Below are 57671 nucleotides of genomic sequence, written 5' to 3'. Positions count from 1 at the left end.
AATTATTGCTCGCTATTCTAGCCATTTCGTTTAGTCTTAGTGCCTCCGCCCAATACGATCCTGCATTTCGTTTTGGCGTTAAGGCAGGGGCTAACCTGTCCAATATCAATGGTAGCAACGACCTGTCATTGGACAATAACGGAAATGCTTTTAACTTCAAAGACAACGACAACCGATCTTTGGGCTTCGTGGGCGGGGTCTTCTTCCGATTTGGGAAACAATTCTATGTACAACCTGAACTTTTACTTTCTCAAAAAGGAGGAGAGTTTAACGTATACCAGGACGGCCTTACCAACGAGGAAGGAAAAGTAGATGTGCGCTTTTCCAATTTGGATGTCCCTATCCTGTTGGGGGTACGCATCGGGAAGATCTTCCGCATCAATGTGGGCCCTATGGCGTCTTTGAGACTCTCTTCCAATGGAAAACTTAACGATTCCTTCGACGACTTTACCGGTGACGACAGCGATGCCGAATTTAAAAACAACCTCGCATATGGCTATCAGGCCGGCGTTGGGTTCGATTTCGGCCGACTGAGCTTAGACGTCCGGTATGAAGGTAACTTTACCGAAATCGCCAAGGTTAATTTCAACAACAGCGACACAGAGGCCAAATTTGGCCGGAAGGGCAACCTATTCCAAGCTACTTTAGGTTTTGCCATATTCTAAACGACAAGGCCTTATTTTGAAAAAGGAGTCACCGTTCTGGTGACTCCTTTTCTTATTTTTAATACAATTGAACCCCCAATTTCCTACTTTTGTATCGTGGTAAGCCTATTTTTTTGCCCAAATGGGAAGTTCCAGCCCCCCTCATCACCATCATATATCAACTAATAGAACACACGGACCGTGGCCATCAATACAGATAATATAAAACTCGTTTTTGGATTAAAGCTCAAACAACTCAGACTAGACAAGGGTCTTTCCTTAAACGAGTTATCGAAAAAATCTGGATTGTCTCTCTCCTATATCAATGAAATAGAGAAAGGTAAAAAATATCCCAAGTCTGACAAAATATTGGCCCTAGCCAGCGCCATAGACGTGGAATACGACAACCTGGTGTCCATGAAACTCAATAAGAGATTGGAGCCCATCTCCGAACTATTGGACTCTAATGTACTGACGGAGCTCCCCCTGGAGCTCTTTGGGATCGACCCTGCTAGCCTGTTACAGATCTTGTCGGATGCCCCCACCAAGATCAGCGCTTTTATAGGGACGTTGATAGAGGTTGCCCGAAATTATAATATGTCTATTGAGAAATTCCATTTCTCTGCGCTAAGGACTTATCAGGAAATGCACGACAACTACTTCGAGGACATCGAAGAGGCTGCCGAGAGTTTCTTAAGCCAATACGCCTTTGCTAGCTCTGACCAAGTAGAAGAGTCCTGTTTGAGCAAAATATTGGTGGAGCAACATCAATATGAGATGGAGCAAATTAACGAGAAATCTAATCCCGAGTTTGCCAGTGTGAGGTCCTTAACTATTCCCGGCCCGAAGTCCACACGTCTCCTCATTAACGATCAGCTGAGTAGCATACAACGTACTTTTATTTTGGCCAGAGAGATTGGATATCTGCATCTCAACCTTAAAAACCGCCTATATACTACGGCATTGGTCGAGGATGAAAACTTCGAACAACTGCTCAACAACTTCAAGGCCTCCTACTTCGCTAGTGCCATCATCATTCAACGTAAGCTATTGGTCCCTCGGCTAGCCAATTTTTTTGGACAGCCCGACTGGCAGCCTGAGGCATTATTGGCGATGATTCAGGACTTCCACACCACCCCTGAGTCGTTTTGTTATCGGTTGAGCAATGTTTTGCCCAAATACTTTGGTCTAAAACAGATATTTTTTGCCCGATTCAATAATTTCCCTGGCCATAACCGCTTCGATATGACCAAGGAGCTACATATTACAAAAAAACACTATCCACATACCGTTCGAGACGAGCACTATTGCCGCCGTTGGGTAGCTTTGAATATATTGAACGACCTAGCGGAGATAGACGCTACAGAAGCCCCCTCGGTCGTTCTTTGCCAGGCACAAAAATCGACCTACCTCGACACCAACGACGCCTATTTGGTGATCAGCCTGGCCCAGGCCACAGGGGGAAAAGCCAACCAAAATGCCAGCGTATCTATGGGAATCTATCTGGATGACCACGCCAAAGACACCCTCCATTTCTTAGCCGATCGTGCCTTACCGAGTCGGATCGTCAATCAGACCTGTGAACGCTGTGCTCTGTTCGAATGCAGGGAACGGGTAGCAGCCCCCATCATTTTACAAAAAAGGCATAAAAATGAAGAACTTCGGAAAGCCTTGAAAAGGGTTTTGAAATAGCGGCTATTATAACTCCTCATAGCCCTTACTGAAAAGCTGGAATACCGGTTATTTCAGCTCCCAATATCAACAAATGAATGTCGTGGGTCCCTTCGTAGGTAATCACCGACTCTAGGTTCATCATATGGCGCATAATGGGGTAAGCACCCGAAATTCCCATGGCGCCAAGCATCTGTCGGGCCTCCCGGGCGACCTGCAGGGCCATCGCCACATTATTTCTTTTGGCCAAAGAGATCTGGGCCGAGCTCGCCTTGCCCTCATTCATCAGCGTGCCCAGCCGCCAGGCCAGCAGCTGCGCCTTGGTGATAGCGGTGAGCATCTCTGCCAACTTTTTCTGAGTCAACTGAAAGGCTGCCAATGGTTTATTAAACTGAATGCGTTCGAGACTATACTGACGGGCCACTTCGAAACAATCGGACGCCACCCCTATGGCTCCCCAGGCGATTCCATATCGGGCCTTGTCTAAGCATTGGAGGGCTGCTTGCAAACCCACCCCTTCTGGCAACACGTTATCGTCGGGGATAAAGACCCTATCGAAAACCAATTCACCCGTGCTACTGGTTCGCAGCGACCATTTATGATGAATTTCTGGTGCCGTAAAGCCCTCCATTCCCCGCTCTACCAATACCCCTTGCACCCTACCCTGGTCTGTACGGGCCCATACCACCGCCACGTCGGCTAGGGGGGCGTTGGAAATCCACAGTTTACTTCCTTGGAGCAAATAACCATTTTCTACTCTTTTTAAGGTACTTTGCATACCGCCAGGATTGGAGCCATGATCGGGCTCGGTAAGGCCAAAACAGCCAATATATTCGCCTGAGGCCAATTTGGGTAAAAACTTACGGCGTTGGGACTCGGATCCATAGGCATATATAGGCCACATAACCAAGGAGCTCTGCACCGACACCGTCGAGCGCATCCCCGAGTCGCCCCGCTCTACTTCCTGGCACATGAGTCCATAGCTAATATAGTCCAGCCCTCCTCCCCCGTAGGACTCCGGAATGGTAGGCCCAAAGAGCCCCTGGGCACCAAACTTAGGGATTAGCCCCACCGGAAACTCGGCCTTTTGGGCACAATCTTCCATGATTGGCTTTATTTCCTTTTCGGTAAAGGCCCTAACCGAGCGGGCCACCAGCTGTTGTTCTTCGGTCAACAAATCCATTATTTCGTAAAAATCGGTATCCTGAATGGCCATAATCTCTTTTTTTACTTGATGAAAAATTTAAGTTAAGAAATCCCCGTCATATCTAGACACTTATCTCTAGCTTTTGTGGGGGTCTTAGGCTTGCGCCCGATCAGAGCACTTTTTTGAGTGGGGCACTATAGCGGTTGACCCCAAAGATTGCTTATCTTTGTGCCCTATTAAAGGATAAATCCCTTTCCCAGATGATCACAGAACTGCAGCTTTCACTGCCCCCCGAAATAGCACTTGATGAGCAAGCCCTACGAAAATTTGTATTCAAAAAATTAGGCCTGTCACCATCTGCCGACGTCGTGCTCCGTAAGTCAAAACAATCGATCGACGCCCGTAGTCCACGGGTTAAAGTAAATGTGCTGGTAACGGCCTATATCGACGAAGTCCCCCCGGCATTGGCACAGCTTCATGGGGGTTATAGGGATGTCACCAACCGCCCTCAAGCACTGATCGTTGGCTGCGGCCCGGCTGGCATGTTCGCCGCATTGCGACTCATAGAACTGGGCATAAAACCCCTACTGTTCGAAAGAGGCAAGGACGTCAGGGCACGACGCCGCGACTTAGCCGACATCAATAAAAAGCAAATCGTCAATACCGAATCCAACTACTGTTTCGGCGAAGGTGGCGCAGGAACCTATTCCGACGGAAAGCTTTATACCCGTTCTAACAAACGGGGAGACATACGCAGGATTTTGGAGATACTGGTAGGACATGGAGCGAGTGAACAGATCCTCGTAGAAAGTCACCCACATATCGGCACCAACAAACTCCCCCAGGTGGTAGCTAATATGCGCGAAAGCATTTTGAAAGCGGGAGGTGAGATCCATTTTAACTGCAAAGTAGTCGACCTGCTCATCGAGCGTCAGGCGATCAAAGGACTCAGAACTGAAGATGGTGCCGAGTATGAGGGGCTCGGTGTTATATTGGCCACTGGCCACTCAGCTAGGGATATCTATGAGTTATTGCACCGCAAAGGCATACTGTTAGAAGAAAAGTCCTTTGCCATGGGGGTGCGCATAGAACACCCCCAGCAGGTCATCGATCAGATCCAATACCATTGCAACGGCGACAGAGGTCCTTACCTACCGGCGGCCTCCTATAGCCTAGTAGCGCAAACCCGCTTCGAAGGGGTGCAACGGGGTGTTTTTTCATTTTGTATGTGCCCAGGAGGCTTTATTGTACCTTCCGCCACGGCCTCGGGCGAGGTGGTGGTCAATGGAATGTCCCCTTCTCGACGCGACTCCGCCTACGCCAATTCGGGATTGGTAGTGGCCATTACCCCTGAGGACCTCAAACCTTACGCTGCAGATGGGGTGCTGGCGGGCTTGTCCTTTCAAAAAGAACTAGAACGCACGGCTTGTCGGCTAGGAGGCTATTCACAAGTGGCCCCAGCTCAACGTGTGGTCGATTTTATCCAAAACAAAACCTCGGCAAGTCTTAATGACACCTCCTATCAGCCTGGCTTGCAATCTGTTAATTTATTGGAATCCCTACCGGCCAATATTGCACAACCGCTTAGAGAAGGATTACAGCAATTCGGCAAAAAAATGCGGGGATATGTCACCAATCAGGCCCAGCTAATAGGGGTAGAAAGCCGTACCTCGTCCCCCTTACGCATTCCTAGGGACCGACAGACCTGTGAACACCCACAGATTAGGGGACTATTTCCTTGCGGCGAAGGAGCGGGCTACGCAGGAGGTATTATGTCGGCGGCCATGGATGGGGAGCGCTGTGCAGAGAGGCTCTCGGAAGCCAAATTTTGAAATTCACTGAAATTTGGTTATCATTGAAATAATAGCAATTAACAGCATAAATTTTTGAATTGGCCTCCATGGCAAATACAACTTTTGAACTTTTTACCACACAATTTTCTGAACGACTAAAGTCTCCTTTACCTGGCGAGATGGCCCATAGGAGCATGCAGGCCAATACACGGAATCGGATGCATTTCAAACCGAACGATCGGACCCGCAACAGTGCCGTTTTGATTGTGTTTTATCCGCACGAAGGCGACATATATTTTCCTGTCATACTTCGCCCCTCCTACGACGGGGTACATTCGGGGCAAGTCGCATTCCCTGGCGGCAGCAAAGAGCCTACCGATCCCGACTTGGTGCATACAGCCCTCAGAGAGGCACAGGAGGAGATCGGGCTTCCACTGGAAGACGTCCAGATACTCGGCCGATTGACCGAAGTATTTATCCCTCCCAGCAACTTTCTGGTGTTACCGGTAGTGGCCTATGTTTCATATAGACCCCGCTTTTTGCCAGATCCCAGGGAAGTTGCTGATATCTACGAAATAAAATTTTCTGAAATTTCGCAACAAAGTATCATAGGCAGTAGTAAAATGATGGTACGAGGCGAGGCGGTTACGGCCCCCCATTATGCCCTGCATGGACAAAAAATATGGGGAGCTACGGCCATGATGATCAGCGAGCTGCTGTCCGTTTACCAAACACCTTAAATGGCACCTATAACCGTAATGATTGGTTAATTTGCTATATTAGCAAGCTTGAAATAGTAAAACTAGTCCACCGATTGTATATCATGGGAAGTCATAAGCTTCCATATCCGATGAACTTCTTTGGCGCTAGGCTTTAGATTAAATAGTCCCAAACCTTTAAATATAGTTTCCTCCGAAGTATATGGATGAAAACGACGCAACAGATCAAATAGAAGACAGCGAATTACACGACAAATTACCTATCTCGGGTTTATATGAAAGTTGGTTCCTAGAATACGCCTCCTATGTAATCCTTGAACGGGCGGTACCCGCCATAGGCGACGGGCTAAAACCCGTGCAGAGGCGCATTATGCATGCCCTGAATGAAATGGACGATGGGCGGTTCAACAAAGTAGCCAATGTGGTCGGTTCATCCATGCAGTATCACCCGCATGGGGATGCCTCCATTTACGATGCTATCGTTAACTTAGGTCAAAAAGAACTGCTCTTTGACACCCAGGGAAACTGGGGCGATATCCGTACGGGCGACGGCGCAGCGGCAGCCAGATATATCGAGGTGAGGTTGTCGAAGTTTGCCAAGGAAATTGTATTCAATAACGACACCACCGAATGGCAGCTATCCTACGATGGCCGTAAGAAGGAGCCCGTTACGCTACCCGTAAAATTCCCCCTATTGCTCACCCAGGGTGTAGAAGGGATAGCAGTAGGCCTTTCCACGAAAATAATGCCGCATAATTTTTGTGAGCTCATAGAAGGGTCAATCGCCATACTACAGAAAAAACCTTTCGAGATCTACCCCGATTTCCTGACGGGTGGCCAGATCGACGTGTCTAACTATAACGACGGCATACGGGGTGGTAAAATAAGGGTAAGGGCCCGGATCGAAGAGGAGGACAAGAAAATGCTCATCATTAGAGACATTCCTTTTGGCACCACCACGAGCTCCATCATCGACTCCATCGTGAAAGCCAATGACGGTGGAAAGATCAAAATCAAAAAGGTGGTAGACAATACTGCTGCCGATGTGGAAGTACAGGTACACCTAGCGCCGGGCGTCTCCCCCGACATCACCATGGATGCCCTGTATGCATTTACAGAGTGTGAGGTGTCGATATCTCCCAATGCCTGTGTCATCATCGAAGACAAGCCCCATTTTATTGGAGTGAGTCAGATTCTAGAACATAATACCCAGCAGACCGTAGAGCTGCTCCGCCAAGAGCTAGAAATTAAGAAGGCGGCGCTCTTAGAGAAAATCCTGTATGGCTCCCTAGAAAAAATATTTATAGAGAACCGCATATACCGAGATATTGAGGAATGTGAAACTTTTGAAGCGGTAATACGCACCATAGACCTCGGACTAGAGCCTTATAAACCTGACTTTTACAGGACGATTACCGACGAGGACATCGTCCAACTGACTGAAATTCGAATTAAAAGAATTTCAAAGTATGACGGCTATAAGGCGGATGAATTGATGAAAAAATGGGCAGAAGAATTGGCCCAAACCGAAGACAACTTAGCCAATATCGTCCGATTTGCGATCGATTATTATAAAGATCTGCTAAAGAAATATGGGAAAGGCCGGGAGAGAAAGACTGAAATAGTCGCTTTTAACCAGATATCGGCCAATATAGTGGCGGCCAACAACCAAAAACTATACGTCAACAGGGCCGAAGGTTTTATAGGCTATGGACTCAAGAAAGATGAATATGTAATGGACTGTTCGGACATCGACGACATCATCGTGTTTAGAGCCGATGGCAAATGCCTGGTCACCAAAGTTCAGGATAAGGTCTTTGTAGGCAAAAACATTATACACTGTGCGGTATTCGTTAAAAATGACGAACGGAAGGTCTATAACCTGACCTATATGGAGGGAAAATCGGGAATCAGCTATATCAAACGGTTCCAGGTGACCGCCGTAACCCGCGACCGGGAGTATGACTTGGTACAAGGGCACCCCAAGTCGAAAATCACCTATTTTACGGCCAACGATAACGGAGAGGCGGAAATTATTACCGTTAACCTCACCGCTCAGAGTAAAGCAAAAGTCAAACAGTTTGACTTTAATTTCGCCGATTTATTAATAAAAAACCGGAGTGCAATGGGAAATATCCTGACCAAATATCCGGTACGAAAAATAATGCTCAAGCAGGCTGGAAGGTCTACCTTGGGGGGCGTGGATATATGGTACAACCCTACCCTCGGCAGGCTAAATCGGGATGAACGTGGCGAATACCTCGGCAACTTCGGCCCCGACGACAGCGTATTGGTATTGTATAAGGATGGGACCTACGAACTTACAAACTTCGACATTACCAACCATTATGTTCCTGCCGAAGTGGTGCTACTCAGGAAGTTTGACCCAAAAATGCCCATTACGGCTATTTATTACGATGGAGGCAGCAAGCAACATTTTATCAAGCGGTTCAATATCGAAACCTCATCGATGGACAAGAAATTCATGTTTATCAGTGATGCCAAAAACTCCAAACTGCTGCTGGCCAGTACCGATGTCCGTCCACGCTTCGAAGTGGTGCCTACCAAGTCGGCCGCAGGCGAAGCTAACCCGGAGTACCTGGTAGAAGAGCTTATAGAGATAAGAGGCTGGCGGGCCATCGGGAATAAACTAGGCCTGGAGAAGTTTAAGGAACTCCATTGGCTGGAGCCATTGGCCGTAGAAAACGAAGAAGTAGCCGAGTCGACAGCTACGGAGGAGCAACAGGGGGCCTCAAATGAAAAAGAAGCTAATGCAGAGGGGAGCGATGCCCCCGAGGCGCCCGAGCGTGACATCACCCAGGAACCAGAGAACCTAGAGCAATCCTCGCAGAAACAGGAAGCTCCGAAAACAGAAGAACCAAAAAAGAAAGCTAAAAAAGACCCAAAAAACAAAAAGGATGATGACTCCTCGAAAAGCCAACTCGGCCTCTTTGAGGAATAAATAGCCCCTGGGCGCACAAGTGCCCAGGTCACTTTAAAAGAAATCCATAAAACGAATAGGCTCGCCCACCCCACCCGATCGAATGGACGAGCCTATTTCGTATTTTATCAATTATTAACCTGGAAAATCAGGAGTTTATCGTGAAAAAGATTGTCCTATTGACCACTTTTCTTTTTTTTGGCAGTGTGGTATTCATCCTGCTCTGCAACTTTTGGGTGGTTCATAAAACCAGAGATCAGAGTTTTTTTTCGATTGAAAACCTACCTTCCAACGACTATGCCTTGGTGTTGGGAACGAGTAAATTCACTGAAAATGGAAAGGATAATTTATTTTTCAAATTTCGAATGGAGGCTACCGCCAGGCTATTCAACGAAGGAAAAATCAAGTACATCATTTTGAGCGGCAATAACGATTCGGAATACTATAACGAACCCCTGGATATGAAGACGGCCCTGCTCAACTTAGGCATCCCAGAAAACGTTATGATTTTGGATTATTCGGGGTATCGCACTTTCGATTCGGTAATGCGTTGCCGGGAGGTATTCCACCAAGAAAGCTTTACGGTGATCTCCCAAAACTTCCATAACGCTCGGGCCCTTTACATTGCCCAAGAAGAAGGAATGAATGCCATTGCCTTTGCTGCACAGGATGTTCCGGGCGGATACTCCTGGAGGACGCTGTTACGCGAATATTTTGCAAGACCCAAAGCCGTCTTGGACGTTCATTTGCTAAACCCTACTCCCGATTTGACCACCAATATTGAGATAAAAAGGAAAAAGGGAACTAGCACGAGTGAAAATGCATTTTAACCATATTGCCATGAAGCTATAAAATGAAAAAAATATTATTATTACTATTTGTTGTTGAGCTCGTATCATCGATAAAAATACACGCGCAGACTAATCACACTATAAAAGGCCGCATCATTGATGCTACCACCGGCGACCCGGTTCCTTTCGCCAACGTGGGCATCAAGGCTTCTATATCGGGAGCTATCACCGATTTTGATGGCTTCTACACCATCAGTTTTACCCCCCCAGCCGACTCCCTTACGGTGAGTTATGTTGGCTACGCCACCAAGTCCAAGGCCATTATGGCTGGTGTAGCGGAGCAAACCATCGATTTCCAGATTACGCCTGGCGCCCTGCAGCTACGTGAGGTGAAGATATTTGCGGGAGAAAACCCAGCCTTTGCCATTCTCCGTAAAATCGTCCTCAACAAGAAACGTAATAATATCGAAAACGTAAATGCCTATCAATATACGAGCTACAACAAAATTCAGATCGATATAGACAACCTTTCCGAAAAGTTTAGAAATCGGAAGGCAGTCAAGAAGATGACCCATATCATGGATCAGTACGACGAAGTAAAAGGAGAAGATGGGGAAACCATCATTCCTATTTTTATTTCGGAGTCGGTTTCCGATGTTTTTAGCAGAAACAACCCCAAAAAGAAAAAAGAAATTATCAATAAGACCAAAGTTTCGGGTGTAGGCCTCACCGACGGGAGTTTCGTTTCGCAGGTGGTAGGGTCTAGTTTTCAGCAGTATAATTTTTATGAAAACTGGTTAAACATTCTAGAAAAAGACTTTGTTTCCCCTATCTCAGATAGCTGGAAGCTGTATTATGACTACTACTTAGCCGACAGCGTCAACAATGGCGACAGCCACGATTACCTCATAGAGTTTGAACCCCGCCAAAAGCAAGATTTGGCATTCAGAGGGTCCTTTTGGGTAGACGGCGTCAGCTTTGCTCTGACTCAAATGGACGCCACCGTTAGCAGAGATGCCAACCTAAACTTTATAGAAAAGATCAAGATTCAGCAGTCTTACGAGCAGCTCGACGAGCAGGATGCTTGGGTACCTTCCAAAACCCGGGTGCTCATTGATGTGGAGGAGCCAACGGTGCAGGCTGCGGGTATGCTCCTGAAGTTTTATTCGGCCAATTCCGATTATGTGGTAGGAGAACCCAAACCAAATGGTTTCTACGACACCGCCATCGAACTCAAGGAAGATTATATGGATCACGACTCGACCTACTGGCAAAAAAGCCGCCCCGAGTCGCTTACTCTTCCAGAAAAGCTGAGTTTCCAGCTCATCGATTCCCTGAAGGTGCTCCCTGTGGTGAAGACCTATACCGAAATCCTGAATATCTTTGTGAATGGCTACAAGAAAATAGACAAGTGGAATATCGACATTGGTCCTTACCTTTTCCTATACGCCAATAACACCATAGAGGGTAATCGCTTCCGGCTAGGCTTCCGTACCGATCCGGGCTTTAGCCGTAAGTGGATCTTGCATGGCTATGGGGCAATAGGAACCAAAGACAAACAATTCAAATATGGGGCCGGGGTCGATTATATCTTCTCACGCAAACCCTGGACCATCGGGGGCTTTTCCTACTCCAAAGACCTGGAACGGCTCGGCCTAGCCACCGAGACTATCGGCTCCAACACTCTTTTTGGCGCTTTTTCTCGCTTTGGCAACCTACGCCGAGCCTATTGGCAGGAGGATTATTCGATGTATCTGAAGCGGGAACTGGTAAAAGGCCTCAGCGGAAGCATTCAGTTGCGGCATAGGAATTTCAAACCCTTGTTCCCATTCGTATATCGTACCCAGCCCTCCCTAGGTGAGGACTCCCCGCTACAGAGTAATTATGACGTTACGGAGCTGAATATGGAGACTCGCTTTGCGCGCAACGAAACCTTCCTTCAGAACGATAATGAACGCATCAGCATGGGGAACGGCAATAGTCCGATTTTCACATTACGCTATACCTTAGGGATTAAAAATCTGATCAGTAGCGACTTTCACTATCATAAGTTCTCTTTCAATGCCAAACAAAGTTTCCGTTTAGGGGCCCTAGGCCGAACCGAATACAACCTTACCCTGGGAATGATCCCCTCCACCATTCCTTACACGCTGCTATACACCCCCTTGGGCAATGAGTCGTTGTTCTATGTTGAAAATGCTTTTAACCTGATGAACTACTTCGAATTCATCAGCGACAAATACGCTACGCTTTCGGTGGAGCATAATTTTCAGGGATTTATTCTGAATAGAATTCCGGCGATAAAAAAACTCAAATGGCGTTTGTTAGCCACAGGGAAGGTATTTTACGGAAATGTGAGTACGGCCAATAAAAATATTATCCCCACCCAAGACTTAGACGGTAACTTGATGCCCACCTTTAACTACCTGGGCAACACTCCTTACGTAGAACTAGGCTATGGGGTCGACAATATTTTTAAGGTGGGTAGGGTCGATTTCGTTCACCGCCTCACCTATCTTAAAAATACCGACGTCAGCCCCTTTGCGGTAAAAATATCATTCTGGTTCAACCTTTAATAGGACTAGCTAGGGTCGCTTAGGTCTAGTGAACGTGAATAATATCTTCGTCTTGATACGTAAGCTGGATAGCATCTCCTACCGATAGGCTATTGCCGGAATGGTAAAAGGTAACCGACCCTTGGTCGTTTTGACAGCGGACCATCCAAAAAGGTCCATTAAACCGTAGGGACATAATCTTTCCCTGCCAACGCACGGCATCGCCGGACTGGGCCACTGAAAGTCGCTCCGGACGGATGATATATTTGGGCTCCCCTGCCCCGCCACCCAGCCAGTTTACGGCTCCGGTCAGTCCGGCCACATAACCATTATAGGGCGACTGATATACGACAGTGGGGCGGTCTATTTGTACAATCTTCCCTGCCTGTAGTATCGCAATCCGATCGGACCAGGCCAGGGCGTCCGACGACTCATGGGTTACGAATACACAAGTGGTCTGGGTATTCGCTCTCAGTGCCTCTATGGCGCTAGACAGCACCTGCTTATTATGGTTGTCTAGATGCGCAAAGGGCTCATCGAGCAGTAACACCTCCGGCTCTTCGGCGAGCGCTCTGGCAATGGCCGTCCGTTGTTTTTCACCTCCCGACAGCCATTTCGTTTTTTTATCCCTCACGCTCTCCAAGCCTGCCAACACAATCAGTTCCTCTACCCGCTGTTTTCGATAGTCGGGATCATAAAACCGAAGGGCGTACCCAATATTTTCTGTGACTGTTTGATTTGGAAAAAGGGCATAATCCTGATGGATCAGCTTGATGTCCGGATGGCCAGGGATTAGCTCCCGAGCCACTGGAGTGAGGAGCTCGTCTCGATAACGAACCTCCCCCCTATCGGCATCGATGAGCCTCGCTATAATACGCAGCAAGGTACTTTTGCCGGAACCACTCTCTCCTAAAATCCCCAACCATTCCCCTTCATAGAGATCCAGATGAATATCGGTAAGTACCGGTCCCGAATCGTAGGACATGTATAAGTCCTGCAGACTCATGATCGTTTTAGACTCCACCATTATATAAGCCAGGTAGTTTTATCCTCTATCGGCGTACGCTTAGCCTCCAGATCCCCGGCATTCGAATACCCCATATAAAACAAGCCCAGGCATTTATGATCCATGGGGATATTCAAAAATGCCCCTATTTCATCCAGAAATCCTGGCGAACTCCAGTACGCCCCTATTCCGTAAGCGGTGGCGGTAAGCCACATATTTTGTACCGCACAGGCTACTGCAGCCACCTCTTCCCATTCTGGCACTTGGTCGGGGTGGGGTTGCATATGAATGGCAATCACACAGTTGGCCTTCAGGACCTTCTCGCCGGCAGCCTCATACCGGGCCTGCGAAAATGCTTCTGGAGCGGTATTATTCTTATAACGTTCCCTTAAGAATTCGGCCAAACGCACCAAGCCCTCTCCTTTCATGACGGTAAACCGCCATGGCTCGGTACGCCGATGGGTGGGGGCATAATTTGCATTTTCTAAAATTGCTTTAATGGTGTCAATCGTAATATCTTGATCGGTATAGCTTGGCGGGAATATACTCCTTCTACTTTTAATATTCTCGGTGATGGTTTCGATATGCATGTAACTAAAAAGGGTTAATTAACCATAAAGATAAAAATGTAAAGATAACTATTCTCACCCAAGGATAAGTCAGAATCCCTGCCTTATGAGAACCAAAGACTGCGTAATCGACCTTTCGCAAGGTTCCTCTGCCCCATGAAGGGCTTTAAATACCGTTAAGCATAATTTAATTACGTCCGAAAGTAAAATAAAAGTAATTTACGACCCTATTAGAACAAATAACCTTACCATATCAATGCTTGTTACAACGACACCCAATATAGAGGGCCAAAAGATTATTCAGTATATAGGCTTAGTCAATGGTGAAGCCATTATCGGAGCCAATTTCGTAAAAGATATACTAGCGGGAATTCGCGACGTAGTCGGAGGGCGCTCTGGTGCTTACGAACAGAGCCTAAGAGAGGCAAAGAGTATTGCCATCAGAGAGATGATGGACCAAGCTTCCAGGCTTGGCGCCAATGCCGTGGTAGGTGTGGACCTCGACTTTCAGACCATTGGAAGCAACGGTTCCATGCTCATGGTAAGTGCTAATGGAACCGCTGTTATTTCCAAATAAGCTATCAATTAAAACATTTCCCTAGCTATTTGAGCGACGTTGTCGGACTTGCCCATGGTATAGAAGTGCAAGACCGGCACGCCGTAGGCCACCAATTCTTTGCACTGCTGCACGCCCCATTCCACGCCAATCTGCCGCACATCTTTGTCGGAATGAGCGCCAAGAACCGCCTTGGAAAGGTCCTCAGGCATTTCTAAATGGAATATTTTAGGTAGGATTTCCAATTGACGGCGCGTAGAGAGGGGCTTAAGACCAGGAATAATAGGTATGGTGATTCCTTCGGCCCGGCATTTATCTACAAAATCGAAGTATTTTTTGTTATCAAAAAACATCTGGGTCACGATATATTCTGCACCCAGTTCAATTTTTTTCTTTAAATACGAAAAATCCGATTCGAAGCTTACGGCATCCATATGCTTCTCTGGATAGCCGGCAATACCGATACAAAAATCGGTAGGATGGCTTTGTGTTTCTTCATTTAGCAGGCTACCTTGGTTCATATTAACCACCTGTTGCAAAAGTTCAGAGGCATAATGGTGCCCGCCTTCCTTGGCCATAAAGACGCCCGCCGACTTCTCAGCATCGCCTCTTAGTACCAACACATTGTCTATACCCAAATAAAACAAGTCGATAAGGACATCTTCAGTCTCTTCTTTGGTGAATCCCCCACATATTACATGCGGCACGGCGTCTACCTTAAAGCGCTCCATGAGCCGGGCACAGATCCCCACCGTCCCCGGCCGTTTCCGAATGGGTACGCGTATCAGCTGCCCATTAGAACCAGGCCGATCGATGAGTTCTTCGCGGTGATAGGTAACATCTACGAAGGGAGGTTTGAATTCCATAAGAGGCTCTATGGAACGAAATAATTCCTCTATATTCTGACCCTTTAAAGGGGGGATGATTTCGATAGAGAATAGTGTGCGGCCAGAAGCCTGGCGAATATAATCCGTTACTTTTGTCATGTATTCGAAATGGAAAAGCGATTTAATACACCACAAATCAAAGGCTTTTCGGTTACCATTCCAATATTAAAAATAAAAAAATGGCCTACCGCATAACAGTAGGCCATTCCACGTAAACCCTCCTCTATCAGTGTTCGTCAAAATCGAGGTGTTCCATCCACAAAAAGCGGACTTAAGTACCTCCATTTGCTTGACTGAATACTAATAACTAAAATTCCATGCCAAAGTAGTCAACATCTTTGGAGAAAGCAAACAATTAGGACAAAATTGAAGCATCTTTTTGTAGACAGATTGTAAAAGTCCTTCTATTTACTGTAATAGATATTCCGATGTCAAAACTATTCTTACAAGTTTATTATCGCATTATAGAACTAAAGGGACATACAAATAGTCTTAATCTATTCGTTAGATGGACTTTTCGATAAAAAATATGTGTTCGATACCACTATAGACATATTCTAGAAGATAATAGGTAACGAAGAAAATCTAAAATTAATTCAAGGACGATTCAAAAATGTAAAAATTACTGGCCACACTGTGGGGAAACGCTACATATTGTATATTTTTAGGGATAAACACCCCAATCCCCTAGCCCCAGCCTAACGGGTGGCTAGAAATGGTCCTAGACAATAAGATTCCATCTTTTCCATAAAAAATACGTGAATTGCCATGTCTTTTATAAATTTGCAACAAAATAAGCATAACCATACTTTGCTATCCATGGCATTAGGAATAAGGGCCTGGATGGCGAATTAACATAAGTACCTTATACAATATCCATGGGAAGAGCATATGAATATAGAAAAGCGCGGATGTTTAAGCGCTGGGACAAAATGGCCAAAACATTTACCCGAATCGGCAAAGACATTGTTTTAGCCGTAAAAAATGGCACACCTGATCCCGCTACCAACTCCAGGCTACGCGCCTTGTTGCAAAATGCCAAAGCCGTAAACATGCCCAAAGACACCATAGAACGGGCCATAAAAAGGGCTAGCTCTAAGGATCAAGAAGATTATAAAGAAATGGTATACGAGGGCTACGGGCCCCATGGTATCGCTATTTTGGTGGAGAGTACTACCGATAATCCTACGCGTACCGTTGCTAACGTGCGAAGCTATTTTAACAAGCTGGGGGGAAGCCTAGGCACGACCGGAATGCTCGATTTTATTTTTGAAAGAAAATGTCTTTTTAAGGTCACCAACGACGGTAAGCACGATGTTGAGGAGCTAGAGTTAGAGCTTATTGACTATGGTGCCGATGAGGTTTTCTTGGACGAAGAGAACAACCAGATTAACATCTATGGGGAGTTCACCTCTTTTGGCACGATTCAAACCTATTTGGAAGAAAACAATTTTGAGATTATTGAGTCCGACTTTGAGCGGATCCCCAACGACACCAAGTCCTTGAACGAGGAAGAAATGGCTGAAATCGAAAAATTAATTGAAAAAATAGAAGAAGACGACGACGTTCAGAGGGTATACCATAACATGGCATAAAAAACGAGAGGCTGTCTTTGAAAGGCAGCCTCTTTTATTGAATATTACTGGTCCTTTAATGCGCCCACAGGAAGGGTTAATAGTTTCTGAATATCCTCTTCAAGGGCCGCTGGCTTGGTGGTAGGCGCATAGCGCTTATAGGGCTTCCCGTCGGGACCGATGAGGAACTTGGTAAAATTCCATTTTATCCTTTTCCCCAGAAAGCCTCCCAGTGATTTTTTCAAAAATACAAAGACCGGGTCCGTATCGGGGCCATTCACGTCCACCTTCTTAGTAAGCTGGAAGGTCACCCCATGGTTCATGCGGCAACTCATTTCGACCGTCTCGTTGGTCTCCGGCTCTTGGTTCCTAAACTGATTGCAAGGGAACCCTAATACCACCAACCCTTTGTCGGCATAGCGTTCATGAAGGACTTCCAGTCCTTCAAATTGTGGCGCCAATCCACATTGGGTAGCGGTATTAACGATTAATACCGTTTTACCTTGAAAGTCTGAAAATGGCAAAACGGTACCATTGGGCCTGTGGGCCGATAGATCATAAAAACTCATAGCAAATATTTAAGGACATCTTCATGATGAATAGGTACTCTATTTCAAGAACCGCACCATCGCTTCATTCACCTCGTCGCGGTGGGTCAAATTCAGCCCATGCGGCCCATCGGCGACTACCACATATTGGCTATTCTTAATCCCTCGAGCCGCCTGGTCTCCACTGGTTTTGATGGGCACGATACCGTCCGCACTCCCATGGATGATTAAGGCAGGAACCGTCACATTCGCTAGCTCGGGCCGAAAGTCGGTATAGGCCCATGCTTGGGCACAGCCAAGGGTAGCTACGGGGGAGGCGTGTGCCGCTATGCTAAAATAATACTTCAACATGGCCTCCGAAACATTGCCTTGATGCGGGTCATAATTCAGGAAGCCCTTTCCGAATTCCTCCAAAAATGGGACTCTATTGTTCTTAAGTGCCTCTAAAATATCCTCCAACGCCTGCTCGGGGACCCCATCGGGGTTGTCGTCGGTTTTCTTAACGAGGGGGATTATGGACCCCATCAGCACGATTTTATCAATACGGTCGGAGCCATAATTGGTCAGATAGCGAATGACCTCCCCGCCGCCCATCGAGAATCCACAGAGAATGACCTTCTTCAAGTCCAGTTCTAGGATAAGCCGGTGCAGATCTTCCGCCAACACATCGTAGTCATAGCTCCCAGATGGGGCATCGGAATCGCCAAAGCCCCTGCGGTCGTAGGCGATGCTCCTAAATCCCTGATCGGCAAAATATTGCAATTGAGGCTCCCACATCTTATGGCTAAGCGGCCAGCCATGTATAAAAACAATGGGTTGCCCTGCGCCAGGATGCCCTGCGCCAGGATGCCCTGCGCCAGGTTGCCCTGCGCCAATTTCTACATAATTTAAACGTATTTTTTTCCCTTGGGTTTTAATTTTCAGTTTCATCAGCATTATTATTTAACATGAATCACACTTATTCTACGGCATTAATCTGCTGCTTTTTACCCATAAAATCAAAAGAATCGCCTGCCGATTTTCCTAAAAGGGCACGCCCAATCGGTGATAAAGACGAAACCACCATGACCGATTCCTGCAGATAGGCCAGTTTCCCGAAACTCACCGCCACAAAAAACCAGCCTGCCGTGGTATCCACTACCGAACCCAAGGTTACCTGTTTATGTACTTCTTGGGGGTTTATCCGCTCCAGTATCAACCTTTCCTGCCTGGCCGACTCATACTGCCTGGCAAACATATCCCTATCCAATTGCCCCATCGAACGGGCGGTTTCATACTTATCGCCTACCGAACTCTTCCCTTGTTCATTGGCCGACTGCTGGGCTGCGTCCATCGCCTTTTTAGCATGCTGCATACGCTCATCGAGGGTAGTTTCTAGAATCCTTACAATCCCGCTTTTGTCCATTCTTTTCACTTGCCTTTTTTACTTTTAAAATTTCTCTTTACTCTTTATTAAATACAGGCAAATAAGTCGCTCCTATGCGGATTGGCTCTTCAAACACCCTGATATGGTCGGTAAGGCTATTATAGTCGCCAATGCGATAGGTATCGGGAGTCAACTGATCCACATTGACTAGTGAAACGTAGCCATTTTTATACCAATCCCCACTGGCAATCAGATTTTTTTTGGCGTTAGCATTCGCCAAAGTCGGAAACAGATAGATATGCTTATCGGACATAAAAAATATAAAATTGCCCCGATGAATACCGGCCTGGGGGGCGGTTTCATTCTTAAAGAGTACCAGCTTCCCATCGATGCTGACGACCTCCAAGCCCGAGTCCATCTCCGCATGCTCTATCCTATCCCTGGCAAGGGTCGGAAAATAGGATGGGATATGATAGGGACTCTCTGGCCGGTCCATCAGTCGGGAAAAATGCTCCGAAGTTTTTTCATAATAAGAAGTTTGCCGATAGAGCAACCATTGCTGATTGGTATTCCAATTATACACCCCCGCTTGAAACACGTCGCGTTGTTCTTTAATCTTATAGGTATAGTGGTAATACGACACCACAAAAAACACCGAGGAGAGAGTTAAAGCAAGGGCCAAAAAGTATTTCTCCCAAGGTCGTTTCGTGCTAAACAACAGCATAGCACAAAATACCAGGATCGTCATATTGGCCGAATAGATCTTATAACGACTCGAAAATATATAAATCATCTCAGTCTGCCCACGCAGCAAGGCCATACTGGCCGTGCCACCTAATATAATAAGGCTAAAACCCACTATAGTCCAGAAGTCTGCCGAATTTTTTGTTCGGTTTTTTAAAAAGGCCAGGAATCGCTTGAATAGCAAACCAAATAATAACACAAACAACACAAACCCGTATCCGATGATATGGCGCACCTCATTGGGCATTTTGTTGGCTTCTTCCAAATCGGTGGTCATCCCTAGAAACGCGAAAAAATAATTGAAAACGTATCCTGGATTAGTCAACAAACTTTGAAAAATAGGAGGCCTACTCGACTCCGGATAGACATAGAAAGTCAAAAACAAGGTGAGTATAAAGGCCGACCATAGGCTCCATATCAGGAGCTTTCGGTAGTCCCCCTTCAATAGGAGAATAACAAAAACGACAGGCAGGACCATCACCCCCGAGCCGAAGGTATACAAGGCCATAGTGCCAGCGGCCAATGCTCCCCAGATAGCTCCCCGACGGTCGGAACAGGCCAAATACACCGATAAAAACGAAAAGAAGATGACCGACATATAAGCTGCAGTGGCAGCAGGCCAATACAACCCTTCATAGCTTTGCGGTTGAAATAATAATAGGGCTATGGGTATTATAAAGTAAATTGGTTTCTTCATCCTACTCAACAGCAAATAGTACAATGAAAAAATACCTACTAGGCTTAAATTCCCCATAAATATATAGGCCTTAAAATCTAGTACGCCAAAAATCAAGTGATTGACTAGGGCCAAAATTTTGGTGTAGGCGATAGTATGTTCTAACCAAGGTGTAATAATCAGAAGTAGCTTTTCTGAAATGGAATCAGCCGCCTGATACTGAATCAGAAAGTCATATATACAGTAATAGTCGTCTCCATTGGGAACATTTAGCGCAAAGCGAAACAAATAGCTAAAATGCAGGCCCACGATTAGCATAAGTATCAAAATACTTATTAATGGAATAGGTCGGAAAATCGAATTCATAAATGGTTAGGGGAGCAATAAAACAAGACGATCGGCCTTCAGTCAGAATGAATTTAAAAACGTAGACCCGAGGCTTTCGGGGCAAATATATTTATTTATTATAAGAGTAAGAAGAACCACCAACTTTGTGGCTCGGGAAGACAGGAAAAGGAAATAACAAAAAATGAATCTTCTAAGGCTCTACACCGAGAAAACGTAAATTCTTTTGTCCTTATCGGGCCTTACTTATTATCTTTGCCAAACTTTTTAAGTATTAGCATAATGACAAAACTTTCTGTTCGGCACTTACTAGGAATTAAAAATCTGAACGAGAGCGACATCCAAACGATTCTGGAAACCGCCACTCAATTCAAAGAAGTCATCAATCGCCCGATTAAGAAAGTACCCTCCCTTCGCGACATCACGATTGCCAATGTTTTTTTCGAGAATTCGACGCGCACCCGGCTATCTTTCGAACTCGCCGAAAAAAGATTATCGGCCGACGTAGTCAACTTTTCCTCCTCGGGTAGCTCCGTAAAAAAAGGAGAAACGCTCTTAGATACTGTCAATAATATCCTGGCCATGAAAGTGGACATGATTGTGATGCGCCATAGCAGTCCTGGGGCTCCTCATTACCTGGCCAGCCGCATCGATGCCAATGTGGTCAATGCCGGCGACGGTACCCACGAGCACCCGACACAGGCTTTGTTGGATGCTTTTTCAATGAAAGAAAAACTAGGCGACCTCAATGGAAAGAAAATTGCCATCATCGGCGACATCACCCATTCGCGGGTTGCCCTCTCCAATATTTTTTGTCTACAAAAACTCGGGGCCGAAGTGATGGTCTGTGGACCCTCTACGCTGATCCCAAAACACTTGGGAGAGCTAGGTGTAAAAGTTAGCCATAATGTGAGGGAAGCCTTGCAATGGTGCGACGTAGCCAATGTATTGCGTATACAGCTAGAAAGACAGCAAATCAAATACTTCCCTTCTCTGCGCGAATATGCGCAATTCTTTGGGATTAACCGGCAAATGCTCGATGAGCTCGACAAGGAGATTGTGCTCATGCACCCTGGCCCCATTAACAGAGGCGTAGAGCTTACTTCGGATGCTGCTGATTCCCACCATTCCATCATCCTGAATCAGGTAGAAAATGGGGTAGCCGTTCGGATGGCCGTACTGTATTTATTGGCACAACACCCTTAGTTACCCTTTTGACCTCCTGTTTTCCCGTCATATGGCCAGCTAGGGAGCGGAACCGCTAATATATTTAGGGCACGAAACCCAATTTTTCCTTCAATAATTCATATCTTACCAGAGTGGTATGCAAGCATACTAGGCTCGTCACGATGAGTCTGTGGGAGCGACCTATATGTATCATTCAAATCAAAGAACCGTATGAACCCAATAGAAGGTATGCTTCGGGAGGGAAGCTTAAAAGAAAAGACCATAATAGTAACTGGAGGCGGGACCGGTTTGGGAAAATCGATGGCGCGCTATTTTTTGCAACTAGGGGCCAATGTAGTCATCTGCAGCCGAAAACTCGATGTTCTGGAGGCCACTGCCAAGGAATTGGAGACGGAAACTGGCGGAAAAATATTGCCCATTGCCTGTGATGTGCGTAAAACAGAACAGATTGAAGGGGTTATCTCGGCCTCCATCGAAGCATTTGGCCGAGTAGATGGGTTGGTCAATAACTCAGCAGGAAATTTTATAAGCCCTACCGAGAAACTGTCCTACAAAGCCGTCGATGTGGTGGTGGACATCGTGCTCAGGGGATCTTACTACTTCACCCTGGCCTTAGGAAAATATTGGATTGACCATCAAATAAAAGGTACGATCCTTAATATTTCGACAACCTACTCCTGGACAGGCTCCGGATGGGTGGTCCCTTCGGCTATGGCCAAAGCCGGCGTATTGGCCATGACCAAGTCATTGGCTTTCGAATGGGCCCCCTATGGTATACGACTCAACGCCATTGCCCCTGGCCCATTCCCTACCAAAGGAGCATGGGATAGACTATTTCCTGAAGAATTGGCAAAAAAATTCTCTTTTGAAAATAGGATCCCCCTTAAAAGGACCGGTGAGCACCAGGAGCTCGCCAATCTGGCCGCCTACCTACTTTCCGACTTTTCTAGTTATATGACTGGTGAAGTCGTCACGCTAGACGGCGGTGAAGTACTAAATGGAGGTCAGTTCAACTTCTTAAAGGACGTCACCGACGAACAGTGGGCAGCAATAGCCGAACAAATAAAAAACACGAATAAACCGTCGAGAAACGGAGGAGAATAATTTTTTCCATTTATATTGGGTATTTTTGTCGGATCGTACGTTATTAGACAAATGAAGCGGTATCGATATATGAAAAATAACATTGGATTTTTAATAGCAGTACTAGCAGCCGTATTCTCGGGCTGTAGTTCCTCACAGGCACCGTCGCGTCAGATCCCCGACGCCCAGGTAAGAGCCATGGGCATGGCAGCAGCCGAAGCTCCCGACGAATTAGCACTCCTGGCCGTTAAAAGCCAATATTTGTTACAAGACAGCACCAAAACCCGGGTATTCCTATATGTGGATGCCTATAAGGGCAAGCAACGCATGTCGGTTAGTGAGTTCCTGAATTCCTATAACCTCAACTATGTTATATATTCCGACTACGGAACCCGCGACCGACTGGGCTATGGCAACGTGAAGCTATCGACTGAAAACGTAGCCGTTCAAGAGAAAAAACTGGTCATTCAATTTGAATTTGACAGTCCTAAAAGGGAATCTGGAGTACTCCTAAGTGAGCTCAGCCAAATAGGTACACTCAAAAAAGTACTTAATGACCTCACTATACCATTCAAGCAGCAACAGACCAACGATTTGTATGCCGTTTTCCCTTCGGCTACCCAATTCCCCTTGGAGCGGCATTTCGTTCGAACCAACGAGACCGTAAGGCTGCTCAATTTGGAGAAAAGCAGCCAGCCCCTTCAGGTGTTTTATTATCGACACGATTTTGACCCTGCAGGCTCACCGATGAACACCTCTCCAAAAGCAGCCTCCAAAACATTGTCTGTAGACAGTATCTTTACTATCCAGTCCACGCAAGAGTTACAGTTTACGCGTGAAGGACTCTATAATATTTTTGCTGATACCACTCAAAAAGAAGGGCTCGGTTTGTTGGTGGTCAACGATCGATTCCCAAAAACTACTCAGCCGGAGTTATTATTGGAGCCATTGCTTTATATGAGTACCAATACCGAAATTAATGAGATCCAGAAAGCAGAAGATTATAAAAAAGCGTTGGACACCTATTGGCTAACCTTAATGAATGGAAATGCCCCTTTGGCCAAGCAAACGATTCAGAATTACTATGCTAGGGTTGAAGACGCCAACGCCTTGTTCACCACCTACAAGGAAGGCTGGAAGACCGACAAAGGAATGATATTCATCGTATTGGGCCCTCCCGACAAGGTACAGAGGAGTAAAGACAAGGAGGTCTGGACGTACAATCAAAGGGGAAATGCCCAAAACGTAAATTTTACATTTAACAGAAGAAACAATCAATTTGTAGACGACCATTATGAGCTCGTTCGGTATGCCGAATACCAGCCCATATGGTACCCCGTAGTAGAAGCATGGAGAAACGGAATTATTCGCTGAGACAGCCCGCCCCTCGACCACCTCAAGCCGACATGGTTTTTGGTACCCAGTCCGTATTGGAAACCCTTCGTTCAGGCAAGGAAATAGAACGTTTATTTATTCAGAGAGAACTTGGCTTTGCTGAGATAGAAAAAGCCGCAAAAGAAGCTGGCATCCCCTATCAGCGCGTTCCTATCGAGAAACTGAATAGGCTTACACGTAAAAACCACCAAGGGGTGGTTTGCTTCGTTTCGCCCATTCGGTACGTTCCTTTGCATAACGTACTGACCCAGGTATATGAAGAGGGCAAAACACCACTTTTCTTGGTTTTAGACCGTATCACCGATGTCCGTAACTTTGGTGCCATAGCGCGTACCGCCGAATGCGCCGGAGTCCAAGCCCTGATCGTGCCGCAAAAAGGAGGGGCTCAAGTCAATGGTGATGCCATGAAAACGTCTTCGGGTGCCCTTAATTTCCTTCCAGTTTGCCGGGAAATCAGCCTGGTAGAAAGCATTCGCTATCTGCGCGATAGTGGCTTACAAGTGGTGGCCTGTTCCGAAAAAACGGATCATTCGCCGTATACCATTGACTTCAAAGTGCCTACAGTCATCATTATGGGGTCGGAGGAAGATGGTATCTCAAAAGAATTACTGGACCTAGCCGACACCGGGTGTCGCATTCCGCTTTTAGGAAAGGTAGAATCCCTGAATGTAGGCGTAGCCAGCTCCATAGTACTTTATGAAGCCGTGCGGCAACGTACGCAATAGTGTTGGGTTAATAGCCACCAGCTTATAGAAGAAACGCTGAACAACATTCGTTATTCAGCGTTTCTGCTTATAAAAGGGATTATAAAAACTTATTCCTGACGAAAACTTTTCATGATCCATCCTCCTCCAATCACATCGTCGCCCTCATAAAAAACGGCCGCTTGTCCGGGAGCGATCCCATTGACCCCATCGTGGAACTTTGCCACAATTTTATCATCGGCTATCTGCTCAATCAAAGCGCCTTGTCCTTCATGCTTGTAGCGCACTTTGGTGATCGTCTCCATAGGCTCAGCAATTGAGGCATATTTTTGTAGATTCAACTTCGAAACATTCATCCCGTCTCTAAATAAGTCGGGCAGGTCGCCAAGGACCACTTCATTACTATCTTTCCGAATTTCGGTAACAAATACCGGGCGGCCTAAGGCAATGCCAAGCCCCTTCCTCTGACCTACCGTATAAAAAGGATACCCTTCATGCTTGCCTACCACGGTGCCATCGGCATACACAAAATTACCTCCTGCTACCTCTGCCTCTAAGCCTGGAATCCGCCTCTTCAAAAATCCTCGATAATCATTATCTGGAACGAAACAGATTTCATAGCTCTCCGATTTGTTTACCAAGTCGATAAAGCCACGCTCTCGGGCCATCTCCCTGATCTCCGACTTATGCAAATGCCCCAAGGGCAGTTTGGTTCGGGCCAGACTCTCCTGAGAGACCCCCCAAAGCACATAACTTTGGTCTTTGGTGGTATCTATACCTTTAGATACGTAATGTCTCCCATTCTTGAATTGCATATTGGCATAATGCCCGGTAGCTATAAATTCACAATCCAGTCGATCGGCTCGCTTAAGGAGTGCATCCCATTTTATATGCGTATTGCATAGCACACAAGGATTGGGTGTTCGGCCTTCCAGATATTCTCCAGTAAAATGATCGATGACATAATCACCAAATTCATTCCGTATGTCTAAGATATAATGTGGGAAACCCAACTCCACCGATATATTACGGGCGTCGTTTATGGAGTCCAACGAGCAGCAACCCGTTTCTTTCTTGGTCCCTCCGCTACTGGCATAATCCCAGGTTTTCATCGTCATCCCGATCACCTCATACCCTTCTTCATGTAACATCACTGCGGCGAGTGAGCTATCGATGCCGCCACTCATGGCGACTAAAATTCTTCCGTGTCTACTCATTGTCTAATCTGTCGAAGGTTGAACGCCTTCCGATCCTATATTTAAATGATACAAAGCCCCGTCTCTGGAGCAAACTACAAAGGTACTCATTTAATAAGTAATACTGGAACGGAATCACATATTTATACACCTTGTCCTGGCTGACCTATCAAGTGTCCCACCTTCAACCCTAAAAGGGATGAATCCCTAAACATGATCTCAAACGAACCGACAAATTTATTTTAGCTAATTCCTGACAAAATTCGACTCGTCTTCCCTGCAGTGCCTCCTTTCAGAATAAAGGATTTTTTTAATATAATTTTGAAATTTTACACAATAACCAATTTTTATTGCCCACAAAAGCAAATTATTAAAACTTTTTGCTTGCAAGAATCTTGTTTGTCAGTATATTTGAACTGTCATTGAACGAATGACCCGTTTTAGAAAAAATACAATAATGGTTATGCCGCACTGATCCATTATTGAATGTGCCGGGGAAAAGTACCAAGATTGGGTTATCATCTTAGGATAGTCCCCAATATCCCCAACACGCACAGTATTATAAAATATACATTATATCATCATCCCTAATGGTGGACAAATTACGAGTCTTCCTGTCTATTGAAATGACATGAATCGACGGCCCCTAATTTGTCCTCTATTAAGAGGGTATGCTTTCCGGAGAAGCAGTTTTGCAAGCTTATGGCTGTGTATGTTCTGTCCACCTGACGGTGTGTGCGGCGCACAGGAAAAGTGGACACCACACAGCCATAACTTTTTCACAAGAAAGTGATACGAAGAAACGGGTCTAATAGAATCCTCGGGACAACATGAACCCCTTGGAAATAAACGATTTAGTACTATCCTCGCCGCCCCAGCTTATTAAAATCTTTTTTAAGAGAAAATCTTTACCTAGTTCCCTTATTTCGAAATTTTACTTTATCAAAACGCATCAAGTTATGAATCAGAAAATGGACCGTCGAAGCTTATTAAAAACGGGTCTCTTTGCCATTGGAGGCATGTCATTAGCCCCACATTTGAGCATGGGAGCCTTTTCAAACAGCCCTTTGTCTTTAGATCCAGAAAACCGTATATATAGGAGCCCCATGGTCAGAGAGCACTTCTTGCCAGATGACTTTAAAGCTCCCAAGATTATTGCCAAACTTAACGCCAACGAAAACCCTTACGGCCCTCCTATGACGGCGCAAAAGGCGGTTGCTGAGTCGGTGAAATATGGTAACCGCTATGCTTGGAAAGAGATGTACGACCTAGTCGAAAAAATCGCTAAAAAAGAAGGCGTTACCAAAGAGCATATCATGATGGGTCCTGGATCTTCCGACTTACTAGAGAAGGTAGCATTGGTGCTGTTTATGAATGGTGGCAATGTAGTATCGGCCGATCCTTGTTATATGTCTTTGATCAAAGTAGCTGAATCGGTTGGGGCCACTTGGAAGGCCGTTCCGTGTAAAGACGACTGGTCTCATGACTTAAAAGCGATGGAAGCGGCGGTAGATAAGGACACCAAACTAGTATATATTTGTAACCCCAACAACCCAACTGGAGCCATCACTACAGGAAAGGAGTTGCTCGATTTCTGCTCTAGAGTATCCGAAAAAGTCCCCATTTTTGTAGATGAGGCCTACATTGAACTAGCCGTGGGCGCCGATACCCAAAGTATGGTATCCCTATTACAAAAAAATAAAAACGTGATTGTCGCTAGAACATTCTCTAAAATCATGGGAATGGCCGGAATAAGAGTGGGCTATATGGCTGCTCAACCCGAATTCATCGAACAGATCAGTAAGATTACCCGTGGTGGAATGGGAATCTCCTACACTTCTATTTTCGCTGCTTCGGCTAGTATGGACGACAAGGACTTCCAAGGCAACACCAGAAAGTTGAATCACGAAGCAAAACAATACTTGTATACCGAACTAGACAAAAGAGGCTATAAGTACATCCCCTCCTATACCAACTTTGTACTTTTCCCAATCCCATTTTCGGGTAAAGAGCTTCTAGGCAAAATGGCCGCAAAAGGTGTAGCCGTGCGCGCATTTGACATTCAAGACAAGCCATGGTGCCGCGTAAGTATCGGTACAATGGATGAAATGAAGGCCTTTGTAGGCGCTTTGGGCCAATTTAGCTAAACAGCCCACCCCAAGAAAAGGAAGGCATTGCTATTCAGTCCTATGCCTTCCTTTTTCTATTATACCTTCCCCAAAATCATACCCTCTTTCGATCTAAGTCTCAGGATTCTCCCATTAATCTATTTTTATATCATGAGCGATGCCATAGAAAAAACAATTACACTCCTACTTATTATTGTGCTGGGCCTAGTCCTTAAAAGCAAATTCAAGAATAAAGAAAGAACCAATGGAATCAAAGAAATCATTCTTTCTGTGGCCCTGCCTGCCACCATATTCATATCATTAATGAAAATAGAGATTGAAACTACCATGTTGGTGATTCCTATCCTCATGTTAATTTTCAATGCTTCCCTCTATATTTTAACCCCACTATCTTTCCCATTTTTTGGCATAGAGAAGGACTCCCAAACCGGGCGAACCATGATGATGCTCATTCCATCATTAGCCCCAGGACTCTCTTGCTTCCCCTTTATCGCCGAATTTTTAGGAGATAAAAGTTTGGCCATAGCAGCACTCGCCGACGTGGGCAACAAAATCTTCGTATTGGTAGCGCTCTATATCGTAGCACTTAATATGTTTCTGAAGAATAATACGGAACAAGAAACCAATATTCAAGGTAAGGTCACCAGTCTCTTGGGTAGTATGGTGCGGGAACCTATCAATATATTGCTGGTACTGGCACTCGGTCTGCTTAGTATGGGAATCAACTACAATACCTTACCCACCGTCATTACCGATTTGTTTAACAAATCGAGCGCCATGATGACTCCATTAGTATTGCTTTTCATTGGCCTAGCCGTCCAACTCAAAGAGGGACGCAAGCGTACCGTAGCTTGCATCTTGTTTTTCAGGGCTGGCATTTCTATTTTACTCAGCTCAGCCATGATATTTTTACTGAACCTCAACGATCCAACAATGGTTATGTTGGCCGTAGTATTACCCCTTAGTGCCGTTAGTTTTTGGCCTCTGGCGCATATTTCGGCGTTTAACAGTAAGGAGGATGCCAAAGATATTCCTAGCGAGAAGCGTACCTTTGATATGGAGTTAGCCGTCTTGCTCCTGGCATTCTCTCTCCCATTTTCTACCATATTGATTCTAGGCATACTCACTTCAGGAAACTACTTTGCCGACTTGCATCACCTGATTCCTTCGGGCTTCGTGCTACTGGGAATGGGAGCACTTCCGCAGATTATCACCAAAGTGTACGTAAGTGTTTCAAAGGCATAAATAAACTCGATCATGAAAAATGTATTGCCCTTACTGCTCGTGCTACTTGCTATGCAGGCCATGGCTGAAGTGAACACCGATAAAAAAAACTCGAAGTCGGGCACTAAAGTGGAGAGAAATAGCCGCAGGGGACCATTCCTTAGCGCTTCTTCCCAAATAACCTTGGCCAATGGCACTATGAAATCGCTGGAAGAATTAGAAATTGGTGAAGAACTTACCACTTGTCGTAATGGTAAGAAAGTGGTAACCTCAGTCCAGAAAATTACCGTTTTCGAAAACCCTTCGGCTAAACTGGTATCCGTATACCTTCATCCCGACCAACAGGAAATGAAAATGGTTCCAGCGCTTCTCTTAGAGGCAACTCGGTATCACAAAGTAGAAACGAATCATGGACGAAAGAAAATTAAAAAGCTAACCAAAGATGATACCCTCTATCACTTTGACCCTGAGACCGGGCTGGTTACCAGCTGGAAAGTCGGTCTCATAAAGCACCATACCCGATCAACCCCCAAAGCATTCAATATTACTACTGCTGATGGTAGTTTTTGGGTAGACAATCTGATTGTTTTCAATGATTAATAAATCGACTAAATAAGATCGTTTCAGAGGTGGTACAACCTGTATTTAAACAGCTTGGGGCTTTTTGCCTCAAGCTGCTTTGTATTACTACGAATAGGGCCCTCCCGACACAGCGTCGAAAGGGCCCATAGTAACACTATTAATAATCACATCATTAACGCCTTACCAATACTTTATGATTGACAGATAATCCGTCCTCTTTGATTAAAGAAATTACATAAATACCTTCTGATAATTGACCGATCTCCATACCAGACGTACCCAAATAGCTCCTTTTTAAGACTTCCTTTCCTTGCCGATCGTACATCACCAGGTGGTCATACGACACATCGGATTCGATATACAACTTGTCGGCTACTGGGTTGGGATACACCCTGACCACCCTTTCCACATCGATGGACCGAATCCGGCTAAAACTATAGGTCCCATCCATATCGATCATCTTTAATCTGTAAAAATTGGCACCTGGCATCGCATGGTCATCAACTAGGTGATAACGCGACTCGGAAGTGCTATGCCCTTGAGCATCCACAAACGCTAGCGTACGCCATTCCTTGGCATTCGTACTATGCTGCACTTCAAAATGAGAACTGTTGGTTTCCTCACTCGTTTTCCAATCCAATACCACCTGACTTTCCTGGTTGCTCACATCGAAACTATTTAGTGTTACGGGCAAAGCGGAGTCGAAATTGGCGGTCAGGTTAAAATTATGAAACTCAAAACTACCTCCTTGCACCACATTACCCCCTATAATCGACTGACCATTGATAGACCCACCGCTGGCCGTCAGATTGGCCTTGGGACTCAATACACTGGCCAACATCCCAAAGCGCGTAAGGGAAAGCTCGGTCGCATTTGGGAAATTGAACAATACCTTCTCCCCTGCACCATAGCTAGGAATGCCTACACCGTTAATGGTCATATTACCGTCTGAGATACTAACAGCCGTATTGGATACATTCACCAGCACCGAAGAACCAGCGGGTACCGTAATTTCTATCCCAGAATTATGGCCTGTGGGGATGGTCACATCGAATACATTCAGGGATGCATCGGTCCCAACCAGCTGAATAGGATCGTAATGGAATTCCTGGTTTACCGAACCATTGGCAACAAAACCAGCCAAACGCGCACTGAGTGTCTGATATTCTTTCAACAAATCGTCTCCATTAAATTTTATATGTTCGGCCACACCTGTTTGGCTCAAACCCTCTGTGGATGGAAGCATCGATCCCTCGGCTACCTGATTGAATACGATATTCCCACGTACCTGCCATGCATTTCCTAGATTAGAATACTGGCCATTTACTATAAAATTATCGGTATTAGCGGGTGGATTTACCGAGCCTACCTCAGCACCTACAATCCCCACACTATAGCCCGAACTTGCATTAGTATACGCAAAATTTCCGCCTACGGCCAGCCGCCCTTCCGTATCCCCTGAGTTGCTGGTGATATCGCCAAAAATGAGGGCATTAAAATTCCCATTCCCCTTCAGGGTTCCAGAAAGATAACTACTTGGAACAGTAAGTACATTATCCACGCCTTGGGCATTGGAAACATCGAAGCGCATTAATACCATAAAGACTGACCCTATACCAGCCAGAAGCCAACCCTTTAAATGGGGATAATTGAATAAAAATTGTAACATGAATAGATTATATGATAATTAAGAAATACAATTCATCGACCATTCAGGAAAACCTGAAAGGAAAGCTAAGAATTTAATTTAAAGTCTGAATCAACACCCCGTCATCTAACAGAAATATCTCTATTACTTGATAATATTCTTAGACAAGGTCGATCCTGATGCCTTTACTATAGTTCCCTACTCAGTTTGAAGCTATTTTGACATAGTCGTCCTTTCCATTTCTTAAATTCGATGCAAATATATAGAATTATCGTACTTGTAAGACATATTTTTTGAATATATTCAATTGATTATTAATATATTAGAGACAAATAAAACTATTTGTATAATCTTCCGAACTAATCTTTACCCAGAATTAGTACTATTTACAGTCCCTCAAAAATATATGCTATAAAGATGATGAATTACTTTTAAGACATATCGTATTTGTTCATATATTAAAATAGATTACCAGCAAGGGTTTAAACAGAGGGCGACAGCGCCAATAATCTGGGCCGTTAATTTGCTACGCCTCTATTTGCTACCTCCAAATAGTAATATAATTGCTTCAGTACCTTCCATTTTTTGAGCCACGAGGCGAAATATAGCGGCGAACGGTACGAAAAGGATCATACCGGAGGCACCCCACAAAATCCCCCCGGCCATGATGATGATCAGCATGGCGAGGGTGTTCAGGTGAAGCCTCTGCCCCACCGCCCACGGAAATATCAGGTTAGCTTCCAGGTACTGCACAAAAGAATACAGGGCTATAACGGCCATGGGCGCCCATACGGCATCATAAAGGCTCCAGGACACCGCAATTGGAAATAAGGAGGCGATCATGATACCCACATAAGGGATGAATGTTAGGATGGAAGCGATAAACCCGAAGAACAGGGCATGAGGAATCCCTAATAAATAAAGGCCCAAGGAGTTTAGAACTCCAACGATCAGATAGACCGTTAGCATACCCTTAATAAAAGAGACATACGAAACGATCGACTCCGCCAAAATATTCCGCATTTCGGACTGCAACCTAATGGGTACCATCAAATAGAGTGCTCTAAATAATGGGCTACGATAATACAAGATGAGATATCCATAAATAGGGACCAACAGCAAACTGACCAAGGACGTAATGGACTGTCCCAGGATACTTCCCACTGCCGTAAAAAGAAAGCCCACCGATCGTTCGAGCCCCTGAGACACCCACTGTCTTCCCTGCTGAGGGGTTACCTGTAAATCCCTTTCTAGTAAGGTCAATAATTCGGTAACACTACCCATCAATTTGAGCTTCAAGCCGGGCCAAAGTTCTCGAAGGGCCGAGATTTGACGAATAAAAAGAAAAACCATCCCTCCTACCAGCAGTATAAGCAAAGCCAAGGACAAGAGAATAGCGATGGGCCTCGGCACCCGTTGGCCCTCCAGCCATTGGCACAGGGGGTACAATAATAAAGCAATAAACAATCCGTAGCTTAGTGGAATAAACAGTGTGCGTCCAAAATATAAGATGGCACCTCCGAATACTACATAAACAAGATTTCGGGCTATGGGGTCTTTATACATAAGGCCATATTACGTTTAGAAACAACACACTGAACTCTAAGGCTCTGTTTGATTCTAAATTTAACATAACAATTGTAAATAATGAACGAATAATCAAAAGATTAGTATTTTGAAAAAAACGCCAAACGATTGGGGTGGCCTCTACATGCTCGCTCTTTCAATAGGAAATAATTCCAGCACTCAGGGCCTGCTTACAAACGTCCGAAAATTTGTGTTCCGAATCTATAAACGATTTACGAACTTTGCCAAGGAAAACATCACCAATCGCTATAAACTGAATCTTGTGACCCCAACCCAACACGCCGCCACGCCAAAACAATTAGGTTTTACTTTCCCTCCAGAATGGCACCCTCATCGGGCTACCTGGCTTACCTTTCCGCATAACGAAGCATCGTGGCAAGGGGAACGACTGGCCAAAATGCGCCCCCAGTACCTGCAATTTATCAAGGCCATCAGTCAAGGCGAGCAGGTAGGCATAGTTTGCAACGACCAAAACCTTCAGGCTTTTATTACCGACGAACTGAACCAACTAGGGGTCGACCTTTCTCGGATCGAATTTGTAATAAAGGCGACAAACGATGCCTGGTGCCGGGACCATGGCCCTGCTTTCTTAATCAATCCCTTAACGAAACAAAAGCTGGTGGTTAATTGGGGTCATAACGCTTGGGGAGGCAAATATCCACCCTACGACGACGACAACCGTACGCCTCTGGCCATTGCCCAGTATCTGAACCTACCCAGCGTAGACCCGGGTATTATCATGGAAGGAGGCTCTGTGGAGTTTAATGGAGCGGGATCCATCCTGACCAGCAAATCGTGCTTGCTAAATAAAAATCGAAACCCAGAACTCAGCCAACAACAGATAGAGCAAAAGCTCTACGACTATTACGGAGCCGAGCAGGTGCTGTGGGTAGAAGATGGCATTGTAGGGGACGATACCGATGGACATATCGATGACACCACTAGATTTATAAGTGAGGATACTGTGGTGGCCTGTGTCGAATATGACCAAAACGACGAGAACTATGCCGTGTTACAGTCCAACCTTGCACTCTTAAAGAAAATGCGCTTATTGAATGGTAAGCCACTTAATATTATAGAAGTACCCATGCCTAAGGCCGTGGTCATAGACGGGTTTCGTACCCCGGGCTCTTATGTCAATTTTTTGATGTGCAATGCGGGGGTGATTGTCCCCGTTTTCGACAATCCCAACGACACCCTGGCCGTGGATATACTTGAAAAGGCCATGCCCGACCGAAAAATAATTCCTTTACTGGCATCCGAAATCATTTGGGGGCAAGGTAGTTTCCACTGTCTAAGCCAGCAGGAGCCCATGGTATAACCACCATCCTGCGCGCCTTTACGGAAGACGCCCCATCGCCTATAAGTTGTGTGTGTGGGGGGCGTCTAACGTGGGGTAAACCAATCCTATTAGCGCCCAATAAGGCTGCGCCACTCATCTGACGGATTCAAAAAAACGTTATAATCGACAAAGCCGCGTATGCCTGGCGCCCAGCCCTTTTCGCTGTGTTGCCAAAACATCACCTGGGCATCCTGAGCAAGGTCGTCGACGTGGGTGCGGGAGTAGCCAGCAAGCCATAAGGGATACTCATCAAAATTCCCGACTATATATTTCTTATAGTAATGCTCGTTGACATAGATGATGGGCCTTACACCATAATGTTCCTCGGCGAGCCTCAGCCAATTAGCGACTCCCTTTATGATAATCTCATCGGGTTTTCCGGCGTTCACTTCCAGGTCCAATACCGGAGGCAAATCGCCCGGCTCCAGCCGTACTTGTCTTTTAAAGTTCTCAAATTGTAGGCCCGATAATACCCGAGGATTATAAAAATGGTAGGCCCCCCTGGTCATTCCTACACGCTTTGCTTCCTTCCAGTTGGTTCTAAACTGCCTATCCAAATGCGTGGCTCCTTCTGTGGCTTTAATGTAAGCAAAGTCGACAACTGCCTCACCGATAGGTGTATTCTTAAGCTTATCCCAGTCGATACGCGCATTATGGTGCGATACGTCGATGCCGTGTATAGCGTAACGCATAGGCAGCTTAATGCCTATCTGCCTTACAAACACCCATCGATTCTCGGCCCGGGACTCCATATACCACCACAACCCACCCAATACCAAAGCCACCCCCACCAGAATGGCCCAGCCCTTCGCCGGCAAGGGCTTGAGATAGTCCGGGTCATTTGGATTATTTTTACTACTTTTCCTTTTTACCATATTGCCGGCAAAAATACGGAATGTGTGCGATTATGGTAAGAATAGTTGTATGAACAACGGATTGTTTTCAACTTTGAAAAAAAAACAACGCATGGAACCTGAATTATTGAAAGAAGTCCCCTCGTTAGACTTGGCTGACTTCACCACTGGAAATTCCGAAAAGAAAAGACAATTTGTGGCCGACCTGGGAGCGGCCTTTACCAATATCGGTTTTGTAGCCATCAAAAACCATGGCTTGTCCGACCAGCTGCGTCAGGAGCTTTATGCGATAGTCCAGGCGTTTTTTGCCCTACCCGAAGCCGAGAAGAAAAAACTAGAATTTGCCGAGCTTTTTGGTCAAAGAGGTTATATAAGCAAACGTCGGGAAACCGCCAAAGGTTATAAAGTAGCCGACCTAAAAGAATTTTACCATATTGGTCAACCGGAGCCTACGGGCACCATGCCTTCGAATGTATTTCCGGATCATATGCCCGAATTTAAGGCCCTCACATTAGAAGTATATCGGCTGTTTGAACAAGCAGGAAAGACGCTACTTCGAGCCATAGCCCTATATTTAGAACTTCCTGAAGATTACTTCGAGGATAAGGTTAAAAATGGCGATAGCCTGCTAAGGGCCCTGCATTACTTCCCTATAGAGAACCCCGATGCCTTGGAAGAAGGGGCCGTGAGGGCTGCCGCTCATGGCGACATCAATTTGATAACCCTACTGATGGGAGCGAGTGCCGAAGGATTGGAAGTGCTACGGCGCGACGGTCAGTGGATCTCTATAACCGCCCTACCCGACCAGATTGTCGTGAACGTGGGAGACATGCTCGATAGGCTCACCAATCATAAACTCAAATCGACTATCCATAGGGTTGTGAACCCACCTCGTGAAAAAATGGGGACTTCCAGGTTCTCTATCCCGTTTTTTATGCACCCCCGTGCCGATATGGACCTGACCTCCTTACCGAGCTGTATTGACGAGCAGCACCCCAAAATTTATACCGACATGACGGCCGGTGCGTTTTTGGACGAAAGATTAAGAGAACTCGGATTAAAAAAATAGCATTCCCTATACTCCATAAGCTGAGCATAATCATAATATATTCGAGTGTAATTACCGAATATTGTATTTTGTTCTAAATGGATGTCGTAGTATTCATTTCAAATGATTAACTTGTTTATCTCATTCGAAATGAATACTACTTATATTACCACTGCTTGATTAAAATTGGAAAGTTTGAAGCCTTTACTCATGCACCTAGATTTTTCACTTAAGAGCCCATTACATTGAGCCTTCCCGTTCGACGTTTCCGCTATCTGATCTATCTAATGGATATTATCCTGCTGTCGGTAACGGCATTTGGAGGGCCACAGGTGCATTTGATGCTGATGATCGACAGGCTCGTTCACAAACGACGCTACCTTACCGAGGAGGAACTACTGGAACTTCAGGCCTTATGCCAAGTACTCCCAGGACCCAGTTCTACCCAAACCATCACCGCCATAGGGTTAAAGATAGGCGGACAACCCTTGGCATACCTTACCCTGCTGGTATGGTCCTTACCGGCCATGGTCTTTATGAGCCTGGCCGCCATCGGAATCCACTATTTAGAACGTAATAATATATCCTTATCCTTTACCCGCTTCGTGGGCCCTATGGCCGTCAGTTTTTTGCTTTTTGGTGCTTATAGAATCGCCCTAAAAGTCATTCATAACCAGCAAGATTGGTTTTTACTGGTACTGTCCATACTGCTAGCCTACCTATATCCGTCTCCCTACATGACCCCTATGCTCATCGTTTCGGGAGGTGTAATCGCCTCGATTAACTTCAATAAATTAGAAAAAATGGAGAAGGAGCCTATAAAAATCGTGTGGCGTCCACTCATTTTTTGGATCTCGGTACTCCTTACAGCGGCTATCATAGGGTCAGTCACCAAATCCTTACCGGTACGACTTTTCGAAAACTTTTATCGTAACGGCAGCTTGGTGTTTGGTGGTGGACAAGTGCTGATTCCTATGCTGTTTAATGAATTCGTAGAATTTAAAAAATACCTGACCAACCAGGAGTTTCTGTCGGGAATGGCCCTCACGCAGATTGTCCCTGGGCCGGTATTCTCCATAGCCACTTATGTGGGCAGCTTATCTATGAAAAACTATGGGGTGATGGGTCAAATCCTGGGAGGGATCGTTGGCACTGCAGGAATATTCCTTCCTGGCACTTTTTTTATATTCTTTGCCTACCCCTTTTGGAACCAACTAAAGAAATATAGGGGCATTAGGGCCTCCTTAGCCGGGATTCATGCAACCAGCTGTGGGCTCACCCTGGCCGCGGCTATTTCCCTTTTCGAACCTATGTCGGCGCAAACCCTCCCACTGTTAACGGTTGTAGGCACCCTGATGATCCTCTATTTCACCAAAACCCCCTCCTATCTCGTCATTATAGGGGGATTGATATTGGGTTTGATTTTCCAATAAGCACCCAATATCTGGGTGGTTAATTGCTATTCTAAGATTGTTTTTCAAACTTTGGCGAGCATATTCGTAATAGTAAATTAACATGAAAAGAATCTTATTCCTGAGCATTTGGGCGTTGACCACCCTAATGGGGACTGCCAGTGCTCAAATCTCCACCCCACCTCCGTTTCTTAGGCAACATAGCGCCTGGGTGGACTCCGTTTTCAATAGTCTTTCCCCCGACGAGCGCATTGCTCAGTTGATTATGGTGGCAGCCGTTTCCGATCCCAGCCGATCGATGATTGGTAGCAGCAGTCACCCTGCTCAAGTAGAGAAACTGATTCGAGAAAACAAAGTAGGCGGAATCGTATTTTTCCAAGGGGGGCCTGTCCCACAAGCCAAGCTAACCAACCACTTCCAATCTATTTCGAAGGTCCCTCTGCTTATTGCTATGGATGCGGAGTTTGGACTGGCCATGCGCATCGACAGCACTGTACGGTACCCCTACCAAATGACCCTGGGGGCTATTCAGGGACATAATGACCTGATCTATGATATGGGTGGCCAGCTTGCTCAACAAGCTAAGCGACTAGGGGTACATATCAACTTTGCCCCAGTAGCCGATATTAATAACAATCCTAAAAATCCCGTAATCAGCTTCAGGTCCTTCGGGGAAAACAAATATAAAGTCGCAGAAAAGGCCCTGGCCTATATGCAGGGCATGCAGGACCATGGCCTACTCACCAGTGCCAAGCATTTCCCAGGCCACGGCGATACCGGCGTTGATTCTCATTATGACTTGCCGCTGATTGGCCACTCCAAGTCCCGCTTAGACTCCCTGGAACTATTCCCTTTCAAGGTCTTAATTAATAATGGACTGAGTGGCATGATGGTCGCCCACTTGGCTATTCCGGCGCTAGAACCTACCCCCAACCTACCTTCGACGCTCTCCAAGCCCATTGTAAGCGACTTGTTGAAGTTCCAGTTGGGATTTGAGGGGATGATCTACTCCGATGCCATGAATATGAAAGGAGTTACCAAATATTTCCCTGACGGGAAGGCCGACGCCATGGGGCTGGAAGCTGGTATGGACGTACTAGAATTTACAGAAGATGTTGCCAAGTCGATCCAAGAAATAAAAAAAAGCATCGCCGCAGGAAAAATATCTCAAGCAGAAATAGATTTTCGCTGTCGCAAGGTACTCGAAGCCAAAGCCTGGGCAGGACTTAACAAGCTGAAACCCGTAAAATTAGATCACTTATATGAAGATCTTAACCCTAAACAGGCAGAACTAACCAATCGGTTGATGACCGAAAAAGCCTTAACCGTTCTCAATAACACGGGTGATCTACTTCCGCTCCGCGAACTCGACACCCTCAAAATCGCCTCCATTTCTATAGGGGTCGATACGGTAAGCACCTTCCAAAACACCCTGGGGCTCTATACCACCGTTGACCACTTTTACGTACCTACCAACCCTACCAAGGCTCAACTAACGGATATTAAAAAGCATCTGGCAGCGTATAACCTATTGGTAGTAGGGGTACATTTGCCCAGTATCTCTCCACGAAACACCTACGGACTTACCACTGGCATGGATGGCTTTCTTACCGAACTTATCGATACCGACAAGGCAATAGTAACCGTTTTTGGCAACCCCTATGCCCTTAATAACCTGAGTAATATTAAGAAGGCCAAGGCATTGATTATGGCTTACCAGCTCACCGAATTCACCCAAGACCTTTCAGCCCAATTGGTGTTTGGTGCTATACCCGCCGAAGGGAAGCTGCCCGTCACCGTCAACAAGGACTACCTGTACGGAGCAGGCATCCACACACCGGCTATTGGTCGACTCAAGTATACGATTCCAGAAGAAATAGGCCTCGATTCCAAAATTATCGGATATAAAATTGACTCTATCGCTAACCTGGCGCTCCGTGAACACGCCACCCCGGGCTGTGTGGTTCAGCTGGCCAAGGATGGAAAGGTGTTTTTTAGGAAAGCCTATGGCAAACATACTTATGAAGGCTCCCAGGAAGTAAAAGTCACCGATCTTTACGACTTGGCCTCGGTGACTAAAATCACCGCCTCCACCCTCGCTTTGATGAGCCTATGGGATCAGAAAAAATTTGATCTGGACAAGACCATGAAGGACTATCTTCCAGAACTAAAAAAATCGAATAAGGCCGACCTGGTATGGAGAAAGGTGCTGACGCATAGTGCAGGGTTGAAATCCTATATCAAGTTTTGGCAAGAATCACAAAATCCTGATGGAAGCTTCAAAAAAGGTATATTTAGTACTACCAGAAGTGCCAATTACCCCACTTCGGTGGTTGGAGACAGCCTATTTATACGCAAAAACTATATAGATGTGCTCTATCAAGGAATCAGAGACTCTCCGGTGAAAGCCGATCAAGGATATGTATACAGCGACCTCTCCTTTTTGCTTTACCCAAAAGTTGTAAAAAACCTTACGGGAGTAGACTTTGAAAGTTATATCAAGAAAAACTATTATAGTAAGTTAGGGGCCAATACTTTAACCTTTAACCCCACCCGTTTCTATACGCTTGACCGCATCGTACCTACCGAAAAAGACACCTTCTTCCGCATGACGCAACTACACGGCCAGGTGCACGATGAAGCTGCAGCCATGATGGGAGGAGTTAGTGGCCATGCAGGGCTTTTCGGGTCGGCCAACGACGTAATGAAAGTTTGGCAAATGTACCTTCAGGAAGGATATTATGGCGGCAAGCAGCTATTGAGTAAGGACGCTCTATTGGAATTTACACGCTACCAATACCCCGAGATTGGCAACCGCCGAGGAATAGGATTTGACAAGCCGAACTTCATTTATACGGCCAATGCCCCACGCTATGCCAGTCCGAGTAGCTATGGACATACGGGGTACACGGGTATTATGACCTGGGCCGACCCCGCCTGGAAACTCAACTATGTTTTCCTCTCTAACCGGGTATACCCCACCAGAGATAATAACCAAATATCACAACTCAATATCCGTACTGGGATCATGGATGTGATATATCAGGAATTAATGAAGTAATAAGGCAAGGGGCCTTCTCCATTTTTGAAGGCTCCTTTTAAGGACCTTCCCTAATAAAACCTGAAAGGCATTGCCCCCCTCTACAAGGACTGCTCCCTGGTCGTCGCCGGCATTAACCCAAGCAGATGGAGCCATTCCTTTAATACCTTTGTTGTAGGTATGACATAATACCTGGCCCTATGGCTCGAGTAGCGAAGCCTATCGGCAAAACAAATACGAAATATATTTTTTTTGCATTTGGGTACTAGTTCTACAGCCTTTATATTGCCTTTTTTTAATTTTTAATTTTATCGAATGAAACTTGCTTACCTCTTGGCCGCTATACTATGGTCTGTTACCGTTTCGGCACAAGATTATACCCCGACGGCCGCCAATATTAGCCATCATATCGAATTCCTAGCCTCCGATGCTATGAAGGGGCGTGGCACCGGTAGTAAACAGAATGAAAAAGCGGCCAAATACGTTGCCAAACAATTTAAGAAATACCACTTAACTCCTTTGGGAACAAAAGGTTACCAACAACCCTTCACGGCAAAGGTAAGAAGAGTCGTCGTAAAGGACAGCCTGCGCCCGACCAAAAATATAATCGGGTTTCTCGATAACGGAGCCGCCCACACGATCGTCATTGGAGCCCATTTCGACCATTTGGGAGAAGGACGCCAAGGGAGTAGCAAGGAGGAAAATCCCGAAGGAAAAATCCATAATGGAGCCGACGATAATGCTTCCGGTGTAGCTGGAATGTTAGAATTGGCAAGGTATTTTTCCAGCAACGACGTTAAAGAGCCTTATAATTTTTTATTTATTGGCTTTGGTGCCGAAGAGCTGGGCCTTCTTGGCTCCCGACATTTTGTAGCTAACCCTACCCTACCACTCGCCAATATCAATTTTATGACCAATATGGACATGATCGGTCGTTACAATCCTACCAGAGGCGTAGGAATAGGAGGCTACGGGACAAGCCCCAGTTGGCCTCAAATTTTCGAAGGCGTTTCGGGAGGCGTTCGCTTCTTTACCGACAAGGCGGGAAGTGGAGGGTCCGACCACGGGTCATTCTATGCCAAACAAATCCCCGTATTATTTTTTCACACGGGCGGCCACGATGACTATCATAAGCCTACCGACGACAGCGATAAAATAGATGCTAAAGCGGCCGAAGAAATCCTTAAAATTCAGATCCAACTTATAGAAAAATCATTCGATATACCTAAGCTAGAGTTTTCAGAGGTAAAATAAGCTCCCCCTCAACTCTTCCCATTGCAGCAGCCCATCAAAAGTTGGCCCCAAAATAAATGATCATAACCCCTTTTTAATAGTCATTATGCCGTACGGATTTTCCCCTGTTTCACACACCTTTCTACAAGCCTACGTATCTCCTGAAGACTTGTATGGGGTGCTTTTCGAAGATATTCAGCGTAATCATATATTTGAGGACTGTAAGACTTTTGTTGACTGCATCCCGCTATGGGATCCCATGTTCATAATAGAAAAATACCATATTGAAAAAGAATCAGAGACCTTTGACCTCAAGCAATTCGTTTCAGAAAACTTTCGTATCCCTAAAGAAATAAAATCGGACTTTCGCCCCGAACCTGGGCTGGACGCCCAAACGCATATTCATCAACTTTGGCCCGTCCTGATACGTCAGCCAGAAGACCTTGAGCAGGGTGGCTCCCTCATTTCACTCCCGTTCCCGTATGTGGTGCCTGGGGGGCGGTTTAGAGAAATCTATTATTGGGACAGTTATTTTACCATGCTGGGGCTTCGTGAAAGTGGGCGTAATGAGCTTATTGAGAATATGGTCAATAACTTTGCCTACTTGATCAATAACTTTGGCTTTGTCCCTACAGCCAACCGCACTTATTACCTCAGCCGTTCTCAACCCCCATTTTTTGCCTTAATGGTCAACCTTTTTAGTGAAATGGAAGGGAAGAAGGTTTTAAAGAAATACCTTCCTCAATTGCAAAAGGAATATGACTATTGGATGGACCCGGGACAGTCCGAACCCGAACCCTATACTGCCCACCGCAGGTTGGTATATCTGCCCAATGGCCAGGTTCTGAACCGCTACTGGGACGACAAATGCACCCCTCGGCCCGAAGCTTTTCGTGAGGACGAGGAACTGGCAGAACGGGCCCACAAACTATTTGGTACCCCTCCCGCCGAATTGTACCGCCACATTCGGGCCGCAGCTGAGTCGGGGTGGGACTTTAGTAGCCGGTGGTTTGAAGACGAAAATGAGTTTGCTAGCATTAAAACGACCGATATTATCCCTATAGACCTCAACTGCCTATTGTACCTGCTGGAGCTCACCCTTGCGGAGGCTTATAGGCTTAAGGATAAATTTTCGCTTCAGAAAATCTATGAGGCCAAAGCCATCAAAAGGAAAAAGGCCATACGCCACTACTTGTGGAATGAAGAGAAGAACTTCTTTATGGATTACGATTTCAAACAAAAAAACAGCACCCACTCCATCAACTTGGCCGGTGCATTCCCCCTATTCTTTAAGCTGGCCTCCAAAACCCAATCCCACTTCGTAAGGTCTTATATACGACTGAATTTCTTAAAGTCGGGCGGGCTACTGACTACGACAGTACGGTCGGGCCAGCAATGGGATGCACCCAACGGCTGGGCTCCCTTGCAGTGGGTGGCCTATAAAGGACTCCGAAATTACAACTTTCACCATACCGCCAATACCCTTAGGGCTGAGTGGTTAGAAATTCTCGAAAAGGAATTCAATTTCTCTGGAAAAATGCTTGAAAAGTACAACGTTTCCGACACCAATATGGTAGCAACCAATGGGGAGTATGAGATTCAGGAGGGATTTGGATGGACTAATGGGGTATACCTACGCATGAAAAACAAAAAGAATTAAACTAGCACTGTCTATTAATTTCAGGCCCTAAGCGTGGTATTATTTGAGCAAAAATTTTGATTTTCCTAAAACAAATCATATAAGTAGGTGTTTTTTTTAATACCTTGGGTCTTATATTCCATAATTAACCCAGTTCATGAAACTACCTCTCTACCAAATAGACGCCTTTACGAATACTATTTTCAAAGGTAACCCTGCGGCTATAATACCCTTGCAGGAATGGCTCTCAGATGAACTAATGTTGAAGATAGCCGCAGAAAACAACTTGGCAGAAACGGCATTCTTAATCCCAACCGAAGCCGGGTACCATATTCGATGGTTTACTCCACTTGTAGAGGTGGACCTTTGCGGGCATGCCACCATCGCTGCGGCTTTCGTTTTGTTCCATTACATGGGCTACCAGCACGAAAGCATCACCTTCGACTCACGGAGTGGCCCTTTGGTGGTCACTAAGAAGGACTCGTGGTTCACCCTCGACTTCCCCGTCGATCAGTACCAAGTGGCCGTACCCCCACCGGCGCTGGTAGAATGCCTAAAATCGACGTCCCCACTAGAAGTATACAAAGGCAAATTTGATTATTTGGTCCTCCTCAAAGATGAATCCGAAGTGCGGGACTTAGAGTTGGACATTATTGTATTATCTACTATTCCTACCCGTGGGGTGATCGTAACGGCTCCAGGCGATGATGTGGACTTTGTGTCGCGCTTCTTTGCTCCTCAATCGGGTATCGATGAGGACCCTGTAACGGGCTCGGCCCATACGACCTTGGTCCCTTATTGGGCTAATGTATTGTCGAAAACGACCATGCTGGCCCGTCAACTTTCTCAACGAGGGGGCGAGCTTCACTGCGAACTAGCGGGCGATCGTGTAAAAATTTCGGGAGAAGCGATCCTTTATTTAAAAGGGGAAATAGAAATAAATAATCCCTAATAGAGATTAATAAGACTTTGCAGGCCCGTTCCTTTCACCAAAGGGAATGGGCCTTTTGATGACTACCCTCGGCGACGGAATCGGGCACCTTGCCCCAAATAAAGGCCAATGGCTACCAATAGAGTACCAATATACGTATACAACGTAATGGGCTCGTCGACGATCCACCAGGCATATACAAAACCAAAAACGGGACATAAGAATAGCCACATGGAAGCCCTCACGGCATCCTGCCGGAGTAGGTAAAACCAGCAGATCAGACCGACCACGGAGACCGCCAAACTCAGCCACAGAACGGAGGTAACTAATTGTAAATTCCATTGGATGCTCTCCATCCCACCAACAGCCAGCGTGATGGGCAACAGAAAAATGCCCCCTAATAATACCTGCCACCCATTAATAAGAATATTGGGCATTTGCCAGGGTAGGGTGCTGTAGTAAACGCTAGCCACCGATACCGACAGCATACTGGCAAGGAGTAGCCCAACCCCCAGCGGGTCGGTAAGCCCCTGTTGGAGCAGCGGATAAGTGGCGATTAAAATCCCTGCCATTCCAAAAATGATGGCAAAAGCGTCCATCGAACGCACAGGCTTTTTTAACCAAAAGGCGGTAAGCAACACCATAATCAATGGGTTGGTAGACACTGCCAAGCTACCAATACCGGCAGCTGTATATTTCATGGCATACACATAAAGGCCCAGATATAACGTTGTATTCAGAAAGCCAAAAAGCATGAGCCGTGTCAATTCTTTCCGAGTTGGAAAACGAAGGATCATTTTTCTAGGAAATAGCCATGCATACCCAAGCAACACGAATCCAGCCAGAAAAAACCGGAGGTTGGCCAGTACCAGCGGTGGAGCCATAGCTACCCCCAACTTGGTGGCAACGGAAGCCGAGGCCCAAAGCGCAGAAAACAACAAACCAACGAGAATATTTTTCAAACCACCTATTTTATTCGCACAAAAATAGATTAAGGTGACCAGTAGACAAACGGTTTTTATAATTTTGACACATGATTCATCAAAAGTTTAAATATTACCTCGCAGTTCTCACCTATCTGCTCCTTACTATCCCGGCTTGTCTCGCCCAACAACAATGGACCTACGACTTCAATAATGGACTTATGCCCATAGAAAGCGAAGGCATTGGCCTAAAAGTGCTAGGAACACCCGGCAAGTTTGTCAAAGAAGATATTCCCGATACGGAATATCTGCAGCGAACCGTTTATCAATTTGAAGAGAATAGTGGATTGCAGTTTAATAATTATGCTGCCAAGGGCCTACTGAACAAATCCTTCACTGTTGAGGTCTACTTTAAGATGGATAAGCTCGATAGTTGGAAACGGATTCTCGATTTTAAAAATAGGAAAAGCGATTATGGCAGTTACATTTATGATGGCAAGTTGAACTTCTATGATTACGCCATGAGTGAAAAGGCCCCTGTCCGTGCCAATCAATATGTACATTATGTATATTCTAGGGACTTTGAAACCAAGACTATTAAGATGTATATCAACGGCCAGCTAAAAGTAGAATTTATAGACCCGGGCATAGAAGGGGTTCTGGACTCCGATCAAGTACTCAACTTCTTCCAGGACGACCTCATTGCCAATCACGAAGCTAGCGCTGGATCCGTAGCCCTGATCAGACTTTACGACCGCGTGATGACCCCGGTATTTATCAGAAGAAGCTACCACAGCCTACGCAGACCCCCACAAAACAAAAAACAACAACAGGAGTCGGAAACGGTGGAAACACAGTTACCTGAAATTAATGTGTCCCAACCCTCCCACAGACTTAACGTAACGGGCAAGGTATACAATAGCAACAATCTGCAGCTCGTAGACCAGGCCGACATACAAGTAAACCGAGCCGATGACAATAGCCTGGTGGCCGAAACCAAAACTGTAAATGGGGCTTTTTCATTGGAACTTGGGCCTTATCAAAGCTATAAGATTACGGCACAGGCCGATGGCTATGCCCCCAAGCGGATTCCAATAAAAACAGAGAGCCGGAATATCGAAATTAAGTCCCTGATCGCTCTTAGCCCCACTCCATCCATGGAACGATTGGCCACGGTATATTTTGAGCAAAGTGAACCCGAATTGACCGATAATGCCAAAGCTAAATTAAGCCAGCTAGCCCAATATTTCTTGGAGAATACCCATGAAAATATATTCCTACAAGGACATACCGATAATGCTGGGGATTTTGACAAAAATATTAAACTGTCGGCACAGCGTGCATCGATGTGCCGGGACTATTTGGTTGGATTGGGCCTATCGCCCCATCGCATTCAGGTACAGGGCTATGGCTCCACGCGCCCCGTTGAGCCCAATAGCACAGAGTCGAAAAGAAAAGGGAACCGGCGAGTGGAAATATGGAAAAGGGCAGAAGCTATAGCTCCTGCCCCCCACCCCTAATAAAAGATAAAGCCACCTCAAATGAGATGGCTATATACTGACTATTCCTAAACCCTTAACCTTTTTTTATCTTTATCAGATAATTGGCTAGTAAATTTCCAAAGCAGAACTTCTGGTTAATTTACCCCATTATCTGTCTATATTTTTTTTAAATCCTCTATAAGTATACAAAACCTACCGAACGGACACTTAAATTAACAAAAACAATTCGAAATCAGTTGCATTTTCGAGTATTTTCCTAAAATTCTCTTTTTAGCATTTCAAATTAGCTCCTAAAAAAACCTCTATAATTAAGACTCCTAACCTGAAATAACGTCACTCGATATTCTAAAAAATTCCGAACTTTTATTATTTTCTATCCAATCTGTAACCTGCTCACTCCCGTGACTGTATCGTATTCGGTTACCTATGTCCCTAAAAAATTACGCCAAGAAGAAGGTCTGTTATTTTAGGTTCAAATTACAACTTGGATATTTACATATAGTAAATGCTCAAATTCTCGTTTTAGTTCAATTATTATTGCCGTAAAACGATATACAAAGATCACAATAAATATTGGCATTGCAAACTAACACATAAAGGACCACTTTGTTATATTCCATATTTTTATATAATATTTTACTCTATAAACGAATATTATATGGACATATCAATATACGACAAATATATTATAGATCATACTTAAAAAAACACTAATTTTAAAATTCTTCGAATAGTTATATTATCTTTATTTTATCCAATCATTGGTTATAATTATTCATTGTTCGTTGTATACCCAAAGTACAAAACGAAAGCACCATTTCACCGGCCTTGTCCAAAAACAACGGCAGTGTGATGAATTCTTCCTCAGTAAATGGTTTTAAAACATAGTCCACTTGCCTCCCTTTTGAGAAGTTATTATCGATACCGAAGCGAATACGTGGGTAGGCCGAAGTCCCCAATAATTCTTCAATGTTCCGGAGTCCATTATGCCCACCATGGCTCCCTTTGGCCTTGAGCCTGAGCGTCCCAAAGGGCAATTGAAGCTCATCTACCAGCACCAGCAGATTTTCCTGGGGTATTTTATATTGGTCGAGATAGTAGCGAATGGCTTTTCCACTGAGGTTCATATAAGTGGTGGGTTTAATAAAAACGAACTGCCTACCTTTATATTTCCATTCGGCAACATATGCCAATTTTTCGAATGAAAACTTAAATCCATGTTCACTAGCGAGACGGTCCAGGATCATAAAACCAATGTTGTGTCTGGTGAGGGCATACTCGGGTCCAATATTTCCTAAACCGGCAATAAGATATTTCATTTGTAATAAATAATTAAATAATACAGTTTTGTAAGGTGGCAATTGATTAAATTGACACCTTAAATTTGGCAGGTCGGGCGTTAGCCGCCTGTGCAATGCGTAATTGACAACATAATTTTGGCCAAAAATACAGGGAAATAATAAGATGACCCAAAAACGATTATTACTTAGCAGCCCTCTGTTGGAGATCATGACCAGTCGGTTATGCCAACAACTCATCGAAAACCATCAGCAATTCGAGAATTCGGTGATTATGGGCTTGCAGCCCCGTGGAATTTTCTTTGCCGACCGGATCGTCAGCGAACTCCGGCAGCGGACAGGACAGGATATATTACTAGGACATTTAGATGCCACCTTTTACCGCGACGACTTTCGCCGCCGCGACTCCCCCCTTGTCCCCAACAAAACCGATGTACCCTTCCTGATTGAAGGAAAAAGGGTTATTTTGATCGACGACGTATTGGCTAGTGGAAGGATGGTACGAGCGGCCCTAGACGCCATGACAGCCTTTGGCAGGCCCAAAAACATAGAATTACTGGTCCTGATCGACCGCCAGTATAACCGAGAATTGCCCATCGAGCCCGACTATGTGGGCATACAAGTCAACACGCTTGAGAGCCAGCGGGTTCAAGTAGAATGGAAAGAACAAGGCTTCGAAGCCGATCATATTTGGATGGTCGACTAGCCGCTCAACAAGCCGAGTATTTTGACAGTCAAGCTCGTCAGATATTTGGCTTGTTATTTGTCAGAGCCAGAGTCCTTCTCCATTACCTGGCCTATCTCACTGGTGTCGTAGGTAAGCTTGTTAATATAGTATACTTCCCTTCCGAAGCTCATCGACGAGGCTCCTAACCGGTGCGACCCATAGGCCAAAAAATATTGACCATACCATGGAGCCAGATAACTTTCGGAATCATTGAGTATTTTTTCTCCCTCAGCATTGGGTTTTATTTTATATTTCTCGCTATTGACCACCACCTCGTTGCGTCGAATAACCTCGGTGTATATCTCTCCATCTTGCGGATAGGCCAGAATAAAATAGTCGTCAACAGGGGTTACCTGAACCATCTGCTGTAAGTCATAACTTTCTAAGTCTTTTATCGCGATACAGTTATCCCATAGAAGCTTCCCCTGCCGGTCGAAGGCACAAACAATGGCATGGGTATACTTATAACCCTCCATCGTTCGTCCATAATACTGCCGACTCAAGCCGCTAGAAACTATAGGCGTAGAGGTGCGCTGATTGGGGTAATAGACTTCAGCCACCAATACGATTTCATCTTCTCGCTGTATCAGGTCGTGAACCAGTAGCCTATAACGGAATTTGTTTTCCTTACCCAATCGCTGACGCTTTCCAATTTTTTCCAGGATTTTCGCCTTTCGCTTAGGCTTCAAGTAATTAAAAAAATTCTGTAATCTCGAAAACTCTATAAACTCCGGCTGACTAGGCTCATTATCCCGGATATGAGTCACATACAACCCCTGAGAATACTCGGTACACCCTACCGAATAATTCCCTATCAGATAGGAGTCGTCGGCATTCAGGGGGACAATTTGCCCCGATATAACACTGTAGTTTGGGTCACTTAGGGTGGTTTTCTTTAACAGTTTCCCCTCATAATTGTAAGTTCTAATATCGAATATGCAATTTCTCTTCCGGTAGGCATAAGTAGTAACATTAATATAACCGTCAATTTCGTTAATCTCTACGTTATTGATCTCCGTATTTTTCTCGAAAAGTCCAGGCAATACTCGGGTCGTATGATCGAAAAATGAATGCACCATCACCACAGGCCTAGACCGATAATATCCCGACACCAAGGCCTTACTGCCTATCACCTTGAACTGCTGCACCTCGATCCCAGAAAGCAGATCGCCTTGAAAACTATTGAAATGACCATCAGCATAGTCCAACTGTAGAAAAAAGTAATGCTCTGTATCTGGCTGAACAAACAGCCAGAAGCCGGCATATTCCCCTTGATAGGCCATAATCGGCACATATTTATTATCCACCCTATATCCTACCGACCACAATTGTTGAAAAGTTGTATCATATTTTACAAATTGCCAATCTTGATTTTTACCAGAAAAACGTTCTGAGCGGGTTAGCGTTATGAGCCCTTGGTCGCCTAGGGTAAAGACCTCAAAAAACTCGGACGAATAAGACTGAGTAGGAATCTCGAGTCTGTCGGTTTGCTGAAGCTGGCCAAAGGCCGGTGCCCAAGTCATAGGAAGGCAACAGGTTAGCAAAAGGATCAATATACAGGTTTGCACTTTGCATTTCATAACTTCTTCAGATGGGGTGTGACTATATCGGACGATTACCCTAATTTTGCACCAAAAAGGATAACATCCTTATTAATTTAGGAAAATATTTAAAGAAAGTAAGCTTTAGAAAAGGTAATTTTACTTTTCTAAAAAACAGAAAATATCAGACCAACTGCATGACCACCGAATCGATACTTAAAGAAGATATCAAAAAAGCGATATTCGCCGAGTTCCAACTGACCCTAGAGGATATAGTATTACAGCCTACTAAAAAGGAATTTGAAGGTTTCTATACCTTTGTAAGCTTTGCCCTTACCAAATCCCTGAAGAAGGCACCTGTGCAAATCGGCCAGACAATCGGAACCTACCTCGTTGAAAACTCCGACATCGTATCCGATTTTAATGTGGTACAGGGATTCTTAAATATCAGTCTTAAAGATTCGGTGTGGTTATCGATCTTTAACGACATCGCTAACCACGAGCAATTTGGCTCCAGCCCTGCCAATGGCCAATCGGTAATGGTCGAATTTTCCTCCCCAAACACCAACAAACCCTTACATCTTGGGCATTTGCGGAACAATTTCTTGGGTGACTCCCTGGCACGAATCCTGAAGACCAATGGCTATGAGGTGGTAAAAACCTGCTTGGTCAACGACCGGGGTATCCATATCTGTAAATCGATGTTGGCCTATCAGGAATTGGGCAATGGAGAGACCCCCCAAGCCGCCAACCTAAAAGGCGATCACCTGGCGGGCAAGTATTATGTACTTTTCGATAAAGAATATAAAAAACAAATAAAAGCCTTGGTAGAACAAGGTAAAACCGAGGAAGAAGCCGCCAAAGAAGCCCCGTGGATGCTTCAGGCCCAAAAGCTACTTCGCCTTTGGGAACAGGGCGACCAGGCCACTGTAGACCTTTGGCGCAAAATGAACGAATGGGTGTATGCTGGTTTTAATGAAACCTACCAGAAAATCGGTGTCAATTTCGATAAGACCTACTTCGAGTCGGACACGTACCTACTGGGTAAAGACCTGATAGAGGAAGGCCTTAGCAAGCAGGTGTTTTTTAAGAAAGCCGACAACTCGGTATGGGTGGACCTTACTGCCGAAGGACTTGATGAAAAACTGGTTCTTCGTGGAGATGGCACCTCGGTTTACATCACCCAAGACTTGGGAACCACTGAGTTAAAATACAACGATTATCATAACAACCGGTACTTATGGGTGGTCGGCAACGAGCAGGATTACCACTTCAAGGTGCTATTTGCGATCCTAAAAAAATTGGGTCGTAGCTATTCTGAAGAATGCCACCATATAAGTTATGGAATGGTTGACTTACCTACTGGCAAAATGAAAAGCCGGGAAGGGACGGTCGTGGATGCCGACGACCTAGTCGCACAGATGATCCAGACGGCCGCTAACCGTACCCAGGAACTAGGAAAAATAGAGGATTTTGAAAGTACAGAAGCAGTACAACTGTACAACCAACTCGCCCTAGGAGCACTTAAATATTTCCTATTAAAAGTGGACCCCAAAAAACGGATGCTCTTTAACCCGGAGGAATCTATCGATTTCCAAGGACATACGGGCCCATTCATCCAATATACCTTCGCACGGATACGGAGCATCATCAGAAAAGCAGAGGCGTCGTCGATCACGGCACAAGTACCAGGCCCTACCTACCAATTGCACCAGGCCGAGCGCGAACTTATATTCTTTTTGTCGCAGTATCCGATGAAAATTCAAGCGGCAGCTCAAGAGTTTGCACCATCGATTGTCTCTCTTTATGCCTTTGAACTCGCCAAAGTTTACAATCAATTTTATGCGGAGGTCTCTATCTTTGCCGACCCTAATCCACAGGCGGTACAATTCAGAGTCGCCCTCTCTGGAGCTGTAGCACGTTGCATAGAAAACGCCCTCATGCTTTTGGGAATTGAAGCCCCTGAACGAATGTAAAAAGCACATCGCACCCGTGAAGATAATACGGGTGCGACTTCGAACAATCGGAGCACTTTCGGTGTTATCAGAATACTATTAAGCTATTTAACCAACCTAATGATCGATTATGGCCTTTTTGAAATCAATATTTATCATGATAGCCTCGTTATTCGCAGTCCTTTTTGCAGACAAGGGAGCGGCTCTAGAAAGACCTTCCGATGCCCCGCTGGTGAAGCAAACCTTTTATGACTTCAAAGTAAAAACGCTAGTGGGCGACCAGCTAGTAGACCTAGGAAAGTATAAAGGCAAGAAGGTCGTGATCCTGAATGTAGCCTCGAAATGTGGCTATACCAAGCAATATGCAGATTGGGAAGAATTCAACAAGAACCACGGAGACAAGGTAGTGGTGTTGGGATTCCCCTCTAATAATTTTGGAGGACAAGAACCCGGTAGTGCTGAAGAAATCGCCACGTTTTGCTCAAAGACTTACGGAGTAACCTTCCCGATGTTTGAAAAAGTGGAAGTAGTAGGCGACAACCAGGCTCCCTTGTATAAGTGGCTGAGTACAAAAGAACTTAATGGCTGGAATGACAAGTCTCCCAGCTGGAATTTCTGCAAATATGTAATTAACGAAAAGGGCGAGCTAACTAACTTTTTCGCCTCCAAAATATTACCTACCGATCAAGAGTTTTTGAAAGCGGTAAATTTATAAGAAGTATTCAGGGGGCGCCTAACAGCTCCCCCTTTTTTATGACCCCAATACCCTATAGTATGCAGCCCTGGATTGAAGCAGCTCGTCCTCGAACCCTCCCCCTAGCCCTATCGTGTATCTTGATGGGAAGTTTTTTGGCCTATTCCACTGGTCATTTCAGTTGGTCCATAGCGGCATTGAGTGTGCTTACCACCACGCTCTTGCAAATACTTTCTAACTTTGCCAACGATTATGGCGATGCCGTAAATGGTAAGGACACGGCCCTGCGAGAAGGGCCCAAAAGGGCCGTACATGCCGGGGAGATTCAGGCCGGAGCCATGTTGCGCGCCATCATTCTCTTCGCTGTATTCTCGTTGGTTTCAGGGCTCACCCTTCTGTACATCGCCTTACAAAACGCCCCTGCCAATACCTTCTGGGTCTTTCTGGCAATGGGACTTGGTAGTATTTTGGCTGCCATTACCTACACCGCAGGTAAGCGTCCTTATGGCTACGTTGGCCTGGGCGATCTTTCCGTTCTCCTGTTTTTTGGATGGGTGGGCGTCCTAGGAAGTAGCTACCTGCATACCCTTGCCTGGAATTGGAATTTGCTACTTCCCGCAACCAGCTGCGGATTGTTTGCCGTTGGCGTGCTAAACATTAACAATATCCGTGATATTAATTCGGACAAAGCCACAGGCAAAAACTCAATCCCAGTGCGCATAGGAAGAGACAAGGCAGTATACTACCATTGGTTGCTCCTGATTATCGGCATGGGCTGCACCTTATGGTATAGCCTCCTTCATTACTCCGGAATTCAGAATTTTATTTTTTTACTAAGTTACCCGCTCTTCCTTAAAAATGGCCTGGCGGTCAGCAAGCTTAATAAGGCGGCCGACCTGGATCCGTACCTAAAACAAATGGCCCTTTCCACTTTACTCTTCGTAATACTATTCGGTATAGGTCAAGTCCTCTGAGATAGTTTTCATTCCAGAATACTAGAACGGTATGTAAAGGGCACTATCGGCTCTCGGTGAAATCCCTGCACCTCTGGTGTAAAGCTCACTTAATACCCAATACCTAGCGGCTTGAAACCTTCTATATCGGCTCCCCAGCGGTATCACTTCTATAGTTGTAGGATATAACATGGAGCCATTTAATCGAATTAATACTAAGTTTGTAAATATCAGTTACGACAAAAGAGTAGAAAATAAATCGGGTAGCCTTAACTTTGAAAGCACTATATTTTCCGGCACACCTATGACTATTAAGAAACAGTCATTAACTTGTTTTCGTGGATCAACTATTGCTTAACCCTTTCAAATGTACACCCTCCAAGACGAGCAAATAGTTATATATAAAAAGAACTGGCATTATTTATGGCTAGTGGTGCTGCTTTTGTTGGGGACAACACTGACGGCGCAGGCCGATCGGCCTCCATCTCGAATTCCAGGAATTCTAGACCTCAGGACTACGAACTTCGACAATGGTTATAGACTATTAAAAGGCCAGTGGAAATTTTATTGGGAGCATTTCCAAAAACCAAACGATACGGGATCCCCGTCAGGGACTCCGTCAATGCCCTATTTTGAGTATAAAAAATTCCCCGATTTTTGGACCCATTATACCTGGAAGGGGGCTTCCCTACCTGCCACTGGTTACGCTAGCATGCAGCTAAAGATACTTTTACCTAAAGAGTCAAAAAACTTAGGCCTACTAATACCAGACCTAAATACTTCATACGCCCTATTTCTAGGTGATTCTTTATTAGTAGAGACGGGAAAGGTGGCGACCAGTGAATCCATGAGCCAACCCTACTGGGCCACAAAAATAATACCTATCTATGGCGACAGCCTCCTATTGACCCTACATATCGCCAACTATCAACATGCCAAGGGAGGGGGGATGGTTGAGCCCATACGAATAGGTCGCTTGGCCGACCTTAAACAAGCCTCCTTAACAAACGGAGCCCAATACTGGTTTCTGACGGGTAGTATCGTCATCATTGGACTCCTTTTCCTAGGACTGTATTTTTTTAGCAACCAAGACAAGCCCCTCCTTTATTTCGCATTATTTTGCCTACTATATAGTTATCGGATTATTGGGACATCGGAATATTTACTACATGACGTTTTCCCTTCCCTACCTTGGCGGATTGCCATTCATTTGGAGTACTTAACCCTATTTTTGTCGGTAGGGATGTTCGTATTATACACCAGATCGTTATTTCCAAAAGATGCTCCCCAAAAACTTATGTCGGTGTTGGCCTTTATATGTTTTGGCTATGCCCTTATCACTATCCTAACCCCGCCATTGGTATTTACCAACCTGATCGATTCGTTTATTTTACTCGTCGTTCTATATATCGGAATGGCCTTCTACGTATATTGGAAAGCATACGGAAACAAGCGTATTGGGGCGCAATATGCCTTATTGAGCACAGTGGCTATTTGTATGCTGATTATCTTTCTCATCTTCGATTATTACGGCATCATAGCCTTGTCCCGACCCATACTCATTATCGGGTACTTTGCCTTCTTCACCTTCCAGTCGCTCATACTCCCCTTCCGTTTCTCTTACATTCTTAAAAAAGCCAAAGAAGAGGCCGTGCTGGGCCTGAAAACCAAAAATGAATTTATGAGCAGCATGAGTCATGAGATTCGCACCCCTTTAAATGCCGTTATCGGAATGGCTCACGTCATGCAGAAGGAGAATCCTAGAGACGACCAACGACAACACCTCGACGTCTTGCTGTTTTCGGCGAACAATCTATTGGGCATTGTAAATGACATCCTGGATTTGAATAAGATAGAAGCTGGAAAAATAAGCTTTCATTACGAACCTACCGACCTAGACCAACTAGTAGGTAAGGTAATGAAAGTCATTAAATACTCGGCCAGCAGGACACAGGTAAACTTTGTGCAGGACACCCTTCCGGTACGGGGGATACCATTGATGGCCGATGCTCAAAAACTCACTCAGATACTAACTAACCTGCTCAGCAACGCGAATAAGTTTACGACCAACGGAGAAATAAAATGCCGTATTAATATTGAAAGCCGTACCGATAAAGTCATCACCCTCAAGATCAGTGTTTCTGATACGGGAATTGGAATTCCCATAGAAAAACAGAAATTGATATTTGATCGATTCACACAGGTCGACTCTACTTTTACCCGCAGCGTAGAAGGTGCGGGACTAGGCTTGTCCATTACGAAGCAAATACTAAAAGAACAGCAAATCGATATTCAGCTGAGTAGTACTCCGGGAGCAGGGTCGAACTTTTATTGGTATCAAACCTTCGAACTTGCCACGGCCGTTCCCACCACGCCAACGCCCTCCTCGGTAGTTTCTCCCTTAAAAGGCGTATCTATTCTCATTGTAGAGGACATTAAACTGAACGTAATCGTCCTTCAAAAATTCCTAATCAAATGGGGGGCTGACTCTGTAATCGCTCAAAATGGACAAGAGGCACTGGACCTATTCGACCCACTGTCCCATCAACTCATACTTATGGACCTACATATGCCTATTATGGACGGCTATCAAGCCAGCCGGGCACTTCGGAAGCGAGGCGTTACTACCCCCATTATTGCCTTAACGGCCGATATCGGTTCTATAGATAAAATAAAACAGTCTGGAATGAACGACCTTATATTAAAACCATATAATCCCACTCAGTTACTTCAGACTATTCTTCAGCACATTCCTTCTGAAGCCATCAAACACCAGGAAAGCGCTTCTCCCGATCATTCTTAAGCCGTCATACCGGTCTATCTTGAAACATTTTGGTTTATGACTACCTGTTGCATGAACATAGGCCTTAACTTTGTTCTATGAACAAACTCAAGCTGTACCTTTTAGCGCTTTACACGGTGGCACTTGCCTGTGTCCCCTGCGACGACGGTATGGCCGTTCCATTGGGTTCGGATTCTGTAACTATAATGGCGGTCCATCTGCCTTCCGACCCCGGCAACGACGGCGATCATTGCACGGTATTTTGCGCCTGTACTTGTTGTGCTTCCACGGTAATCGTTCAAGCCCTGGACCTGATCCCTCAAATAAAAGGGTATGTTAGAGAAGATATCATGACGTTCTCACCCTATAGCATGCATTCGGTCTCCCGAATAAATAATATCTGGCAGCCTCCACAACGATAGTCCTACTACTTTCTTGTTAGTTCTAATCCCCGTGTATTCACATGGGCAGGGACATTTATATTATCTGAAATTTCAATTTCATGTTAAATAAAATCTTATATTTTTCG

Annotated in this window: 47 protein-coding genes (2 of these 47 cut by a window edge); 31 read left to right on the top strand and 16 right to left on the bottom strand. The window is 45.3% G+C overall.

Features of this window, described 5'->3' with window-relative positions; genetic code table 11:
* Both CLV98_RS19430 and CLV98_RS19425 read left to right on the top strand, forming a co-directional pair.
* A protein-coding gene (locus tag CLV98_RS19430) for a porin family protein (RefSeq protein WP_109677094.1) crosses the window boundary here: on the top strand, positions 1–665 show its 3' portion. It extends 7 nt beyond the left edge of the window; 665 of the gene's 672 nt are visible here — the last part of the coding sequence; its start codon lies beyond the left edge, outside the window; its stop codon occupies positions 663–665.
* Positions 666–845: 180 nt separating this feature from the next.
* Positions 846–2336 (top strand): helix-turn-helix domain-containing protein, encoded by a 1491-nt coding sequence (locus CLV98_RS19425; RefSeq protein ID WP_109677092.1) that lies wholly within the window; start codon positions 846–848, stop codon positions 2334–2336.
* Between the two features lie 25 nt (positions 2337–2361).
* Here the strand turns inward: CLV98_RS19425 and CLV98_RS19420 are convergent, their stop codons facing one another.
* Entirely contained in the window at positions 2362–3531 is a 1170-nt protein-coding gene (locus CLV98_RS19420) for an acyl-CoA dehydrogenase family protein (RefSeq protein ID WP_109677090.1), read from the bottom strand.
* Positions 3532–3722: 191 nt separating this feature from the next.
* Between CLV98_RS19420 and CLV98_RS19415 the strand changes: the two genes are divergently transcribed.
* The 5 genes from CLV98_RS19415 (at position 3723) to CLV98_RS19395 (ending at position 12282) form a co-directional block, all read left to right on the top strand.
* A complete protein-coding gene (locus tag CLV98_RS19415) occupies positions 3723–5294 on the top strand; it encodes an NAD(P)/FAD-dependent oxidoreductase (RefSeq protein WP_109677088.1) in 1572 nt (523 codons plus the stop codon).
* 68 nt (positions 5295–5362) lie between these two features.
* On the top strand, positions 5363–5995 hold the full coding sequence (locus CLV98_RS19410; RefSeq protein WP_109677086.1) for an NUDIX hydrolase: 633 nt from the start codon (positions 5363–5365) through the stop codon (positions 5993–5995).
* Between the two features lie 181 nt (positions 5996–6176).
* Positions 6177–8936 (top strand): DNA gyrase/topoisomerase IV subunit A, encoded by a 2760-nt coding sequence (locus tag CLV98_RS19405; protein ID WP_109677084.1) that lies wholly within the window; start codon positions 6177–6179, stop codon positions 8934–8936.
* A gap of 140 nt (positions 8937–9076) precedes the next feature.
* Entirely contained in the window at positions 9077–9745 is a 669-nt protein-coding gene (locus tag CLV98_RS19400) for a SanA/YdcF family protein (RefSeq protein WP_374755201.1), read from the top strand.
* Between the two features lie 23 nt (positions 9746–9768).
* Positions 9769–12282 (top strand): DUF5686 and carboxypeptidase-like regulatory domain-containing protein, encoded by a 2514-nt coding sequence (locus CLV98_RS19395; RefSeq protein WP_109677082.1) that lies wholly within the window; start codon positions 9769–9771, stop codon positions 12280–12282.
* Positions 12283–12307: 25 nt separating this feature from the next.
* Here CLV98_RS19395 and CLV98_RS19390 read toward each other — a convergent pair whose 3' ends face one another.
* Complete coding sequence (locus CLV98_RS19390) at positions 12308–13267, bottom strand: ABC transporter ATP-binding protein (RefSeq protein ID WP_229203466.1); 960 nt, start codon at positions 13265–13267, stop codon at positions 12308–12310.
* 20 nt (positions 13268–13287) lie between these two features.
* A complete protein-coding gene (locus tag CLV98_RS19385; protein ID WP_109677078.1) occupies positions 13288–13857 on the bottom strand; it encodes a nitroreductase family protein in 570 nt (189 codons plus the stop codon).
* A gap of 235 nt (positions 13858–14092) precedes the next feature.
* Between CLV98_RS19385 and CLV98_RS19380 the strand changes: the two genes are divergently transcribed.
* On the top strand, positions 14093–14413 hold the full coding sequence (locus CLV98_RS19380) for a heavy metal-binding domain-containing protein (RefSeq protein ID WP_109677076.1): 321 nt from the start codon (positions 14093–14095) through the stop codon (positions 14411–14413).
* An 8-nt stretch (positions 14414–14421) separates the two neighbouring features.
* Here CLV98_RS19380 and CLV98_RS19375 read toward each other — a convergent pair whose 3' ends face one another.
* Positions 14422–15378, bottom strand: a complete 957-nt coding sequence (locus CLV98_RS19375; protein ID WP_109677074.1) for a methylenetetrahydrofolate reductase — start codon at positions 15376–15378, stop codon at positions 14422–14424.
* A 779-nt stretch (positions 15379–16157) separates the two neighbouring features.
* Between CLV98_RS19375 and CLV98_RS19370 the strand changes: the two genes are divergently transcribed.
* Complete coding sequence (locus CLV98_RS19370) at positions 16158–16874, top strand: YebC/PmpR family DNA-binding transcriptional regulator (RefSeq protein WP_109677071.1); 717 nt, start codon at positions 16158–16160, stop codon at positions 16872–16874.
* A gap of 44 nt (positions 16875–16918) precedes the next feature.
* Here the strand turns inward: CLV98_RS19370 and CLV98_RS19365 are convergent, their stop codons facing one another.
* From CLV98_RS19365 to CLV98_RS19350, 4 genes are read right to left on the bottom strand one after another with little or no spacing between them, the layout of a single operon-like run.
* Complete coding sequence (locus CLV98_RS19365) at positions 16919–17422, bottom strand: glutathione peroxidase (protein WP_109677069.1); 504 nt, start codon at positions 17420–17422, stop codon at positions 16919–16921.
* 39 nt (positions 17423–17461) lie between these two features.
* Entirely contained in the window at positions 17462–18331 is an 870-nt protein-coding gene (locus tag CLV98_RS19360; RefSeq protein WP_109677141.1) for an alpha/beta fold hydrolase, read from the bottom strand.
* A gap of 28 nt (positions 18332–18359) precedes the next feature.
* Positions 18360–18806, bottom strand: a complete 447-nt coding sequence (locus CLV98_RS19355) for a GreA/GreB family elongation factor (protein ID WP_109677067.1) — start codon at positions 18804–18806, stop codon at positions 18360–18362.
* A 37-nt stretch (positions 18807–18843) separates the two neighbouring features.
* Positions 18844–20553 carry a glycosyltransferase family protein gene (locus tag CLV98_RS19350; protein ID WP_158281297.1) on the bottom strand — a complete coding sequence of 570 codons (1710 nt, stop codon included), beginning with the start codon at positions 20551–20553 and terminating at the stop codon, positions 18844–18846.
* A gap of 261 nt (positions 20554–20814) precedes the next feature.
* On the opposite strand from CLV98_RS19350, the gene CLV98_RS19345 reads away from it, so the two are divergent.
* From CLV98_RS19345 to rlmB, 4 genes are all read left to right on the top strand, one after another.
* Positions 20815–21738 (top strand): aspartate carbamoyltransferase catalytic subunit, encoded by a 924-nt coding sequence (locus CLV98_RS19345; protein WP_109677063.1) that lies wholly within the window; start codon positions 20815–20817, stop codon positions 21736–21738.
* Between the two features lie 192 nt (positions 21739–21930).
* On the top strand, positions 21931–22824 hold the full coding sequence (locus CLV98_RS19340) for an SDR family oxidoreductase (RefSeq protein WP_109677061.1): 894 nt from the start codon (positions 21931–21933) through the stop codon (positions 22822–22824).
* 69 nt (positions 22825–22893) lie between these two features.
* On the top strand, positions 22894–24177 hold the full coding sequence (locus tag CLV98_RS19335) for a GWxTD domain-containing protein (RefSeq protein ID WP_109677059.1): 1284 nt from the start codon (positions 22894–22896) through the stop codon (positions 24175–24177).
* Positions 24153–24923 (top strand): 23S rRNA (guanosine(2251)-2'-O)-methyltransferase RlmB, encoded by a 771-nt coding sequence (rlmB, locus tag CLV98_RS19330; protein WP_109677057.1) that lies wholly within the window; start codon positions 24153–24155, stop codon positions 24921–24923. The genes CLV98_RS19335 and rlmB overlap by 25 nt, the downstream gene beginning before the upstream one ends.
* 89 nt (positions 24924–25012) lie before the next feature.
* Here the strand turns inward: rlmB and mnmA are convergent, their stop codons facing one another.
* Positions 25013–26119: a tRNA 2-thiouridine(34) synthase MnmA gene (mnmA, locus tag CLV98_RS19325; protein ID WP_109677055.1), complete on the bottom strand. Its 1107-nt coding sequence runs from the start codon at positions 26117–26119 to the stop codon at positions 25013–25015.
* A gap of 938 nt (positions 26120–27057) precedes the next feature.
* Between mnmA and CLV98_RS19320 the strand changes: the two genes are divergently transcribed.
* The 3 genes from CLV98_RS19320 to CLV98_RS19310 all read left to right on the top strand — a co-directional run bounded on the left by CLV98_RS19320 (position 27058) and on the right by CLV98_RS19310 (position 30051).
* Positions 27058–28245, top strand: a complete 1188-nt coding sequence (locus CLV98_RS19320) for a pyridoxal phosphate-dependent aminotransferase (protein ID WP_109677139.1) — start codon at positions 27058–27060, stop codon at positions 28243–28245.
* A gap of 132 nt (positions 28246–28377) precedes the next feature.
* Positions 28378–29472: an AEC family transporter gene (locus tag CLV98_RS19315; RefSeq protein WP_109677137.1), complete on the top strand. Its 1095-nt coding sequence runs from the start codon at positions 28378–28380 to the stop codon at positions 29470–29472.
* A gap of 12 nt (positions 29473–29484) precedes the next feature.
* Positions 29485–30051, top strand: a complete 567-nt coding sequence (locus CLV98_RS19310; protein ID WP_109677052.1) for a hypothetical protein — start codon at positions 29485–29487, stop codon at positions 30049–30051.
* Between the two features lie 154 nt (positions 30052–30205).
* On the opposite strand, the gene CLV98_RS19305 is transcribed toward CLV98_RS19310, so the two are convergent.
* On the bottom strand, positions 30206–31702 hold the full coding sequence (locus CLV98_RS19305) for a collagen-binding domain-containing protein (protein WP_109677050.1): 1497 nt from the start codon (positions 31700–31702) through the stop codon (positions 30206–30208).
* A 513-nt stretch (positions 31703–32215) separates the two neighbouring features.
* Positions 32216–33247: an AI-2E family transporter gene (locus CLV98_RS19300; protein ID WP_109677048.1), complete on the bottom strand. Its 1032-nt coding sequence runs from the start codon at positions 33245–33247 to the stop codon at positions 32216–32218.
* Between the two features lie 109 nt (positions 33248–33356).
* On the opposite strand from CLV98_RS19300, the gene CLV98_RS19295 reads away from it, so the two are divergent.
* On the top strand, positions 33357–34589 hold the full coding sequence (locus tag CLV98_RS19295; RefSeq protein ID WP_229203465.1) for an agmatine deiminase family protein: 1233 nt from the start codon (positions 33357–33359) through the stop codon (positions 34587–34589).
* Positions 34590–34678: 89 nt separating this feature from the next.
* On the opposite strand, the gene CLV98_RS19290 is transcribed toward CLV98_RS19295, so the two are convergent.
* Entirely contained in the window at positions 34679–35485 is an 807-nt protein-coding gene (locus CLV98_RS19290; RefSeq protein WP_109677045.1) for a glycoside hydrolase family 25 protein, read from the bottom strand.
* Between the two features lie 91 nt (positions 35486–35576).
* Between CLV98_RS19290 and CLV98_RS19285 the strand changes: the two genes are divergently transcribed.
* The 3 genes from CLV98_RS19285 to CLV98_RS19275 all read left to right on the top strand — a co-directional run bounded on the left by CLV98_RS19285 (position 35577) and on the right by CLV98_RS19275 (position 40985).
* Positions 35577–36533, top strand: a complete 957-nt coding sequence (locus CLV98_RS19285) for an isopenicillin N synthase family dioxygenase (RefSeq protein WP_109677043.1) — start codon at positions 35577–35579, stop codon at positions 36531–36533.
* Positions 36534–36799: 266 nt separating this feature from the next.
* A complete protein-coding gene (chrA, locus tag CLV98_RS19280) occupies positions 36800–37945 on the top strand; it encodes a chromate efflux transporter (protein ID WP_109677041.1) in 1146 nt (381 codons plus the stop codon).
* Between the two features lie 82 nt (positions 37946–38027).
* Complete coding sequence (locus CLV98_RS19275; protein WP_109677039.1) at positions 38028–40985, top strand: serine hydrolase domain-containing protein; 2958 nt, start codon at positions 38028–38030, stop codon at positions 40983–40985.
* Here CLV98_RS19275 and CLV98_RS23495 read toward each other — a convergent pair.
* On the bottom strand, positions 40974–41120 hold the full coding sequence (locus tag CLV98_RS23495) for a hypothetical protein (protein ID WP_158281296.1): 147 nt from the start codon (positions 41118–41120) through the stop codon (positions 40974–40976). The genes CLV98_RS19275 and CLV98_RS23495 overlap by 12 nt on opposite strands.
* Before the next feature lie 159 nt (positions 41121–41279).
* On the opposite strand from CLV98_RS23495, the gene CLV98_RS19270 reads away from it, so the two are divergent.
* The 3 genes from CLV98_RS19270 (at position 41280) to CLV98_RS19260 (ending at position 44788) form a co-directional block, all read left to right on the top strand.
* Positions 41280–42218 carry a M20/M25/M40 family metallo-hydrolase gene (locus CLV98_RS19270; protein ID WP_109677037.1) on the top strand — a complete coding sequence of 313 codons (939 nt, stop codon included), beginning with the start codon at positions 41280–41282 and terminating at the stop codon, positions 42216–42218.
* 85 nt (positions 42219–42303) lie between these two features.
* Positions 42304–43857 (top strand): alpha,alpha-trehalase TreF, encoded by a 1554-nt coding sequence (gene treF, locus CLV98_RS19265; RefSeq protein ID WP_109677035.1) that lies wholly within the window; start codon positions 42304–42306, stop codon positions 43855–43857.
* A gap of 136 nt (positions 43858–43993) precedes the next feature.
* Positions 43994–44788, top strand: a complete 795-nt coding sequence (locus CLV98_RS19260; RefSeq protein ID WP_109677033.1) for a PhzF family protein — start codon at positions 43994–43996, stop codon at positions 44786–44788.
* Positions 44789–44850: 62 nt separating this feature from the next.
* Here CLV98_RS19260 and CLV98_RS19255 read toward each other — a convergent pair whose 3' ends face one another.
* Entirely contained in the window at positions 44851–45729 is an 879-nt protein-coding gene (locus CLV98_RS19255) for a DMT family transporter (protein WP_109677031.1), read from the bottom strand.
* Positions 45730–45800: 71 nt separating this feature from the next.
* On the opposite strand from CLV98_RS19255, the gene CLV98_RS19250 reads away from it, so the two are divergent.
* The gene (locus tag CLV98_RS19250; RefSeq protein WP_109677029.1) at positions 45801–47210 is read left to right on the top strand and encodes an OmpA family protein; all 1410 of its coding nucleotides are present in this window, start codon (positions 45801–45803) and stop codon (positions 47208–47210) included.
* A gap of 740 nt (positions 47211–47950) precedes the next feature.
* On the opposite strand, the gene pth is transcribed toward CLV98_RS19250, so the two are convergent.
* Positions 47951–48511, bottom strand: coding sequence for an aminoacyl-tRNA hydrolase (gene pth / locus CLV98_RS19245; RefSeq protein WP_109677027.1), 561 nt, complete (start codon positions 48509–48511; stop codon positions 47951–47953).
* Positions 48512–48656: 145 nt separating this feature from the next.
* Here pth and pyrR point away from each other — a divergent pair, with 145 nt between their 5' ends.
* Positions 48657–49196, top strand: coding sequence for a bifunctional pyr operon transcriptional regulator/uracil phosphoribosyltransferase PyrR (pyrR, locus tag CLV98_RS19240; protein WP_109677025.1), 540 nt, complete (start codon positions 48657–48659; stop codon positions 49194–49196).
* Positions 49197–49249: 53 nt separating this feature from the next.
* Here the strand turns inward: pyrR and CLV98_RS19235 are convergent, their stop codons facing one another.
* Complete coding sequence (locus tag CLV98_RS19235; protein ID WP_109677023.1) at positions 49250–50740, bottom strand: hypothetical protein; 1491 nt, start codon at positions 50738–50740, stop codon at positions 49250–49252.
* A gap of 215 nt (positions 50741–50955) precedes the next feature.
* Between CLV98_RS19235 and argS the strand changes: the two genes are divergently transcribed.
* The 6 genes from argS to CLV98_RS19205 all read left to right on the top strand — a co-directional run.
* On the top strand, positions 50956–52734 hold the full coding sequence (gene argS / locus CLV98_RS19230; RefSeq protein ID WP_109677022.1) for an arginine--tRNA ligase: 1779 nt from the start codon (positions 50956–50958) through the stop codon (positions 52732–52734).
* Between the two features lie 136 nt (positions 52735–52870).
* The gene (locus CLV98_RS19225; protein ID WP_229203464.1) at positions 52871–53428 is read left to right on the top strand and encodes a glutathione peroxidase; all 558 of its coding nucleotides are present in this window, start codon (positions 52871–52873) and stop codon (positions 53426–53428) included.
* 59 nt (positions 53429–53487) lie between these two features.
* Positions 53488–54381 carry a 1,4-dihydroxy-2-naphthoate polyprenyltransferase gene (locus CLV98_RS19220; protein WP_109677018.1) on the top strand — a complete coding sequence of 298 codons (894 nt, stop codon included), beginning with the start codon at positions 53488–53490 and terminating at the stop codon, positions 54379–54381.
* Positions 54382–54727: 346 nt separating this feature from the next.
* On the top strand, positions 54728–57163 hold the full coding sequence (locus CLV98_RS19215; RefSeq protein WP_109677015.1) for an ATP-binding protein: 2436 nt from the start codon (positions 54728–54730) through the stop codon (positions 57161–57163).
* 77 nt (positions 57164–57240) lie between these two features.
* Complete coding sequence (locus CLV98_RS19210) at positions 57241–57564, top strand: DUF6660 family protein (RefSeq protein WP_109677013.1); 324 nt, start codon at positions 57241–57243, stop codon at positions 57562–57564.
* Between the two features lie 80 nt (positions 57565–57644).
* Positions 57645–57671 carry the 5' portion of a CusA/CzcA family heavy metal efflux RND transporter gene (locus CLV98_RS19205; RefSeq protein WP_109677011.1) on the top strand. Its footprint extends 4365 nt past the window's final position, so only the first 27 of its 4392 coding nucleotides appear in the window; it begins with the start codon at positions 57645–57647; its stop codon lies beyond the right edge, outside the window.

This window comes from Dyadobacter jejuensis (genome assembly GCF_003149085.1).
In the GTDB taxonomy this organism is placed as follows: domain Bacteria; phylum Bacteroidota; class Bacteroidia; order Cytophagales; family Spirosomataceae; genus Dyadobacter; species Dyadobacter jejuensis.
Note: the sequence above shows the minus strand (reverse complement) of the source record. Positions and strands in the feature narration are given on the sequence as shown.

Excerpts from the sequence above, each read along its gene's own strand:
- CLV98_RS19385 (WP_109677078.1), bottom strand. The coding sequence starts at position 13,857 with ATGCATATCGAAACCATCACCGAGAATATTAAAAGTAGAAGGAGTATA.
- CLV98_RS19340 (WP_109677061.1), top strand. The coding sequence starts at position 21,931 with ATGAACCCAATAGAAGGTATGCTTCGGGAGGGAAGCTTAAAAGAAAAG.
- CLV98_RS19365 (WP_109677069.1), bottom strand. The coding sequence starts at position 17,422 with ATGAGTTTTTATGATCTATCGGCCCACAGGCCCAATGGTACCGTTTTG.
- CLV98_RS19290 (WP_109677045.1), bottom strand. The coding sequence starts at position 35,485 with ATGGTAAAAAGGAAAAGTAGTAAAAATAATCCAAATGACCCGGACTAT.
- CLV98_RS19370 (WP_109677071.1), top strand. The coding sequence starts at position 16,158 with ATGGGAAGAGCATATGAATATAGAAAAGCGCGGATGTTTAAGCGCTGG.
- CLV98_RS19355 (WP_109677067.1), bottom strand. The coding sequence starts at position 18,806 with ATGGACAAAAGCGGGATTGTAAGGATTCTAGAAACTACCCTCGATGAG.
- chrA (WP_109677041.1), top strand. The coding sequence starts at position 36,800 with ATGGATATTATCCTGCTGTCGGTAACGGCATTTGGAGGGCCACAGGTG.
- CLV98_RS23495 (WP_158281296.1), bottom strand. The coding sequence starts at position 41,120 with ATGGCTCCATCTGCTTGGGTTAATGCCGGCGACGACCAGGGAGCAGTC.
- CLV98_RS19275 (WP_109677039.1), top strand. The coding sequence starts at position 38,028 with ATGAAAAGAATCTTATTCCTGAGCATTTGGGCGTTGACCACCCTAATG.
- CLV98_RS19335 (WP_109677059.1), top strand. The coding sequence starts at position 22,894 with ATGAAAAATAACATTGGATTTTTAATAGCAGTACTAGCAGCCGTATTC.
- CLV98_RS19415 (WP_109677088.1), top strand. The coding sequence starts at position 3,723 with ATGATCACAGAACTGCAGCTTTCACTGCCCCCCGAAATAGCACTTGAT.
- CLV98_RS19375 (WP_109677074.1), bottom strand. The coding sequence starts at position 15,378 with ATGACAAAAGTAACGGATTATATTCGCCAGGCTTCTGGCCGCACACTA.
- CLV98_RS19215 (WP_109677015.1), top strand. The coding sequence starts at position 54,728 with ATGTACACCCTCCAAGACGAGCAAATAGTTATATATAAAAAGAACTGG.
- CLV98_RS19395 (WP_109677082.1), top strand. The coding sequence starts at position 9,769 with ATGAAAAAAATATTATTATTACTATTTGTTGTTGAGCTCGTATCATCG.
- mnmA (WP_109677055.1), bottom strand. The coding sequence starts at position 26,119 with ATGAGTAGACACGGAAGAATTTTAGTCGCCATGAGTGGCGGCATCGAT.
- CLV98_RS19270 (WP_109677037.1), top strand. The coding sequence starts at position 41,280 with ATGAAACTTGCTTACCTCTTGGCCGCTATACTATGGTCTGTTACCGTT.
- CLV98_RS19320 (WP_109677139.1), top strand. The coding sequence starts at position 27,058 with ATGAATCAGAAAATGGACCGTCGAAGCTTATTAAAAACGGGTCTCTTT.
- argS (WP_109677022.1), top strand. The coding sequence starts at position 50,956 with ATGACCACCGAATCGATACTTAAAGAAGATATCAAAAAAGCGATATTC.
- CLV98_RS19380 (WP_109677076.1), top strand. The coding sequence starts at position 14,093 with ATGCTTGTTACAACGACACCCAATATAGAGGGCCAAAAGATTATTCAG.
- CLV98_RS19345 (WP_109677063.1), top strand. The coding sequence starts at position 20,815 with ATGACAAAACTTTCTGTTCGGCACTTACTAGGAATTAAAAATCTGAAC.
- CLV98_RS19315 (WP_109677137.1), top strand. The coding sequence starts at position 28,378 with ATGAGCGATGCCATAGAAAAAACAATTACACTCCTACTTATTATTGTG.
- CLV98_RS19405 (WP_109677084.1), top strand. The coding sequence starts at position 6,177 with ATGGATGAAAACGACGCAACAGATCAAATAGAAGACAGCGAATTACAC.
- CLV98_RS19210 (WP_109677013.1), top strand. The coding sequence starts at position 57,241 with ATGAACAAACTCAAGCTGTACCTTTTAGCGCTTTACACGGTGGCACTT.
- CLV98_RS19235 (WP_109677023.1), bottom strand. The coding sequence starts at position 50,740 with ATGACTTGGGCACCGGCCTTTGGCCAGCTTCAGCAAACCGACAGACTC.
- CLV98_RS19260 (WP_109677033.1), top strand. The coding sequence starts at position 43,994 with ATGAAACTACCTCTCTACCAAATAGACGCCTTTACGAATACTATTTTC.
- CLV98_RS19360 (WP_109677141.1), bottom strand. The coding sequence starts at position 18,331 with ATGAAACTGAAAATTAAAACCCAAGGGAAAAAAATACGTTTAAATTAT.
- CLV98_RS19390 (WP_229203466.1), bottom strand. The coding sequence starts at position 13,267 with ATGAGTCTGCAGGACTTATACATGTCCTACGATTCGGGACCGGTACTT.
- CLV98_RS19300 (WP_109677048.1), bottom strand. The coding sequence starts at position 33,247 with ATGTATAAAGACCCCATAGCCCGAAATCTTGTTTATGTAGTATTCGGA.
- CLV98_RS19410 (WP_109677086.1), top strand. The coding sequence starts at position 5,363 with ATGGCAAATACAACTTTTGAACTTTTTACCACACAATTTTCTGAACGA.
- CLV98_RS19225 (WP_229203464.1), top strand. The coding sequence starts at position 52,871 with ATGATAGCCTCGTTATTCGCAGTCCTTTTTGCAGACAAGGGAGCGGCT.
- CLV98_RS19285 (WP_109677043.1), top strand. The coding sequence starts at position 35,577 with ATGGAACCTGAATTATTGAAAGAAGTCCCCTCGTTAGACTTGGCTGAC.
- rlmB (WP_109677057.1), top strand. The coding sequence starts at position 24,153 with ATGGAGAAACGGAATTATTCGCTGAGACAGCCCGCCCCTCGACCACCT.
- CLV98_RS19350 (WP_158281297.1), bottom strand. The coding sequence starts at position 20,553 with ATGAATTCGATTTTCCGACCTATTCCATTAATAAGTATTTTGATACTT.
- CLV98_RS19305 (WP_109677050.1), bottom strand. The coding sequence starts at position 31,702 with ATGTTACAATTTTTATTCAATTATCCCCATTTAAAGGGTTGGCTTCTG.
- pyrR (WP_109677025.1), top strand. The coding sequence starts at position 48,657 with ATGACCCAAAAACGATTATTACTTAGCAGCCCTCTGTTGGAGATCATG.
- CLV98_RS19250 (WP_109677029.1), top strand. The coding sequence starts at position 45,801 with ATGATTCATCAAAAGTTTAAATATTACCTCGCAGTTCTCACCTATCTG.
- CLV98_RS19310 (WP_109677052.1), top strand. The coding sequence starts at position 29,485 with ATGAAAAATGTATTGCCCTTACTGCTCGTGCTACTTGCTATGCAGGCC.
- pth (WP_109677027.1), bottom strand. The coding sequence starts at position 48,511 with ATGAAATATCTTATTGCCGGTTTAGGAAATATTGGACCCGAGTATGCC.
- CLV98_RS19420 (WP_109677090.1), bottom strand. The coding sequence starts at position 3,531 with ATGGCCATTCAGGATACCGATTTTTACGAAATAATGGATTTGTTGACC.
- CLV98_RS19220 (WP_109677018.1), top strand. The coding sequence starts at position 53,488 with ATGCAGCCCTGGATTGAAGCAGCTCGTCCTCGAACCCTCCCCCTAGCC.
- treF (WP_109677035.1), top strand. The coding sequence starts at position 42,304 with ATGCCGTACGGATTTTCCCCTGTTTCACACACCTTTCTACAAGCCTAC.